Annotated in this window: 52 protein-coding genes and 7 pseudogenes (1 of these 59 only partly in view); 32 read left to right on the top strand and 27 right to left on the bottom strand. The window is 68.4% G+C overall.

The genetic code is table 11. The features are described from left to right. Window positions 1–761: 761 nt before the first annotated feature. The gene (locus QF035_RS53575; protein ID WP_307530349.1) at window positions 762–1,823 is read right to left on the bottom strand and encodes a helicase-associated domain-containing protein; all 1,062 of its coding nucleotides are present in this window, start codon (window positions 1,821–1,823) and stop codon (window positions 762–764) included. Between the two features lie 284 nt (window positions 1,824–2,107). On the opposite strand from QF035_RS53575, the gene QF035_RS53570 reads away from it, so the two are divergent. The 3 genes from QF035_RS53570 (at window position 2,108) to QF035_RS53560 (ending at window position 4,330) form a co-directional block, all read left to right on the top strand. After that, window positions 2,108–2,872, top strand: a complete 765-nt coding sequence (locus QF035_RS53570; RefSeq protein ID WP_307530347.1) for a hypothetical protein — start codon at window positions 2,108–2,110, stop codon at window positions 2,870–2,872. A 322-nt stretch (window positions 2,873–3,194) separates the two neighbouring features. After that, the gene (locus QF035_RS53565; RefSeq protein ID WP_307530345.1) at window positions 3,195–3,572 is read left to right on the top strand and encodes a hypothetical protein; all 378 of its coding nucleotides are present in this window, start codon (window positions 3,195–3,197) and stop codon (window positions 3,570–3,572) included. A 281-nt stretch (window positions 3,573–3,853) separates the two neighbouring features. Then, window positions 3,854–4,330, top strand: coding sequence for a hypothetical protein (locus tag QF035_RS53560; protein WP_307530343.1), 477 nt, complete (start codon window positions 3,854–3,856; stop codon window positions 4,328–4,330). 375 nt (window positions 4,331–4,705) lie between these two features. Here QF035_RS53560 and QF035_RS53555 read toward each other — a convergent pair whose 3' ends face one another. Continuing rightward, window positions 4,706–5,371, bottom strand: a complete 666-nt coding sequence (locus tag QF035_RS53555) for a hypothetical protein (RefSeq protein ID WP_307530342.1) — start codon at window positions 5,369–5,371, stop codon at window positions 4,706–4,708. 119 nt (window positions 5,372–5,490) lie between these two features. Here QF035_RS53555 and QF035_RS53550 point away from each other — a divergent pair, with 119 nt between their 5' ends. The 12 genes and pseudogenes from QF035_RS53550 to QF035_RS53495 all read left to right on the top strand — a co-directional run bounded on the left by QF035_RS53550 (window position 5,491) and on the right by QF035_RS53495 (window position 14,848). Continuing rightward, on the top strand, window positions 5,491–5,769 hold the full coding sequence (locus QF035_RS53550; protein WP_307530340.1) for a DUF805 domain-containing protein: 279 nt from the start codon (window positions 5,491–5,493) through the stop codon (window positions 5,767–5,769). Window positions 5,770–5,965: 196 nt separating this feature from the next. Then, a complete protein-coding gene (locus tag QF035_RS53545; RefSeq protein ID WP_307517680.1) occupies window positions 5,966–6,490 on the top strand; it encodes a hypothetical protein in 525 nt (174 codons plus the stop codon). Between the two features lie 74 nt (window positions 6,491–6,564). Then, complete coding sequence (locus QF035_RS53540) at window positions 6,565–8,103, top strand: ISKra4 family transposase (RefSeq protein WP_307517679.1); 1,539 nt, start codon at window positions 6,565–6,567, stop codon at window positions 8,101–8,103. Then, on the top strand, window positions 8,100–9,911 hold the full coding sequence (locus QF035_RS53535) for a tyrosine-type recombinase/integrase (protein ID WP_307530338.1): 1,812 nt from the start codon (window positions 8,100–8,102) through the stop codon (window positions 9,909–9,911). The genes QF035_RS53540 and QF035_RS53535 overlap by 4 nt, the downstream gene beginning before the upstream one ends. 140 nt (window positions 9,912–10,051) lie before the next feature. Then, window positions 10,052–10,402, top strand: coding sequence for a hypothetical protein (locus QF035_RS53530; RefSeq protein ID WP_307530335.1), 351 nt, complete (start codon window positions 10,052–10,054; stop codon window positions 10,400–10,402). 234 nt (window positions 10,403–10,636) lie between these two features. Further along, a complete protein-coding gene (locus QF035_RS53525) occupies window positions 10,637–10,945 on the top strand; it encodes a transposase (protein ID WP_307529597.1) in 309 nt (102 codons plus the stop codon). Then, window positions 10,942–11,859: an IS3 family transposase gene (locus tag QF035_RS53520; protein ID WP_307530333.1), complete on the top strand. Its 918-nt coding sequence runs from the start codon at window positions 10,942–10,944 to the stop codon at window positions 11,857–11,859. The genes QF035_RS53525 and QF035_RS53520 overlap by 4 nt, the downstream gene beginning before the upstream one ends. A gap of 413 nt (window positions 11,860–12,272) precedes the next feature. Then, window positions 12,273–12,560: a transposase gene (locus QF035_RS53515; RefSeq protein ID WP_123471932.1), complete on the top strand. Its 288-nt coding sequence runs from the start codon at window positions 12,273–12,275 to the stop codon at window positions 12,558–12,560. A gap of 14 nt (window positions 12,561–12,574) precedes the next feature. Beyond that, window positions 12,575–13,474, top strand: a pseudogene (locus QF035_RS53510) (IS3 family transposase); the annotation flags it as partial. Between the two features lie 46 nt (window positions 13,475–13,520). Next, window positions 13,521–13,919, top strand: a complete 399-nt coding sequence (locus QF035_RS53505; protein ID WP_307530331.1) for an IS3 family transposase — start codon at window positions 13,521–13,523, stop codon at window positions 13,917–13,919. A gap of 314 nt (window positions 13,920–14,233) precedes the next feature. After that, a complete protein-coding gene (locus QF035_RS53500) occupies window positions 14,234–14,566 on the top strand; it encodes a DUF6233 domain-containing protein (RefSeq protein WP_307530330.1) in 333 nt (110 codons plus the stop codon). A gap of 69 nt (window positions 14,567–14,635) precedes the next feature. Then, on the top strand, window positions 14,636–14,848 hold the full coding sequence (locus QF035_RS53495) for a hypothetical protein (protein WP_307530328.1): 213 nt from the start codon (window positions 14,636–14,638) through the stop codon (window positions 14,846–14,848). A gap of 27 nt (window positions 14,849–14,875) precedes the next feature. On the opposite strand, the gene QF035_RS53490 is transcribed toward QF035_RS53495, so the two are convergent. From QF035_RS53490 to QF035_RS53480, 3 genes are all read right to left on the bottom strand, one after another. Next, the gene (locus QF035_RS53490) at window positions 14,876–15,310 is read right to left on the bottom strand and encodes a hypothetical protein (protein ID WP_307530326.1); all 435 of its coding nucleotides are present in this window, start codon (window positions 15,308–15,310) and stop codon (window positions 14,876–14,878) included. A gap of 716 nt (window positions 15,311–16,026) precedes the next feature. After that, entirely contained in the window at window positions 16,027–16,650 is a 624-nt protein-coding gene (locus QF035_RS53485; RefSeq protein WP_307530324.1) for an NADPH-dependent F420 reductase, read from the bottom strand. Between the two features lie 33 nt (window positions 16,651–16,683). Continuing rightward, entirely contained in the window at window positions 16,684–17,418 is a 735-nt protein-coding gene (locus QF035_RS53480) for an SDR family NAD(P)-dependent oxidoreductase (RefSeq protein ID WP_307530322.1), read from the bottom strand. 144 nt (window positions 17,419–17,562) lie between these two features. Here QF035_RS53480 and QF035_RS53475 point away from each other — a divergent pair, with 144 nt between their 5' ends. Continuing rightward, window positions 17,563–18,150 carry a TetR/AcrR family transcriptional regulator gene (locus QF035_RS53475; RefSeq protein ID WP_307530321.1) on the top strand — a complete coding sequence of 196 codons (588 nt, stop codon included), beginning with the start codon at window positions 17,563–17,565 and terminating at the stop codon, window positions 18,148–18,150. 38 nt (window positions 18,151–18,188) lie between these two features. Beyond that, the gene (locus tag QF035_RS53470) at window positions 18,189–18,764 is read left to right on the top strand and encodes a transposase (protein ID WP_307530319.1); all 576 of its coding nucleotides are present in this window, start codon (window positions 18,189–18,191) and stop codon (window positions 18,762–18,764) included. Window positions 18,765–18,766: 2 nt separating this feature from the next. Here QF035_RS53470 and QF035_RS53465 read toward each other — a convergent pair whose 3' ends face one another. After that, window positions 18,767–19,918 (bottom strand): IS30 family transposase, encoded by a 1,152-nt coding sequence (locus QF035_RS53465; protein ID WP_307530317.1) that lies wholly within the window; start codon window positions 19,916–19,918, stop codon window positions 18,767–18,769. 41 nt (window positions 19,919–19,959) lie between these two features. Between QF035_RS53465 and QF035_RS53460 the strand changes: the two are divergent. Further along, window positions 19,960–20,715, top strand: a pseudogene (locus QF035_RS53460) (IS256 family transposase); the annotation flags it as partial. 53 nt (window positions 20,716–20,768) lie between these two features. On the opposite strand, the pseudogene QF035_RS53455 reads toward QF035_RS53460, so the two are convergent. Further along, window positions 20,769–21,524, bottom strand: a pseudogene (locus tag QF035_RS53455) (IS256 family transposase); the annotation flags it as partial. Between the two features lie 124 nt (window positions 21,525–21,648). Between QF035_RS53455 and istA the strand changes: the two are divergent. Continuing rightward, window positions 21,649–23,070: an IS21 family transposase gene (gene istA, locus QF035_RS53450; RefSeq protein ID WP_307530315.1), complete on the top strand. Its 1,422-nt coding sequence runs from the start codon at window positions 21,649–21,651 to the stop codon at window positions 23,068–23,070. Further along, the gene (gene istB / locus QF035_RS53445; RefSeq protein WP_307530313.1) at window positions 23,067–23,837 is read left to right on the top strand and encodes an IS21-like element helper ATPase IstB; all 771 of its coding nucleotides are present in this window, start codon (window positions 23,067–23,069) and stop codon (window positions 23,835–23,837) included. The genes istA and istB (QF035_RS53445) overlap by 4 nt, the downstream gene beginning before the upstream one ends. Before the next feature lie 32 nt (window positions 23,838–23,869). Here the strand turns inward: istB (QF035_RS53445) and QF035_RS53440 are convergent. From QF035_RS53440 to QF035_RS53430, 3 genes and pseudogenes are all read right to left on the bottom strand, one after another. Further along, a pseudogene (locus tag QF035_RS53440) lies at window positions 23,870–24,409 on the bottom strand (transposase); the annotation flags it as partial. A gap of 254 nt (window positions 24,410–24,663) precedes the next feature. Continuing rightward, window positions 24,664–25,362, bottom strand: coding sequence for a response regulator (locus QF035_RS53435; protein WP_307530311.1), 699 nt, complete (start codon window positions 25,360–25,362; stop codon window positions 24,664–24,666). Next, on the bottom strand, window positions 25,359–26,723 hold the full coding sequence (locus QF035_RS53430) for a sensor histidine kinase (RefSeq protein ID WP_307530310.1): 1,365 nt from the start codon (window positions 26,721–26,723) through the stop codon (window positions 25,359–25,361). The genes QF035_RS53435 and QF035_RS53430 overlap by 4 nt, the downstream gene beginning before the upstream one ends. A 160-nt stretch (window positions 26,724–26,883) precedes the next feature. On the opposite strand from QF035_RS53430, the gene QF035_RS53425 reads away from it, so the two are divergent. The 3 genes from QF035_RS53425 to QF035_RS53415 all read left to right on the top strand — a co-directional run bounded on the left by QF035_RS53425 (window position 26,884) and on the right by QF035_RS53415 (window position 30,563). Then, complete coding sequence (locus QF035_RS53425) at window positions 26,884–27,591, top strand: ABC transporter ATP-binding protein (RefSeq protein WP_307530308.1); 708 nt, start codon at window positions 26,884–26,886, stop codon at window positions 27,589–27,591. After that, complete coding sequence (locus QF035_RS53420; RefSeq protein ID WP_307530306.1) at window positions 27,588–29,939, top strand: ABC transporter permease; 2,352 nt, start codon at window positions 27,588–27,590, stop codon at window positions 29,937–29,939. Before QF035_RS53425 ends, QF035_RS53420 begins: the two co-directional genes overlap by 4 nt. A gap of 246 nt (window positions 29,940–30,185) precedes the next feature. Further along, window positions 30,186–30,563 (top strand): hypothetical protein, encoded by a 378-nt coding sequence (locus QF035_RS53415; RefSeq protein ID WP_307530305.1) that lies wholly within the window; start codon window positions 30,186–30,188, stop codon window positions 30,561–30,563. A gap of 69 nt (window positions 30,564–30,632) precedes the next feature. Here QF035_RS53415 and QF035_RS53410 read toward each other — a convergent pair whose 3' ends face one another. Beyond that, window positions 30,633–31,745 (bottom strand): pentapeptide repeat-containing protein, encoded by a 1,113-nt coding sequence (locus QF035_RS53410; RefSeq protein ID WP_307530303.1) that lies wholly within the window; start codon window positions 31,743–31,745, stop codon window positions 30,633–30,635. A gap of 171 nt (window positions 31,746–31,916) precedes the next feature. Further along, window positions 31,917–32,192, bottom strand: a complete 276-nt coding sequence (locus tag QF035_RS53405; protein WP_307530301.1) for a hypothetical protein — start codon at window positions 32,190–32,192, stop codon at window positions 31,917–31,919. Between the two features lie 189 nt (window positions 32,193–32,381). Here QF035_RS53405 and QF035_RS53400 point away from each other — a divergent pair. From QF035_RS53400 to QF035_RS53390, 3 genes and pseudogenes are all read left to right on the top strand, one after another. Further along, window positions 32,382–33,349 (top strand): annotated as a pseudogene (locus QF035_RS53400) (IS5 family transposase). A gap of 483 nt (window positions 33,350–33,832) precedes the next feature. Beyond that, window positions 33,833–34,387, top strand: coding sequence for a hypothetical protein (locus QF035_RS53395; RefSeq protein WP_307530300.1), 555 nt, complete (start codon window positions 33,833–33,835; stop codon window positions 34,385–34,387). 44 nt (window positions 34,388–34,431) lie between these two features. Continuing rightward, window positions 34,432–35,979 (top strand): ISKra4 family transposase, encoded by a 1,548-nt coding sequence (locus QF035_RS53390; protein ID WP_307530298.1) that lies wholly within the window; start codon window positions 34,432–34,434, stop codon window positions 35,977–35,979. Window positions 35,980–36,487: 508 nt separating this feature from the next. On the opposite strand, the gene QF035_RS53385 is transcribed toward QF035_RS53390, so the two are convergent. Beyond that, window positions 36,488–37,354, bottom strand: a complete 867-nt coding sequence (locus QF035_RS53385; RefSeq protein ID WP_307530296.1) for a hypothetical protein — start codon at window positions 37,352–37,354, stop codon at window positions 36,488–36,490. Between the two features lie 302 nt (window positions 37,355–37,656). Continuing rightward, window positions 37,657–37,890, bottom strand: a pseudogene (locus QF035_RS56345) (cytochrome ubiquinol oxidase subunit I); the annotation flags it as partial. 540 nt (window positions 37,891–38,430) lie between these two features. Between QF035_RS56345 and QF035_RS53370 the strand changes: the two are divergent. Beyond that, window positions 38,431–39,354: an IS5 family transposase gene (locus QF035_RS53370; RefSeq protein ID WP_307517465.1), complete on the top strand. Its 924-nt coding sequence runs from the start codon at window positions 38,431–38,433 to the stop codon at window positions 39,352–39,354. 19 nt (window positions 39,355–39,373) lie between these two features. Here the strand turns inward: QF035_RS53370 and QF035_RS53365 are convergent. Then, a pseudogene (locus tag QF035_RS53365) lies at window positions 39,374–40,154 on the bottom strand (RNA-guided endonuclease InsQ/TnpB family protein); the annotation flags it as partial. 553 nt (window positions 40,155–40,707) lie between these two features. Between QF035_RS53365 and QF035_RS53360 the strand changes: the two are divergent. Continuing rightward, window positions 40,708–40,920 carry a hypothetical protein gene (locus tag QF035_RS53360; RefSeq protein WP_307530292.1) on the top strand — a complete coding sequence of 71 codons (213 nt, stop codon included), beginning with the start codon at window positions 40,708–40,710 and terminating at the stop codon, window positions 40,918–40,920. Window positions 40,921–41,189: 269 nt separating this feature from the next. Continuing rightward, window positions 41,190–41,609 (top strand): hypothetical protein, encoded by a 420-nt coding sequence (locus tag QF035_RS53355; protein WP_307530290.1) that lies wholly within the window; start codon window positions 41,190–41,192, stop codon window positions 41,607–41,609. 109 nt (window positions 41,610–41,718) lie between these two features. Here QF035_RS53355 and QF035_RS53350 read toward each other — a convergent pair whose 3' ends face one another. Both QF035_RS53350 and QF035_RS53345 read right to left on the bottom strand, forming a co-directional pair. Further along, complete coding sequence (locus QF035_RS53350; protein ID WP_307530288.1) at window positions 41,719–41,988, bottom strand: hypothetical protein; 270 nt, start codon at window positions 41,986–41,988, stop codon at window positions 41,719–41,721. Between the two features lie 55 nt (window positions 41,989–42,043). After that, complete coding sequence (locus QF035_RS53345) at window positions 42,044–42,616, bottom strand: YceI family protein (protein WP_307530287.1); 573 nt, start codon at window positions 42,614–42,616, stop codon at window positions 42,044–42,046. 287 nt (window positions 42,617–42,903) lie between these two features. Between QF035_RS53345 and QF035_RS53340 the strand changes: the two genes are divergently transcribed. Continuing rightward, entirely contained in the window at window positions 42,904–43,161 is a 258-nt protein-coding gene (locus QF035_RS53340) for a hypothetical protein (RefSeq protein ID WP_307530285.1), read from the top strand. A 202-nt stretch (window positions 43,162–43,363) separates the two neighbouring features. Here QF035_RS53340 and QF035_RS53335 read toward each other — a convergent pair whose 3' ends face one another. The 9 genes from QF035_RS53335 to QF035_RS53295 all read right to left on the bottom strand — a co-directional run bounded on the left by QF035_RS53335 (window position 43,364) and on the right by QF035_RS53295 (window position 50,620). Next, window positions 43,364–43,561: a hypothetical protein gene (locus tag QF035_RS53335; protein WP_307530283.1), complete on the bottom strand. Its 198-nt coding sequence runs from the start codon at window positions 43,559–43,561 to the stop codon at window positions 43,364–43,366. 97 nt (window positions 43,562–43,658) lie between these two features. Further along, window positions 43,659–44,432, bottom strand: a complete 774-nt coding sequence (gene istB / locus QF035_RS53330) for an IS21-like element helper ATPase IstB (protein WP_093774766.1) — start codon at window positions 44,430–44,432, stop codon at window positions 43,659–43,661. Between the two features lie 60 nt (window positions 44,433–44,492). Continuing rightward, on the bottom strand, window positions 44,493–45,383 hold the full coding sequence (locus QF035_RS53325; protein WP_307530281.1) for a Mu transposase domain-containing protein: 891 nt from the start codon (window positions 45,381–45,383) through the stop codon (window positions 44,493–44,495). 176 nt (window positions 45,384–45,559) lie between these two features. Further along, a complete protein-coding gene (locus tag QF035_RS53320) occupies window positions 45,560–46,468 on the bottom strand; it encodes an NADP-dependent oxidoreductase (protein ID WP_307530280.1) in 909 nt (302 codons plus the stop codon). 249 nt (window positions 46,469–46,717) lie between these two features. Then, window positions 46,718–47,086, bottom strand: a complete 369-nt coding sequence (locus tag QF035_RS53315; protein ID WP_307530278.1) for a MarR family winged helix-turn-helix transcriptional regulator — start codon at window positions 47,084–47,086, stop codon at window positions 46,718–46,720. 106 nt (window positions 47,087–47,192) lie between these two features. Further along, complete coding sequence (locus QF035_RS53310; RefSeq protein ID WP_307530276.1) at window positions 47,193–48,257, bottom strand: alkene reductase; 1,065 nt, start codon at window positions 48,255–48,257, stop codon at window positions 47,193–47,195. 539 nt (window positions 48,258–48,796) lie between these two features. After that, on the bottom strand, window positions 48,797–48,973 hold the full coding sequence (locus QF035_RS53305; protein WP_307530274.1) for a hypothetical protein: 177 nt from the start codon (window positions 48,971–48,973) through the stop codon (window positions 48,797–48,799). Window positions 48,974–49,039: 66 nt separating this feature from the next. Continuing rightward, on the bottom strand, window positions 49,040–49,882 hold the full coding sequence (locus QF035_RS53300; protein ID WP_307530272.1) for an alpha/beta fold hydrolase: 843 nt from the start codon (window positions 49,880–49,882) through the stop codon (window positions 49,040–49,042). 162 nt (window positions 49,883–50,044) lie between these two features. Continuing rightward, window positions 50,045–50,620: a Dps family protein gene (locus tag QF035_RS53295; protein WP_307530270.1), complete on the bottom strand. Its 576-nt coding sequence runs from the start codon at window positions 50,618–50,620 to the stop codon at window positions 50,045–50,047. A 459-nt stretch (window positions 50,621–51,079) separates the two neighbouring features. Here QF035_RS53295 and QF035_RS53290 point away from each other — a divergent pair, with 459 nt between their 5' ends. Further along, window positions 51,080–53,953: a helix-turn-helix transcriptional regulator gene (locus QF035_RS53290; RefSeq protein ID WP_307530268.1), complete on the top strand. Its 2,874-nt coding sequence runs from the start codon at window positions 51,080–51,082 to the stop codon at window positions 53,951–53,953. Between the two features lie 99 nt (window positions 53,954–54,052). On the opposite strand, the gene QF035_RS53285 is transcribed toward QF035_RS53290, so the two are convergent. After that, window positions 54,053–55,339 carry an MFS transporter gene (locus tag QF035_RS53285; protein ID WP_307530266.1) on the bottom strand — a complete coding sequence of 429 codons (1,287 nt, stop codon included), beginning with the start codon at window positions 55,337–55,339 and terminating at the stop codon, window positions 54,053–54,055. Between the two features lie 672 nt (window positions 55,340–56,011). Between QF035_RS53285 and QF035_RS53280 the strand changes: the two genes are divergently transcribed. Then, a protein-coding gene (locus QF035_RS53280) for a helix-turn-helix domain-containing protein (RefSeq protein WP_307530264.1) crosses the window boundary here: on the top strand, window positions 56,012–56,425 show its 5' end (the start). 600 nt of this gene lie beyond the right edge of the window; only the first 414 of its 1,014 coding nucleotides appear in the window; its start codon is at window positions 56,012–56,014; its stop codon lies beyond the right edge, outside the window.

The following is a 56,425-nucleotide window of genomic DNA, read 5'->3' as shown; positions in this document are numbered from 1 at the left end:
GACCGGTCGTGGCCGCAACACGAAGACGGCACCGCCAGTCACCGTGTCGAGTTGTTCTGCGAGGGCCTCGTCTCCGGGCCAGCCCCGTTCACGCAGGACGGACACGCACGCGGTCGCTTTCTCCTAGGCACCGGACACGCACCCCTGCGCTGGCTGCTGGAGTCGGTAGGCGACGGGGTGACACTGACTCAGGCTGGCTACCTGCCACGCGCCTTGGTCGTCGAGGCCGCCGAGCGCTATGACTGGCATCTGCCCGGCATGGTGCCGCGCACCGAGTACGACGTCGACCTCCCCCACCGCCGAACTGCACGAACTGGCCCGCGCGACGCGGCTGCTCGCCAAGCGGCACCGCAAGCTCGCCCTGACCGCCCGTGGTCGGCAGCACCTCGCCGACCCGGCTCTGCTGCAGGCCACCGCGGCCCGCGCGTGGTTCGGCGACGGTGTCCGAGCCGAGCTCGCCGAAGCCGCCACAGCGGCCCTGCTGGGCGGGGAGCTCACGCTCGACGACCTCACCGATGGCGTGCACACCCTGGCCGCCGCGACGTTCACCCTCGCCGACGGCAGCACCCCCACGGCCCGAGGACACCCGCCACTTCCTGTGGCAGTGGCTGCGTCCCGGCGAGGCGATCGGTTTCCTGGCATAACGCGATCGCCGTCGCTCCGCCGTCTCCCTCACCCCTACGGGCCGAGCCGCCGCCCTCACCGCACTTCGAGCACGTGCCCATGCCCCACGGACCGCGCCCTGGGCGTGATCCTCCCGCTCAGGTCCGGGCGGGCAGTACGCAACCGAGTTTCAGCAGCGCGGTGCGGAAGGCCGACAGGTCTCCGGGGGCCACCATGAGGTGTTTCTGACCGATCCGGGAGCACAGTGCACCCGCCCCGCGGTCCTTCGCGATCATCACGGCCTGTGCCTCGTCCACGCACTCCAGCAGGTGGCACGTACCCAGATCCCGTACCTTCTCGGTGCGGGAGGCGGCGTCGGCCAGCAAAGCCGTGACGGTCTGCGGCAGTTCCTCTCTTGTGACGCTCTCGGCGAGGAAGCGGCGCAGCTCGTCCAGGCCGCGGCCTGCGTGGAGGGCCTTCAGCACGGAGGCAGTGGACAGCGTCCAGACACGGTCGGCGGACCGGGTGGCGAACGCGTCGAGCAGCAGCGCCTCGGCGGGGGCCAGGCCGTCGAGTGCCACAACGTCGAAGTTCGGCAGAACCCTGACCGGGCTCCACGCCCCGACGGCGGGTACCGGGCCCGGCCGGTAGTCGTCGGTGCGCCCCGTCGCGTACGCCCCGAGCGGGTTCAACCGGATGGCGAGCAGCCCGTCGTACCGGCTGAGCCGCTCCACCCAGTCGGCGCCCCGCATGTGGCGGAAGTCGTCCCTGACGCTGTCCGGGTCGATGTACTGGACGTCGACGAGACCGAGGGTGGCCGCGTACTCGAACAGCACGCACAGGGTGTAACGGCCCTGCAGCACAGGCCAGTCGTGGTGTCCGTCGTAGCCAAGGCTGCCGTACTGCGCGTCCTCCAGGTACAGCTTCCACAGCGCCCGCTCGGAGCGGACCAGGTATGGGTCATGGCCTGCGGTACGCATCGCCTTGAACAGCTCGTCCACCGTCACCCATTCCCCGGGCGGACAGCACTCGGCGAGCGCCGCGCCCACCGCCCTGCGGCGCGGACCGGTCGCGCTGAGGACGCTCGCCGCACGCTGCCCCTTGACCGCCTCGATGCGGCTGAACTCGTCCAGCACCCCGTGGCTCAGCCAGCGCCGCCACAGGTGCCGGATCGTCTCGTGGGCGGGCCCGGCCAGCGCCTTGCGGCCCCGCGCGGTCAACTCCAGTCGGCCGCTGGGCAGTTCCGAGAGACCGCCGGCTTGAAGCAGCAGCGGCCAGGCGAAGGCCCTGACCGCCTCGCCCGCTCCCCATCCGAGCCCACCCGCAGCGGCGATAGGATTCGCCGTGTGAGCGAGTACCAGTACTACGGTTCCAGGCCCTCGACCGGCCGCTCAGCCGCGAAGAACGGGACCAGCTACGGGCCATCTCCACCCGGGCACGGATCACCGCGACCACCTTCACCAACACCTACAACTGGGGTGACCTGAGCGGCAATCCGCGCCGCATGGTCGAGCGGTACTTCGACGCCCACCTGTACGTCACCAACTGGGGCACCCACCGGCTCATGCTCCGCCTGCCCAAACAGGCTCTGGCACCGCGCACAGCGCAGCCGTACTGCCTCGACCACCACGTCGACGCCTGGACGACCCGCACCCACCTCCTTCTCGACCTGACCAGCGAGCACGAGGGCGGGGACTGGATCGAGGGCGCCGACGACTCACTGGCCGCCCTCATCGGCGTACGCGACGAACTCGCCACCGGCGACCTGCGCCCCCTCTACCTCGCCTGGCTCTCCGCCCTCACCGCCTGGGAACTCGAGGACGACGAAGAGGAGTACCAGACCACCCCGGAACCGCCCGTCCCGGCCGGCCTCGGCGAGCTCACCGCCCCACAGCGCGCGCTCGCGGACTTCCTACGCGTCGATGCCGACCTGCTCAGGGTCGCGGCCCAGGCCAGCCCCGCCACGGCCAAGGAACCGGCTCGGCCCACGAAGAAGGAACTCGCCCCACTGGTCGCCGCCCTGCCGGACGGGACCTCGCGGGAACCCACCGGTTGGGATACGGGCTGCGACGCGGACACCAAGGTCGGCGACCGCTTCACGGTGCACCAGGACCCGGAAGGCCTGGTGGCGCCACAACACTCCCTCCTGGTCACCGCCCCGCAGTACGCGTGCTTCGTCGCCGCGGGCGTGGCGACGCTCGTCACGCTGGGCGCCCTGACTGGAGTCCACGCGGCCCGCCACCGGCGCGGATATGACTCCCAAGGTTGATGGCCAGCGATGTAAAGAGTGCGGCGGTCCCATCGATCGTTACGGCGCACCTCCGAAGTGGGCTGACCCCGAACTCTGTCGCATGTGCGCGTACGACAAGGACGACGAGAGGACGCGGAGGGAGACCGGCGCCGACGAAGGCTCATCGCCGTCGAGCCGTCACCCAAGCGCCTCGATGGCCTTGACGATCAGGGTGCGCGCCAAGACGCCGACACGGTGCCGTACGGCGAGCGGGACCATGTAGTGGCGCTGGGCAACCTGGGCCGGGCCTGGCCTGTCGGAGTACGGGTTCAGCAGCGATCCGGAGGCGTTGCGCCGGTCCGTGACGGCGCTGGGAAGCGCCGTCCGGGCGAGTGCTCTCGACACGTCGGGGCGCGGCGAGGCCCAGATCAACTACGGCGGCGCCCTGTACGTCCAGTACGAGCTCTGCCTGGACCCCGGGGTCCTCGCCTCGGCAGGGCACGCCTTCCGTGAGGCGGAGGAGATCGAGACACTGCAGCCGATGGCTCGGATCAAGGCCGCACGCGCATGGGCAGACACCAAGGCTCAGGCGGGGCAGTGGCGCCGGACCCGGGACGCCTACGCGTTCGCGGTCGGCCTGCTGCCGCTCGTGGTGCCGCGGCGTTTTGCCCGCGACCAGCAGCGGGCGCTGACGGAGCTCAACGGTCTCGCCGCCAACGCGGCCGCTGACGCGTTGTGAGCGGATGCCCCGGAGACGGCGGTGCAGCTGCTCGAACTCGGCCGTGGCGTGCTCGGCGGACGGCCGTTCACGCCCAGGCGATACGCGAGGCGGTCAGGTGGCGGGAGCAGCTCCAGGACCTCCTGCGGGCGAAGGACCGGGCCGAGGCCCGCCTCTCCAGGTCGCTTGAACGCGCCCGGCGCCGTGGGACCGTCCGGCCCAACCCCCGGAGGTATCGGCGGTTCCAGCGGAGGATGGCCGCGGCCTAGCGGGCATATCAGCAAGCCGTCGGCGACCTGCCCGTGCGGGTGCAGCCGGAGATCGCCAAGGCGCCGAGGGCGAAGCACCACCGGCAGATCACGATCCGGAACGAGTTCAATCGGCGCGACCGGCAACGGCAGCAGGCGATCAACGCGGTCGACCGAGCCAGGGTCTGGCGGATCCTCGTGCGGGACACAACCGCCTACCTGAAGCGCAGCGACGTCGAGCCCACGACGACGCTGCCAGGCCACGGCGAGGCATGGAGTGAGACGCTCGACATCGGCGACCTGGCGCGCTGGCTCGCACCGCTGCTCTACAAGCGGTTGATGGTGCCACCGAAGGTCTGGCACATGGTGTGGGACGATGCCGCCGCCGAGGCGACCCGAGGCGAGCTCGCGCCCCTGCACATTGATCTGACCGAGTGGTGGTTCGGGCACTACGGTCCGGCCGCCGACACGGTCACTGAATCGGAGATGCGCCACCGTCGTGGCGGTTACAGCTCCGGCAGTTTCGTCTGAGGATCGCCGTTGGCACCCCCGAACCGCGGACCGGGTCTCGACCATCGGTACGGCCATTATCGCTAACGACCAAGGGGGAAATTGAGATCTGGGCGTGCTGGCCTGGCGGTTCGGCTGGTGGGTGATCAGCAGGCGGTGTCGCGGATGAGGACGAGTTCGCCGCCCGCCTGTACGCACTCGGCCTGCCCCTGGCCATCCGGCACCAGAACGACGCACCCGCCCCCTACCGTCCCCTCCCAGGAGCGGTGAGAAGTCCGGCTAGGGTGTCACTCACGTCGGGTCCCGGTGCCGCCCTCCCCCGCGGGCCAGCGCCGGGACCGTGCTGTTCACGGGGTGGTGACGGCGCGGGACGTCCCCCCGGCGTCCCCCCCAACGTCAAAGCGCCTCTTCGATCTTCTCGGCCTGACGGTCCGCCCACATCCGAATGGGGTCTGCGTCCTTCCCTCCAGCGCCCTCGTCACCGCTGTACCCGTAGCCATTATTCGACAGGACCTGGGCGACCACCGACCCGCACCGCAGCACCACGACGCTGCCTTTCGCACTCTCCAGCCTGAAGGACCGGCTCTCGTCCCCCACGTCCGGCTCCTTCTGCTCCTCGGCGTGCAGGTCGTCGCGGGATTCGTTCACCATCCGCCTGAAGGCCGTCCCGGCCGCGGCGTCGTCCTTGTAGGCGAGGACGAAGGAACCCAGGCGCGAGTTCACGTCGGACGTGTTCACGAACCCCGTCATCCCCATCCCCCGCAGACCCCGGCACGCCCAACCGTCCTTCTCCTTCCGGTAGGTCCGGCACTGAGCATCCAGCTGGCTCCCGGTCAGCAGGGCCTTCCCCTTCTCGTTCCGGTAGCCGCCGGGTGGGCTCAGAACGCCCACGACTCCCCCGATGGACGCGTAGCCGTCCAAGTCCTTGTCGGTCGGAAGAGCCCCGTCGACCTCCTCGGAGCCGTCGAGCGTGGGACCAGCCCGGAAGGCGTACGCGAGGGCGCCTGCCAGCAGCACCAGCACCCCGCCCACCAGCAGGCGCCGCCGTGTCATCCGCATCACGTCCGCTTCCCCCTCATCCTCAACGTCCTCGGCGTCACCTTGCTATCAGCGTGCCGTCGGGAGGGGTCCCGGCGAAGCGTCCTACGTTGCCCGCACGGATCGGGTGAGGGAGGTGGGAGATGAGGTTCAAGCAGGCGGTCGTACACGGTCTGACGAAGGCCGTCGACTGGAAGGGCCGGGCCTCGCGGTCGGAGTACTGGTGGTTCCTTCTCTTCTGCGTGCTCTGCTACATCCCGAGCATCGACCTCACCGTCCAACTGGATTCCCCGGTCGTCGCGTTCGTCTGGCTGGCACTCATCGTGCCGACGCTGGGCGTCTTCGTACGCAGATTGCACGACAGGAACCGGAGCGGCTGGTGGTGGTTCCTGGGGTTCGTCCCGTTCGGGCCATTGTGCTGATCGTGTTCCTCTGCCAGCGCGGCGACCCCGATTTCAACGAGTACGGCCATCCGCCGGGCAAGGCGTGGGACGAGATGGCATGGAACAAGTCAGACGGGTGCGGATCCTTTCGAGGGGCAGCTGAGCTGGGAAGACGCTGATTGACGTGTGAGCGGTGCCGTCGTACTCCTACCGTGGCGGGGTGGAGGTGGGCGCGATGGTGTCGTTGCCGGAAGAGCTCCAGGCGCGGGAGGCCGCGGCTCGACAGCGGGTGGAAGAACTCCAGGCCGAGGCTGCGGAGTTGGCCGTCCGGCTGGAGAAGGCCCGGGCGGATCTGTCGCGGTTGGAGATCACGCGGGAGACCGTCGCGCAAGTGCTCGCGGAGTTGTCGGCCGCCCAGGCAGCGCCGGAAGCGGAGGCGCGCGATGCGCCGGACCCCAAGGCGCCGGCGCCTCACGGCATCGGAGTGATGGCCGTGCCGCCGTGGCGGGAGGGCCTGGTCGTTCAAGTGCTGCCGGACGTGTACCGGGACATCGTGGAGATCGTCGCTGATGCTCCAGGTCCGTTGCAGGCCAAGCAGATCGTGCCGCGGATCGGGTTGGAGGCCACCACGGCGAAGATCGAGGGGACACGGGGAAAGCTGAAGCGTCTGGTGGAGCGGGGCTGGCTGGACGAGGACGCACCGGGACGGTTCACCCTCGCTCGCCACGACGGGGACACCGGCCGGGTCAACTCCCGGTGACCAAGGGGCTCTTCTCCGTAGATTCGAAGGTGCCAACCAAACGAACCGCAAGAAGAGCCGAAGAAGAGCCCCAGATGGAACCCTATGACGCCTTGTCCGGGCCTGATGAGTATGCCGCCTCCCGTGGTGCCTTCGAACGCCTTGTCTCGACGCTGGCCGACGACCCGGCGCAAAGCATGGCCCACGACGAGCTGGAGGAACTGCTCGAACAGCAAGGGCGCGAGTTGCTGCGGCAGTTGATGCAGGATCACCTCGATGCGCGGGCGAGGACGGAAGAAGCGGACGCCCGTATCAACGCAGGGCAACCGGCGGTGCGCGGGCCGGAAGGACAGACGCGGACCTGGCGGGAGAGCAACCACCCCCGCTGGCTGACCTGCGTGTTCGGGCCGGTCCGGGTGAACAGGATCGCCTATCGCGGCCGGGGCGTGTCCAACGTGCACCCGGCGGATGCCCACTTGTCGCTCCCCGCCGGCCGGCACTCCCGCGGGCTTGCCCGCCTCGCGGTTCTGGAGGCGGTTCGCGGCTCGTTCGACCAGGCCCAGGCCGCGATCGAGCGACGCTGCGGGAAGGTGCTGGGCAAGCGCCGTCTCAAAGAGCTGGTGGTCGCTGCCGCCGTCGACATCGCCGCCTACTACACGGTGAAGATCCCCACGCCGTGCACCCGCGGGATGCCGCTGGTCATCCAGGTCGACGGCAAGGGGGTGGTGATGCGGCCCGAAGCCCTGCGCGAGGCCACCCGCCGGGCCGCGGCCAAGAGCGCGGCGGCCGGACGGCGCGGACGCCTGGCTCCGGGGGAGAAGCCCAATCGCAAGCGCATGGCGACCGTGGCCTGCATCTTCGACATCGTGCCCGCCCCGCGCCGGCCGCACGACATCGTGCACCCGCCCGGCGGTCGCAGCCAGGCCCGGCCGCCGAGGCCGGGCCCGAAAGCGGAACAGAAATGGTGCACCGCCTCGGTGATCCGTCCTCCGGAACAGGTCGTCGCCGACGCCTTCGGACAGGCCGAGGCCCGCGACCCGCAGCAGCTGCGGGACTGGATCGTGCTCGTCGACGGCGCCCGCCACCAACTCGACCTGATCCAAGCCGAAGCCGCCCGCCGCGGCATCCACCTCAACGTCCTGCTCGACTTCGTCCATGTCGCCGAGTACTGCTGGACAGCAGCGCATGCTTTCCATCCGCCCGGCAGCCGTGCGGCTGAGACCTGGGCCACGGACAAACTCACCGCGATCCTCGCCGGACATGCCGAGCGCGCCGCCACCGAGATGACCGCCCAGGCCGCAGCCGAACGGCTTCCCGCCGCCCGCCGCGAGGCAGTCACCACCTGCCACCGCTACCTCACCGGCCACCTCGATCAGCTTCACTACGACACCGCCCTCGCGGCCGGCTGGCCGATCGCCACCGGCGCCGTCGAAGGCGCCTGCCGCCACCTGATCGCCGACCGCCTCGACATCACCGGCGCCCGCTGGGGACTCGACGGCGCCGAAGCCGTCCTCCAACTCCGCACACTGATCACGAACGGCGACTTCGACAACTACTGGGTCTTCCACGCGGCCCGCGAACATCAACGCCTTTACCCCGGCCCCGACCAGCAGAAGTACAGCCTCACAGCTTGATCCCGACCGTCACTTCAGAGGATCCGCACCCAAAGGAGATCGGGCGCGTCCGTGCCGTGCTGACTGGCTGGGGCTACCAGTATGGCCAGGAACACGACAAGGGCGTGCCCTCGGTGATGAGCCAACTCTTCCTGATCAACCGTAGCCCTCACAACAGTGACCTCACTACGCCGTTCTTTGATCGTGTCCGGCGAGAGGACCTCCTGACTGAGGGAGGTATGCGGACCCTCTTCGCGGTGCAACGGGGCGGGGCCGCACTCGGCTTCTGCGATCCGCCGGCCCTGCGCTCCACGTCTGAGGTAGTCAGCCACGCCGGGGCCCCACCGGTATGGGCCGAGTGGGTGGAACGGTGGACAGCCACGACCACCATGACGCACCGTTCCCGCCTCCACAGCCGGGCGGCGCTACTGAAGACCGGCCGGTGGATTGCCGCGGAGCAGCCGGAAGCCGCTGATCCCGCTGTGTGGACGCGGCAGACGTGCGCGGCCTGGATCACGGCCGTCGACCGTATGAAGATCGGCGACTACGTCGTGCGCACCAGCAGTTTCCAAGAGCGCCTCGGTCAGCCGCTCCAAGCCGAAACGAAGGCCGGCCTCATCCGCGCTGTGAGGGTCTTCTTCCGCGACATTCACGACTGGGAGTGGCTGCCCCGCAGGTTCGACCCCATCCGGGCATTCACCCTGCCACGCAGCATCAATGCCATGATCGGCCCCCGGCCGCGCGTAATCGCCGACGGGATCTGGGCCAAGCTGCTGTGGGCCGGCCTCAACCTTGAGACCGCCGACATGCCGCACGGCAGAGCCGGCTTGGTCTACCCCGTTGAGCTGGTTCGGGCCATCACTCTGACCTGGTTGTTCTCCGGTCAGCGCAGCAATGAGATCGCGCGCCTGCGTCTGGGATGCGTCCGGTGGCAGCACGACGGCGCTCCCGTCGTCGGCAACGCGGCGCAGATTCTCGCCAGGGATGCTGTCTGTCTGCTGGACGTACCCGCTCACAAGACCGGCACAGCGTTCACCAAGCCGGTCGATCCACTACTCGGACAGGCGATCAACGCCTGGGAATCGCTCCGGCCGGACCAGCCGAAACGGACCGACAGACGAACCGGAGAACAGGTCGACTTCCTGTTCTCCATCCGGGCCCGCGCCATCTCAAGCGGCTACATCAACAGCACCATCATCCCCATGCTCTGCCGCAAAGCCGGCGTCCCAGCAGCCGACGTCCGCGGCAGCATCACCAGCCACCGGGCCCGCTCCACCATCGCCAGCCAGCTGTACAACGCCAAAGAACCCATGACCCTGTTCGAACTGCAGGCCTGGCTCGGCCACCGATCACCGGAATCCACCCAGCACTACGCGAAGATCAGCCCCAACACGCTGACCAAGGCCTACAAAGACGCCGGATACTTCGCCCGGAACGTACGCACCATCGAAGTCCTCGTCGACCGCGAAGCAGTCGAATCAGGCGCCGCAGCAGCCGGCGAACCGTGGCAGCACTACGACCTGGGACACGGCTACTGCACCTACTCGTTCTTCGAGCAGTGCCCGCACCGCATGGCCTGCGCCCGCTGCGACTTCTACGCACCCAAGGACTCCAGCAAAGGCCAGCTCCTGGAAGCGAAAGAGAACCTCCAACGCATGCTCTCCACCATCCCGCTTACAGACGAAGAGCAGGCCGCGGTCGACGACGGCCAGGCCTCGCTGGACCGGCTGTTGGAGCGTCTAGCGGACGTCCCCACTCCGTCCGGCCCCACCCCACGTCAACTGCTGCCGATCATCGAAGTCCGATGCGGCGATACGCCTCAATCCTGACTCTGAGAAAGTCATGGGGATTTACCGCACTTTGCCTGAACTGACAGAATGCGGTGGGTACTTAATGTAGGAACAGCCACGCAGCACCGGTGCGCTGGACTGGGCCTGATCCCTCCGCGGAACCCGAGAGGAAGGGCCACGTGTCGAATCCCTGGAAGGTCACCATCATCATCGTGGCCGCAGTCGCGATCCTCTCAACCCCGGCCGTCTGGCTGCTGAGCAGTCCGGATGCCGGCCAGTTGGCTGGGGCCACCATCCAGGCCGCCGTCGGCATCGTGGCCCTGATCTGGGCCTTGTTTCAACGCCCGGACAACCATGCGGACAACGTGGTCGTCGGGACCGGGCAGGCAGAAGCAAGTGGCGGAGGCACGGCTGTGACGGGCATAAGGCATCGGCGGGAAAGCAGCGGGTCCGCGAAGGCGGAACAGACTGGGAACGCCACCGCCAGCGGCGATGGCAGCAGCGCTGTCAGCGGCATCGACTACAGCTGAGTATCCGGCGCAGGCGAAGAGGGGGCCGTCGCGTGAGCAGAGGAGACAAGCACGCAAAGGATCCTCGGGACATCACCGACGCACAAGTGGCGGTGACCGAGACCGGAAACGCGGACGGCGCAACTGGGGCAACAGCAGTGACTGGTTTCCGTGGCCCCGCCGTCCTGAGGTTCCCCCGGGATGCGGAGGAAGTTGACAGCAGGTCAGATGGGACTCATGAGAGGACCTGTGACCATGGCTGCACCCCGGAAATACTCGCTCGAGTTGCGTGAGCGTGCGGTACGTATGTATCGCACCGCTGAGCCGAAGCCCCAGATCAAGAAGCTGGCCGTCGACCTCGGCGTGCACCCGGAGGCCCTGCGTGGCTGGATCCGCCAGGCCGAGGCGGACGCCGGCGAGCGCGACGACCGTCTCACCAGCGACGAACGCGCCGAACTCACGGCCCTGCGCAAGGAGAACACCCAGCTCAAGCGAGCCAACGACGTCCTGCGGACGGCCTCGGCGTTTTTCGCGGCGCAACTCGACCCGACCCGGCCCAGGTGACGGCGCTCGTCGACGAGCATCCCCGCCTGGGAGTCGAGTGCGTACTTCGGGAACTCCACATCCCCTCCTCCACCTACTACCGCTGGCGCCGCGCAGAGAAGGAGCCCTGCGAACGGCGGCGTCGCGACGTCGAGCTGACCGAGCGGATCAAGGAGATCCACGCCGACTCCACCGGCGTCTACGGCTCTCCGCGCGTGCACGCCGTGCTGAAACGCGAGGGCACCCCGGTGGGCCGCAAACGGGTCGAGCGCCTGATGCGTGAGGCCGACCTCGCGGGTGTGAGCCCGCGACGGAAGGGCTTCACGCGCCGGGACCCGAAGGCCACCCTGGCCCCGGACCTGGTCAACAGAGACTTCACCGCACCGGCGCCGAACCGGTTGTGGGTCACCGACCTCACGATGATCTCCACCGGCGAGGGGCCGTTGTGGCTGTCCGCGATCCGCGACGCGTTCTCCCGCCGGGTCGTCGCGTGGGAGACCTCCGCCCGCGCGGACGCCGACCTGGTCCTGACCACGCTGGAGTACGCGCTCGCGTCCCGCGAGGTCGAGCCGGGCAAGCTCATTCACCACGCCGACCACGGCTGTCAATATACGTCCATCAAGCTCACAACCCGGCTCATGCGGGCGGGAGTTGAGGCGTCCATGGGTTCGGTCGGGGACTCGTACGACAACGCGCTCGCGGAGAACCTCTGGATGCTCATCAAAACCGAGGGCCTCCGCGGCCGCACCTTCACCACGAGGGCCGAGGTGAATCTCGCGCTCTTCGAGTACGTCGACGGCTTCTATAACTCCCGCCGCATCCAGGAACGGCTCGGCTTCCTCAGCCCGATCGAGTTCGAGGAGAAGTACTACGCCGAGCAGGCGACGGCCGAACCAGCGAATCTGAACACCCGTCACCCCCTGCTGACGAGCTGATCAGCGGCTCCCGCATGACGGGGGAACCTCATCCCTGCCGCCCCGGTACAGGTGTCTGAAACCGGAGACGCAACCGCCTCGACGGGCGGACTCGCTGTCACGGGCTACGTCCACCTAGTGAGCGCGGAGCAGCTGACCATCGTGCAGCAGCGCGCCCCTCGCCAGCCCGCCGGGATGCCGCACCAAGTCGGTGTCATCCCACCCAGGGCCCAGTCCTTCCAACACCGTGCCGAGGTGGACCAACTGCGAGCCGTGGTCGAAGACGGCGGCACTACTGTGCTGCACCAAGTCCCAACCGGCCGGGTGCTGGCCGGTATGGGCGGGGTGAGGTTCCCCCTGCCGGTCGGACAGCTTGATACTGGGACGGATGGTCCCGGAGGAAGCAGTCACAGGTAGTGAGCCAGAAGAGCAACATGAGTAAGCGGTACACGGCCGAGTTCAAGCGGGACGCGGTCGCCTTGGCGTTGTCCTCGGAGAAGACGGTCACCGAGGTGGCGAGGGATCTGGGCGTGAGTCCGGAAGGGCTGCGCGGGTGGGTGAAGCAGGCGAAGATCGACCGCGGTGAGGGGCCCGCCGGGGCTTTGACCACTGCGGAGCGTGAGGAGCTGGTCCGGCTGCGGCGGAAGGTCCGCGAGCAGGAGGCCACGATCGAGGTTCTGGGAAAAGCGACCGCCTTCTTCGCTCAGGACAAGATGAGGTAGGCACCGCGGCACGGTGTCACCTCATCGATGCGGAGAAGGCATCGGAGGGGAATCTCGCAGGTCACAGCGTTGCGTTTCTGTGCCGTGTGCTGGGGGTGTCCCGTTCCACCTACTACGCGCACAGGGCGGCAGGGCCGGCCCGGGCGGTGCGGGAGCGGGCCGAGGAGGTGCTGGTGGGCGAGATCCGGGTGCTGCATGCCGGATCTCGCGGTGCCTACGGGGCCCCGCGTGTCCACGCCGCCCTGCGGCGGGCCGGGCGGGCGGTGAACTCCAAGAAGGTCGAGCGGCTGATGCGCAAACACCGGATCGCCGGGATCACCCGCCGCCGGCGTCGGGGCCTGACCCGGCAGGCGAAGCGGGCGGTGTTCGCGCTCGACCTGATCGGCCGGGACTTCACCGCACCCCGGCCCGGGATGCGCTTGGTCGGAGACATGACCGAACTTGTCACGCTGGAAGGCAAGTTGTATCTGGCGACCTGCATCGATCTCGCGACGCGGGAGGTGGTCGGCTGGGCGATGGCCGACCACCACCGCGCCGAGCTGCCGGTCGCTGCCCTGCGGATGGCGGCCGGGCGTGGCGGCCTGGAGTACCGCTGCATCATGCACACGGATCGCGGCAGTGAATACACGAGTGACGAATTCCGCACCGAAATAGGCAAGTTGCGCATGAGGCAGTCGATGGGACGCGTCGGCTCTTGTTACGATAACGCCGCCGCGGAAAGCTGGTTCGCCATCCTGAAAGCGGAGATCGGGACGACCGTGTGGGAGACCCGCGAGGCGGCCCGGGCCGACGTTTTCCGCTACATCGAGGTCGAGTACAACCGCAGCCGACTCCGTCGGCACCCCGACTACGGGTACGTCACCCCGCTCGAAACGAGATCCCTGCTCAGGCAGAACCTCGCCCCGGCAGCGTAAACACCCGCTGTCCAGTTCGCGGGGGGAACTTCAGGTCGGCTGGGCGATGGCCGACCACCACCGCGCCGAGCTGCCGGTCGCTGCCCTGCGGATGGCGGCCGGGCGTGGCGGCCTGGAGTACCGCTGCATCATGCACACGGATCGCGGCAGTGAATACACGAGTGACGAATTCCGCACCGAAATAGGCAAGTTGCGCATGAGGCAGTCGATGGGACGCGTCGGCTCTTGTTACGATAACGCCGCCGCGGAAAGCTGGTTCGCCATCCTGAAAGCGGAGATCGGGACGACCGTGTGGGAGACCCGCGAGGCGGCCCGGGCCGACGTTTTCCGCTACATCGAGGTCGAGTACAACCGCAGCCGACTCCGTCGGCACCCCGACTACGGGTACGTCACCCCGCTCGAAACGAGATCCCTGCTCAGGCAGAACCTCGCCCCGGCAGCGTAAACACCCGCTGTCCAGTTCGCGGGGGGAACTTCAGTCGACGCGATCTCTCCCACTGGCGTGGCATGGCGGGGGATCCCGTCGCAGCTGCCAGCGAACTGAAACAACTCGTCGCTGACATGCTCCGCTTCCTCGGTCCTGACCACCCCGACACCCTCCAAGCTCAACAGGACCTCGTCCGCTGGCAGGAAGAGACGGAGGGGACGGCTCGGCCGCCAGACACCGACCGTTTGTGAAACACGAAGATCAAAACGCTGATCCCGCAAGGCTCCGCTGGGCAGCTTGCTGGCCTCGCTTGACAAAGCTGATTCCACAGAATGAGGGTCTGGCACGCCATGTGGCTGCAGCGCATCGACGACAAGATCGCCGCCCTTCAGAAGCGGGAAGCCGAGCAGCAGCACGGGCGGCAGGCCCGGCCCGCGGAGCCGGAGTGGATCGTCGAACTCGGCATCGGCGACGGACGGCCGCCCATCGAGGTCCACATGGGCGGCTGCTACGCCGTCGGCAAACGACGGCGCCCGGTGGGCCGTGACGAAGCCCGCCGGCTCCTCGCCTCAGGAGTGCGGGCCTGCAGCCATTGCCAGCCCGACACCGCCCTGGACATCCTCGACTTACCCACCCGCCCGGCCGTCTCCGCTACGGCGCGCTGACCGGCCCGGCCCCCTCCGGTCACGTTCACTGCACTGCACCCGTCCCTCCCCCAGAACAGGCTGTCCCTGATGACCAGTACTTTCCCGCCGCCGATCAGTGAGCCGGACCCGTCCACCTTCACCTGCTCCAGCAGCCTGGTCGGCCCCTGCTCCGGCTGCCAGCGCAACACCCACAGATACGGCAGCGGAGGCCTGCCCCTGTGCCACTGGTGCATGACCACCGCCCGTGAGAACTGGGACACCGGCGTCCGCTTCAACAACACCCGCACACCAGCGGGCTGACCGGCAAGGCCTGCGTGCCCGACCTCCTCACTTGAGCAGTACGAGGTGTCCCGGCTCCACTCCATCGATCGTCTCGATGGCCGTTCCCGAGCTGACCCAGACACTGGTCGGTTTGTCACCGGCCGGGATTTGGAACACACCGTGCACCGGTCCCTGGCTGCCTGGGTTGAGGCCGAACGTGGGCGCTACCTCGCCTCTGTCGTTCCAGTACTGCGCATAGTCCGAGGAGTAGCTGGCGTCCTTCTGCGATTGCGTGTACCGGATGTCCCCCACGTTCAGGCTCACGGTGTTGTCGGCGTCCCAGACCGCCATGCTCTTTCCGACGTTGACGGCCTGCATGGACAGGACGCAGAACTGCCTGCCGGTCTCCGGGGCCGGGGTGGCAGTGGGAGCTCCGACCGATTGCGCGGCGTGGGCCATCACCGCCGGGTCCAACGGCTTGCCGCACACCACGCGGTCCACGGTGAACCTTTACCGTTCTGGATCGTCGGCGGTATTCGAGGCCAGGACTGTCACCTCGAAGGGCTCGCCCTGCTGCACCGTACCGAGCACCTGTGCACCCGGGGGCGCACCTGCGCTCGCGCTCAAGGACGGCGGCGCAGTGGTGCCGTCACCCGTTGCGCTGCTCGATGACGCCTCGCCCGACCTGCCGCCCGATTCCGTCCCGCTATCGGCCGAGCACGCAGCCGGAGCCACAAACAGGCAGGTCACCGCAACCGTGGCCCATGAACGCCGATGCCAGAACATGCATCCATGCTGGCCCGGCCTCTCCCCCGGCGCGCGGCGAACCCCGAAGGGGTCGGCGGCGGGTGTGCCAGCGCGGGACTCCGCTCGTAGGCTGAATGCCTCGGGGCCGTTCACGGAGGTTCGTCGTGCCCCGAACTGTATGGTCAGGCGCTATTTCGTTCGGTCTGGTGACTTCTCTGAACTAGCGCGTCTTCGAGCTCCGTTGGCTCTGCCGACCGGCCTGCGGCAAGAGCCGAGGTCGGCGAGGACGCTCGACGGACACATGAGATTGAGCGGTGCGACTCTCTCTCGGCAACCGGCTCCAGATTGGCGCTTAGCGCCCCAAGCATGCCAGTCAGTGGCTCAGGGCGCGTAGCCGCGCAGGAGGACTGCGATCGTCTTCCGAGCCCTCCTTCATCTTGTCGGCGGGGAGTGTGCCGCTCAGAGCTAGCTCAGATGGGAAGTTCGGTGATGCTGAGGGCGAAGTCCAAGTTCCCCACCCCGTGGTTGGCGAGGCCCACCGTGACCACGCCCGCTCCTTCCAGCCAGTGCGCCATTTTCAGGCCGCCGACGTCCAGCGGGCGCAGCCCGAGGCTCTCGATGAACGCCTCCACACTTGCCTTGGCCTGCGCATTATCGCCAGCGATGAAGACGTCGGGCCGACCCTTCTCCAGGACATGACGGAAGACGGTGTTGAACGCCTTCACCACGCTGGCGCCGACCGGGGCGACCTTGGCGACTTCCTGCGCGATCGAGGTCTCCTCGCGGTGAGCTAGCCCGTCGAACGTGGAATTGAAGGGATTGCTGATGTCGACGATGACCTTGCCTGCGAGAGCGTCTCCGTACTCGGCGACGACCGGCACGACACCGTCGTACAGCAGGGCCACGATGACGATGCCCCCGGCCGGAACGGTGCCCCATTCTCCCGTCGTGGTGCCGTCGCCGAGAGCCTTGGCCAGGTCAGCGGCCTTGGACTGATCGCGGCCCATGACCTCGACGGTGTTGCCGCCCGCCACCGCCCGCGCGCCGATGGTGCGGGCCATGTTCCCGGTGCCGATGATGCTGATGTTGCTCATGAGATGTCCTGCCCTGGTTGTGTGTTGTTCGGTTTAGATGGCGGTGGTGCCGCCGTCGGCGACGAGTTCCATGCCGTTGACGTAGCTGGAGTCGTCGGAGGCGAGGAAGAGGGCGGCGGTGGCGATTTCGTCGGGGCGGCCCATCTGGCCGCGGGGGATGAGGGACTCGAACTGGCGCTTGGTGGCCTCGTCGAAGAGTTCTTTCTGCTTGGCGGTGGCGACCTGGCCGGGGGTCAGGACGTTGACGCGGATGCGGCGGTCCTTGAGTTCGTTGAGCCAGATTCGGGCCCAGGCCTGCTGGACGGCCTTGCTGCCGGCGTAGACGCTCCAGCCGGGAAAGGCACCGAGGGAGGCGTTGGAGCCGGTCATGAGGATGGAGCCGCCGTCGTTGAAGAGCGGGAGGGCCTTCTGGACGGTGAACAGGGTGCCGCGGGCGTTGAGCCCGAACCAGGTGTCGAACTGGGCCTCGGTGATCTCGCCGAGCGGGGCGGGCTCGCCGCCGCCGGCGCTGGCCCACAGTACGTCGAGGCTTCCCTTCTCCCGCTTGACGGTGTCGTACAGGCGGTCCAGGTCGTCCAGGTCGGCGGCGTCGCCCTGGACGCCGGTGACGTTGCGGCCGATCTGCTTCACGGCCTCGTCCAGGGCCTCCTGGCGGCGGCCGGTGATGAAGACGTGCGCTCCCTCGTCGACGAACAGCTTCGCGCCGGCCAGCGCCATACCGGTGGTGCCGCCGGTGATGACCGCGACCTTGCCGTCAAGCTTTCCCATGATCGTTCCCTTGAGTCAGTGGTGACGTGTGTACCTGTGGCGATGTCGTTATGTACACCGCTCTGTTTGTTTAAGGTACGGGGCGAGTGACTGGGACGCAAACTATGTACACCGGGCGTTACCTAGCCGCGGTAGGATGGAGCCATGACGGAGTTGGAGAAGGGCCCCACGGGCCGCCGCCGCGGCCGGGGCGCCCGCGAACGCATCATCAGCGCGTCCCAGCAGCTGTTCCGCGAGCAGGGCATCAACCGCACCGGCATGAACGAGCTCTGCGCGGCGGCCCAGGTGTCCAAGCGCACGGCCTACCAGCACTTCACCGGCAAGGACGAACTCGTCGCCGAGTACCTGCGCCGGTTCGACCCCTCCGTTCTGTCCGGCGTGTTCGACCGCACCGACCTCACGCCCCGCGAACGGCTCCTCGCCGCCTTCGACATCCCCCCCACCACCCCCCTGTGCCCCTACATCGCCGCCGCCGTCGAACTCCACGACCCCCAGCACCCCGCATCCCAGTACGCACGCGACTACAAGAAAGCCGTCGCCGCGCGGCTCGCCGACACCGCCCGCGAAGCCGGCGCCGCCGACCCTGAACAACTCGGCGAGCAGCTCGCGCTGCTCATCGACGGCGCCGCGGCCCGCACCCGGGTCCTCAACGCCGACGCCTTCCCCGCCGCCGCCGCCGTCGCCGCCGTCCTCATCGACAACGCCATCCCCGCCACAGCCGGGGGACTGTAAGACGTTCGGTGTAACTCCCGATCATGGAAGATGCATCGATGACCAGCGAGAACGTGACCGATCCCAAGTCTGTCGAGTCGGCAGGGGCGGTGTCGGCGAAGGCCGTGGACGACCAGTTGATCGACGAGCTGGTGCACCGGGCCCAGGCCGAGGGTCTGCAGCTGACCGGCGAGGGCGGGCTACTCCAGCAGCTGACCAAGCGGCTGCTGGAGTCCGCCCTGGAGGGCGAGATCACCGACCACCTCGGCTATGACAAGCATGATGTGGCCGGCAAGAACGGCGGCAACTCCCGCAACGGCAAACGCTCCAAGACCGTGCTGACCGACGTGGGCCCGGTGGAGATAACCGTGCCCCGCGACCGCGAGGGCTCCTTCGAACCCAAGATCGTCAAGAAGCGGCAGAAGCGCCTGACCGGCGTCGACGAGATGGTCATCTCGCTGGCCGCGAAGGGCCTGACCACCGGCGAGGTCCAGGCCCACCTCGCGGAGGTCTATGGCGCCGAGGTCTCCCGCCAGACCATCTCCACCATCACCGACAAGGTCCTCGAGGGCATGGCCGAATGGCAGAGCCGCCCCCTCGACCCGGGGCGGTTTCGCGTGATGGTTGCGAATTGACCTTATTGCAATGCTATGCCCCAGTCTTGCATGGTCTCTTTCGGGGTGCGGTCGCCGAGGGCCATTCGGGGCCTGTCGTTGAGTTGACGGGTGACGTCCCTCAGGTTGCGGATGTCGTGGACGGCGAGGTCGGAACCTTTGGGAAAGTACTGCCGCAGCAGGCCGTTGGTGTTTTCGTTGGTCCCGCGCTGCCATGGCGAATGCGGGTCGCAGAAGTAGATCTGGAACCCCGTCAGCTGCTCTATCTCTTCGTGCAGTACGAGCTCGCGGCCCTGGTCCCAGGTGAGGGTCCTGCGCACCGTCGCCGGGAGATCTGCGGTCTGTGTGGTGAGGGCGTCACGCATTGAGCCGGCCTTCCACCCGTCAGGGAGATGGATCAGACGGACGAAGCGGGTGGCCCGGTCGACCATCGTCCCGATCGCTGAGCGCTGACCACGTCCGATGATGAGGTCGCCCTCCCAATCTCCTGGCCTGGAGCGCTCGTTGACTATGGCGGGGCGGTCGCAGATCAAGGTCATGTTCTTGATCTTGTTGGGTGACGGAACGCCCCGGCGCTGCTTCTTGCGTCGCGTTCGCCCGGTCCGCAGCCGGCCCTGACGCCGGCCCAGGAGTCCGGCGAAGAGTCCGCGATAGATCGTCTCGGCGCAAGCGTGCATCTGCGGCTCGTCGGGGTACTGCCGCCGGAGGTAGCGTGAGATCTGCTGCGGCGACCACTTCTCGTCGATTTTCTCGCGGACCACGCTGCGCAACGGAGCATGGTCGCGGATCTTCTCGGTCTTCGGACGCTGCCTGCGCAGCAGTGCTTGATTCTGCGCCCACCAGGGGTCGTAGCTTCCGTCGTCCTTCTTTCCCCGGGCGATCTCCCGGTAGACGGTGGACGTGCTCTTCCCGATCGCGGCGGCGATCGCGGTGGGCGGCTTCCCGGCGCGCAAGCCGTCGGCGATGGCGATGCGGTCGTCCTGGGTGAGGAAGCGTGGCGAGATGGAGACATCGGGGATGATCATGCTTCCAGCTTCGATGAACCACTTGGATCCGCAGCTGGTGGATACGCCCACTTGGCGGGCTGCCGCGGCTCCCTTCAACCCCTGACGCACCAGCTCGAAGTACTGCCGCCCGGCGGCAGTGGGCTTGCGGTTGGCTCCTCCACGAGGCATGCGAACGATCTCCTTCCGGGGCGTTCGCAACCATCGATGGAATTCAAGCGGTCTATCCGGTCGTCTTCATCGACGCCATCCACGTCAAGATCCGCGACGGCGCGGTCGCCAACCGGCCCATCTATGTCGCCCTGGCCGTCACCGCTGAGGGCCGACGGGAGATCCTGGGGCTGTGGGCCGGCGACGGCGGCGAGGGCGCCAAGCACTGGCTACACATCCTCACCGAGATCAAGACCCGAGGCGTCAGCGACGTCCTCATGCTGGTCTGCGACGGGCTCAAGGGCCTGCCCGAAGCGGTGGAGACCGTCTGGCCGCGGACGATCGTGCAGACCTGCGTAGTGCACCTGCTGCGGAACTCCTTCCGCTATGCCGCCCGCCAGGACTGGGACAAAATCGCCAAGCTCCTCAAGCCCGTCTACACCGCTCCCACCGAAGAGGCCGCCCTGGAGCGGTTCGCCGAGTTCGCCGACGCCTGGGGCCGGAAGTATCCGGCGATCGTGAAACTGTGGGAGAACGCCTGGGAAGAGTTCACCCCGTTCCTGCGGTTCGACACCGAGATCCGCCGCATCGTCTGCACGACGAACGCGATCGAGTCCGTCAACGCCCGCATCCGCCGGGCGGTCAAGGCCCGCGGACACTTCCCCAACGAGCAGGCCGCCCTGAAGTGTGTCTATATGGCGATCATGTCCCTCGATCCCACAGGCAAGGGGCAGGCCCGCTGGACCATGCGCTGGAAGACCGCCCTGAACGCTTTCGATATCACCTTCGACGGCCGCCTGTCGACGGCCCGTCAGTAACCTCAACTACAGCCGGGTCTGTAAAGCGAGCGGTGTAACTGGGTTTGGTGTGGCTAGAGTTGGCCTGCGGTGAGGCGGCCGTCGAAGGCCAGGTCGAAGGCGTTCATGGCACCCTTCCAGCGCATGGTCCAGCGTTTGCGGCCGGCGCCGGTCGGGTCGAGACTCATGACGGCCATGTAGACGCACTTGAGGGCGGCCTGTTCCGTGGGGAAGTGGCCGCGGGAGCGGACGGCCTTGCGGATACGGGCGTTGACGCTCTCGATGCTGTTCGTTGTGCATACGATGCGACGTATTTCTGCATCAAACTGCAGGAAAGGCGTGAACTCGGGCCAGCTGGACTCCCAGAGGCGGACGATCGCCGGGTACTTCTTGCCCCAGGTCTCGGCGAATTCCAGGAACCGTGTCGTGGCCGCGTCCTCGGTCGGCGCGGTGCAGACGGGCTTGAGCGCCTTGGCGATCTTGTCCCAGTCCTGCCGGGCCGCGTAGCGGAATGACGCCCGCAGCAGGTGAACCACGCACGTTTGCACCACAGTTCGCGGCCAGACCTCGCCGACCGCGTCGGGCAGCCCCTTCAACCCGTCACAGACCAGCATGAGGACGTCTTCGACGCCCCTGTTCTTCAGTTCGGAGAGTACTCGAAGCCAGTGTTTCGCGCCTTCGCCTCCGTCGCCGGCCCACAAGCCGAGGATGTCGCGGTGTCCCTCGGCGGTGACCGCCAGGGCCACATAGATCGGCCTGTTCGCTACCTGGCCATCGCGAATCTTGACGTTGACAGCGTCAATGAAGACGACCGGGTAGACGCGGTCGAGCGCCTGTCGGCGTACACGTGAACGTGCATAGCCACGTACGGATGAACGTGCATAGTTCCTGATGTGTTGAGGGCCGGTGCCCTGCACTCTGCTGCCTGTTGTTCAAGGTTGCAGAGAGGGGCCGATGGTGGTCTTGGACCCGCAGCGCTGGCTGGAACTCCGGCGTTTTCGTGGCCTTGTCGAGTCCGGGGCCATGAGCCTGTCGGAGGTCGCCAAGGAAACCGGGCTGAACTGGCGGACGGTCAGCAAGTACTTGTCTGCCGACGGGTCGGCGTCGCCGCCGCGTCGGACGACGAGCGGGCAGCCACGCAGGCGGGTGGTCGATGAGGTCGCCCCGCTGATCGACGCGATGCTTCGGGCCGAGGTCCTGATGAAGGCCGCGGTGATCCACGAGCGGCTGGCCAAGGAGTACGGGTTCACCGGCAACTACCAGCGGGTCAAGCTCTACGTTCAGGAAGCACGCCCGAGGATCGCCGAGGAACTGGGCATCACGCCGAGGGAACTGGCGGGGATGCACCGCCGGTTCGAGGTGATCCCGGGCGCCCAGGCGCAGGTGGACTGGGGTGATGAGGGCAAGACCCTCGCTCACCTGGGCATTCCCAAGGTCTACTCCTTCCACATGGTGCTGTCGTACTCGCGCGACCCGTTCTGCTGCTTCACCACCAGCCTGGATCTGCAGACGTTCTTCGACTGCCACCGGCGGGCGTTCGCGCACTTCGGCGGGGTGCCGATGACGATCGTCTACGACCGCACCAAGACCGTCGTCCGCCGCCACGTCGCTCCCGGTGAGGCGGTCCCGCTGCACCCGGAAGCGGTCGGCTTCGCCGGCCACTACGACTTCGACATCGACGTCCTGGCCGCATACCGGCCGCAGGGCAAGGGCCGGGTCGAGCGGCAGGTCCTGATCGTGCGTGACCACGTCCTGTCCGGGCGGGCCTTCTCGTCCGTCGAGGAGATGGACGCGGCGTTCGCCGCGTGGGTGCCGCAGCGGCGGGCCCAGATCCACAAGACGCACCGGGAGGTCATCGGCGAGCGGGCGGCCCGGGACCATGCGGCCCTCAAGCCGCTGCCTCCGACTCCGTATCTGGTGGCCGAGCGGCATCTGCGGCCGGTCGGCAAGGACTGTCTGGTCGCCTTCGGCGGGAACCTCTACTCGGTGCCCGCCCGCAAGGTCCGCCCGCGCCAGCTGGTGGAGATCAGGGCCACGAAGTCCCAGGTCATGCTGCACTCGACCGCCCCTGATGCCAGCGGGGAAACGCTGTTGGCCATGCATCCGCGGGCAGTGGGCCGCGGGGTGCGCGTCGTGGAGGAGAAGCATTGGGACGGCCTGCCCACCGGCCAGGGACGCCGGACCACCAGCGGCGACGTCCCGCCCCAACCTCGTCACGAGCGTGCCCCCGGCGAGGAAGCCGGCCCGCTGCAGGCCCTGCTGCACCGGGCCGCGGCCACCCGGATCGAGGTCGGCCGCCGACCGCTGTCGGTCTATGACGAGCTGACCGGCACCCGTCCCTTCACCACCCACCCGAGCACGAGGGAAACGTCTTGAGCGAGCTGGTCTCCACCCGCATCCGCAGCACGGCCGCCAAGCTCGGCCTGCCCCACCTGGCCGAAGCCATCAACGAGTACACCCGGCGGGCCGACGAAGCGAAGATGGGCTACCTCGACTTCCTCGACCTGGTCCTGTCCGAGGAACTCGCCGTCCGCGACGACCGGCGCTTCCGCCAGGGACTGCGGCTGTCGAGGCTTCCACACCACAAGACGCTGGACGAGTACGACTTTTCGTTCCAGCCCGACCTCGACCCGCGCAAGATCAAGGACCTCGCCACCCTCTCCTTCGTGGAAGCCAAGGCGAACGCGGCCCTGCTCGGGCCGCCCGGAGTCGGCAAGACCCACATCGCCATCGCCCTGGCCGTCGCGGCCTGCCGGGCCGGCTACTCGATCTACTTCACCAGCCTCGACGACATGGTCCGCAACCTCAAAACCGCCGAAGCCGCTGGTCGGCTGACCAACAAACTCGGCACCTACCTGCGGCCGAGTGTCCTCGTGGTCGACGAAGTCGGCTACCAGCCCCTCGAACGCGCGGAAGCAAACCTGGTCTTCCAGGTGATCTCCAAGCGCTACGAGAAGGGCTCGATCATCCTGACCTCGAACAAGACTTTCAGCGAGTGGGGCCAGGTCTTCGGCGACGAGGTCCTCGCCACCGCGATCCTCGACCGGCTCCTCCACCACTGCGAAGTTGTCCCCATCAACGGCCCCAGCTACCGACTCAAGAACCGCCTCAAGGCCATCGAGCGGGATACCGAAGTGGCCTGACACCTCTGCACGTTCAAACGTACGCAGCTATGCACTTCAGCTCGTACGCCGACACGAGGCCGGTTCTGCCATTCCGCCATGCCGTCCATCACCTTGTCGGTGATGGTGCTGATGGTCGTCTTGGACACGTCCGCGCCGTAGACCTCGGCCAGGTGCGCGGAAATTTCCCCGTGCGTGAGGCCCTTCGCGGACAGCGAGAGCACCATCTCGTCCACGCCGGTCAGCCGGCGCTGCCGCTTCTTGACGATGGCCGGCTCGAAGGAGCCTTCCCGGTCGCGAGGCACGTCGATCTCGACCGGCCCAATGTCCGTCAGCACCGTCTTGGAGCGGGTGCCGTTACGGGAGTTGCCGCCGTCCTTGCCCGCCGGGTCGTGCTCGTCATAGCCGAGATGGTCGGTGATCTCGCCCTCCAGGGCGGACTCCAGAACCGTCTTGGTCAGCTGCTGCAGCAGCCCGCCCTCGCCGGTCAGCTGCAGCCCCTTGCTACGGGCCTGCCCGACGAGCTGGTCGATCAGTTTCTGCTCGACCGTCGCAGTCTCCGGCGACGGATCCGCCTGATCGTCTGGGGCCACGAACTCGGTCACGGTGTCAGCCACTTGATGTCTCTTCCATGATCATCAATTACACCGGTGAGCGTACAGACCCTCCCAACTCGACATCGCGCTGCCGACTGTGCCCGACCCCCGCACCGCGGCGAACGCGGATATCGGGCGAGCGTTGTATGACAGTTCGGAGGCGTGAACTACCGGGACAGGCGCAGGTTCCGACTGCTGATCCTTGGTCCGTCGCACGACAGCGCGGAGGTTGGCCAAGCCTAGGCTTTGGTCTACGTCTGCTCGGTGGACTGCTGGGCAGCCTCGCGTTCGCCAGCACTGACCAGCCCTGTCTCGTAGGCGACAATGACGGCTTGGACACGGTCACGGAGTCCGAGCTTGGCGAGGATGCGGGCGACATGCGTCTTGACGGTCGCCTCGGCCAGGTGGAGGCGGCTGGCGAGTTCGGCGTTGCTCAGTCCTCGGGCCAGCAGGCCGAGGACCTCCAGTTCGCGCGGGGTGAGCGAGGCGAGGTCGCGGTGGAGGGCGGCGGTGTCGCTGCCGTGCTGGGCGAACCGCTGCACGAGGCGGCGGGTGATGGCGGGCGCGAGGAGAGCGTCGCCGGTGCGGACCGTGCGGACGGCCGCGGTCAGCTGCTCTGGGGTGACGTCCTTGAGGAGGAAGCCGCTGGCCCCGGCGGACAGTGCCGCGTAGACGTATCGGTCGAGGTCGAAGGTGGTCAGGATGATGACGCGGGGGGTGTCGGGGGCGCCGGTGAGGATGCGGCGGGTGGCCTCCAGGCCGTCCATCTCGGGCATCCGGACGTCCATCAGGACCACGTCGGGCCGGGTGCGGCGAACCGCGTCCACTGCTTCGGTTCCGTTGGTCGCCTCGGCCACGACGTCGATGCCGTCGGCGCGGAGGATCAACCGGAATCCGGTGCGGACCAGGGTCTGGTCGTCGGCGACGAGCACACGCAGCGGCTCGGTCACGGTGTCTCCAAGGGGATCAGGGCCTCCACACGGTAGCCGCCGGTCAGGCGCCGGCCGGTGTTCAGGGTTCCGTCGTGGACGGCGAGGCGCTCGCGCAGGCCGATCAGGCCCCGGCCGCTTCCGGTGGCCGCGCCCGGGTGTCCACCGGTGTCGGTGACTTCCACCCGGAGCCGCTGCGGGCCGTATTCGACGGTCACGGCGGCGGTGGCGCCGGACGCGTGCTTCACGGTGTTGGTCAGGGCTTCCTGGACCACGCGGTACGCGGCGAGCTCGAGGCCGGGCGGGAGGGGACGGGGCGGTCCTGTCACGGTCAGGTCGACGGGCAGTCCGGTGTCCCGGACCCGTCCGACCAGCGATTTCAGCTGGTCCAGCCCGGGTTGCGGAGCCAGCTCCGCCACCGTATCGGCCAGGTCCGCACCTCCGTCCGTCCCCTCGCTCTCGCCCTCGTCGGTCATGGTGAGCAGTCCCATGACGTGGCGCAGCTCGGTCATGGCCGCCCGCCCGCCTGCCTCGACGGCGAGCAACGCCTCGCCGGCTTCCTCGGGGGAGGTCTTCATGATTTTGCGGGCCGCGCCCGCCTGGATGATCATCACGCTGACGTTGTGCGTGACGACGTCGTGCAGTTCGCGGGCGATCCTGGCCCGCTCATGCTCGACGGCCCGGCGCAGCGCCTCGGCCTGTTCGCGTTCCAGGGCGGAGAGCCGCGTGCGGCCCTCGCCGGTTCGGAGTTTCCACGTACGCAGGCCGACAGCGGCCACGGCCATAGGGACCAGGATCAGCAGGGCGATGTATTCGTTGGGGACGATCGGTGTCACCGAGCTCCCCGAGGTGCCGACCAGGACAACCGACACCGGCAGCGCCGCCAGGGTCGCCACCCGGTACGGGCTGTACACGGCGGCGCTGTAGACGGCGATGACGAACGCATAGAAGGTCAGCCGCATGACGCTCTGCGGTGTCACCAGTGTCGCGGCCGTCACGATGCACAGCACAGCGAGCGGGTAGCGGCGGCGTAGCACCAGGCCACTCGAGGCAATGGCCGCGAGGGCCACCATGAAGGCCAGGCCGCCGGGTCCGGACGGGCGCCGAATGACGTACTCCACGCCGGGCGCGATCTCACGCACCACGACGTTATTGGCGTTGTCGATGCCGTAGTAGACGGTGGCGATTCCGATTACCAGTGCCACCAGCGCGTCGAACTGCCAGGCGCGCCGGGTGGGCCGCAGCGGTGGACCGCTCGGCAGCCTGGCGTCGCGGACCGTCCGGCGGGCGGCTTCCCGCAGCCGCTCCAGCGTCGTACGTACGTCCGTCACCGGATCATTCTCGCCGCCCCGCGGACCCGTGGCGTCCGTCCCGGTGGTCATTCTCATCGCACCGGATACATCACCCGCCTACATCGCAGGGATGACGTTTCCGGGGCTCAGCCCAGCGCGGTACCGCAATGGGGCCGGGCGGGCGACGCGTGCGGGCCGGGCCCACTCCTAGCGTTCACGCAGCCAACTGCCCATACCCGAGGAGCCTTTCATGACCATGCCGGTGATCGAACTGCGCGAGGTGAGCCGCCGATATGACGACGGCCCGCCCGCTCTGCACGAGGTATCGCTGACCGTGCGGCCCGGCGAGGCCGTCGCGATCCTCGGCCCTTCCGGCAGTGGCAAGTCAACACTGCTCAACCTGATCGCGGGCCTGGACCGGCCCGACACGGGGACCGTCACCGTGGACGGGCTACGGGTGGATCAGATGGGCGAAGCCGGATCGGCGCTCTACCGGCGGTCGAGGATCGGCATGGTCTTCCAGTTCTTCAACCTGCTCGATGATCTGACTGTCACCGACAATGTCGTCCTGCCCGCGCGCCTCGCGGGTATGGCACGTGGCGAGGCGGACCGCCGGACGGCGGAACTCCTGGAACTGCTGGGCATCGACCGGCACGCCCGCGCCTACCCGGGGCGGCTGTCCGGCGGCGAGCGGCAGCGCGTCGCGGTGGCCCGGGCGTTGATGAACCGGCCGGCGCTGCTCCTGGCCGACGAGCCGACCGGGGCCCTGGACACCGCCGCCGGACAGGACGTCAGCCAGCTGCTCACTGAGCTCAATGCCGAGGGCCAGACCATCGTCGTGGTCACCCACGACCTGACTTTGGCCCAGTCCTGCACAAACCGTACGGTCAGGATCGCCGACGGCCGGATCACCGAAGACGTCCGGTCGCAGGCCGTCGCCCCGGAGGCCGTCCGATGAGCGCGCTCGGCAGGGTGGTGCGCTCGGGGGTGGGCCGACGCCGGGTGCAGACGCTGGTGATCGGGCTCGCCACGATGATGGCGGTGGCCGCCTCCGTCCTCGGCGGAACGCTGCTCGTGGTTTCCGGCGGGCCCTTCGACGACGCCTTCGCCAGGCAGCACGGCGCGCATCTGACCGTGCAGTTCGACGCGGGCAAGGTGAGTGCCGGGCAGCTGTCGAAGTCCAAGGACGCCGAAGGCGTGAGCGCCGCGGCTGGGCCGTTCCGTACGGCGACGGTCACCCCGCGGTCGGACGGCTGGGACAACCCCGGGTGGCCGATGACTGTGGTCGGCCGGGGCGATCCCGGCCGGGACGTGGACGAGGCGGCGCTGCTCGATGGACGGTGGCCCACGCACTCCGGCGAGATCGTGCTGTCCGCCAACTCCGCGCTCATCCCGACCATGGGCATGAAGATCACCTTCCCCGATCTGTACGGCGATCCGACACTGACGGTGGTCGGTGTGGCCCGCTCGGTCACGCAGACCGCTGACGCCTGGGTGGTTCCGTCCCAGATGGCGGCGCTCAGCGTGCCCGGCAGCGGCGGCTACCAGATGCTCTACCGCTTCACCGACGCGGGCACCGCCGCGCAGATCACCGCGGGCGGCAAGCTCGTGACGCAATCCCTGCCGCCAAAGGCGGTCGTCGGCGAACAGTCATGGCTCACCGTCAAGAAGACCGCCGAGCAGGACACCGCCCTCTACGTCCCGTTCCTCATCGCGTTCGGCGCCCTGGGCCTGGTCATGTCGGTGCTCATCGTCGGCAACGTCGTCGCGTCGGCCGTCGGCACGGGAACGCGCCGCATCGGCATCCTCAAGGCTGTCGGCTTCACCCCGGCCCAGGTCGTGCGGGCCTACGTGGGCCAGGCGCTGATCCCGGCCGCCGCCGGCACGGCCCTCGGTGTCCTCTCCGGCCACTTGCTCGCCGTCCCCGTACTGGCCGAGACCGAGGAGGTCTACGGCACCTCGTCCCTGACCATCGCCCCCTGGGTCGACCTGGCGGTGATCGCCGGGGTGCTCGGCCTGGTGGTGGCGACCGCGTGGGCCAGTGCCTGGCGGGCAGGTCGGCTGCGTACGGTCGACGCGCTCGCCGTCGGGCGTACCGCTTCGGCGGGGCGCGGCCGGTGGGCGGCCCGCCTGGCCGGACGGCTGCCGTTGCCGCAGCCGGTCGCCCTGGGCCTGGCCCGGCCCTTCGCGCGGCCCGCCCGCGCGCTGGTCATGGGCACGGCGATCCTGTTCGGCACCATCGCCGTCACGTTCACCGTGGGGATGGGAGCCTCGCTCGGCCAGGTGATGAAGGCCAGGGCCCACGACGCCGCCGATGTCGTCGTGCCCGCGCCCTTGACGGACTTCGGCCCCCAAGGTCCTGCCCCTGAGAAGCAGCCCGAGGTCGATCCCGCCGCAGTCGCCGCGGCAATCGAGGCCACCGCCGGAACCGGGAAGTACTACAGCGCCTCGACGATACGGGCGACCGTGTCCGGCCTGACCGGCACCGTCAACGTGAACGCCTTCACCGGCGACGCCTCCTGGGGCGGCTACACGATGGTCTCGGGCCGCTGGATCGACAAACCCGGCGGGGCCGTGGTCCCGACCCCCTTCCTGGCCGCCACCGGCACCCGCATCGGCGACACCGTCACTCTGAACGGCCTGGCCGAGCCGGTCACAGTCCGGATCGTCGGCGAGGTCCTCGACCCCCGCAACGACGGCATGCAGGTCTTCACCGACGCCTCGACCCTCACGGCCGCCCATCCCGACCTGGCGGAGACGAGCCATCACATCGCGGTCACCTCAGGCACCGACGTCTCCGACTACATCGACGCGCTGAACGAGGACCTGGCACCGCTGGGGGTCACCGCTCGGGCCGGTGGGCTCGACGCCGGCAGCGACATGGTCGTCACGCTCAACGCGCTGTCCGCGATCCTCACGCTGATGCTCGTCGCCGTGGCCGCGCTCGGCGTGCTCAACGGCGTGCTGCTCGACACCCGCGAGCGCGTCCGGGAGATCGGTGTCCACAAGGCGCTCGGCATGACCCCCCGGCAGACCGTCGCGATGGTCCTCACCTCGGTCGCCGTGACCGGAGTGGTCGCGGGCACTTTGGGCGTGCCGCTCGGCGTGGCCCTGCACGGCTGGGTCATCCCCGCGATGGGCGACAGCGTGGGGCTCCGCTTCCCCGGTTCCGTCATCGCCGTCTACCACGGGGCCGAACTGCTCCCGCTCGCACTCGGCGGCCTGCTCATCGCCACCCTGGGCGCGCTCCTGCCCGCCAGCTGGGCCGTCAGGATCCGAACCGCCACGGCCCTGCGCACCGAATAGGAGGTCAGGTTCAGAGCTCGTACCTCCGGCCCTCACCTCAGGGAGCGGTGGGGGCCGGTTGGTTGGTTTACTCCAACTGGCGCGGGCCAACGGGAGCTCCTGGCAGCATGCACACACCGTTCCGGAACAAAGATCAACCGTCCACCGAACGCAGTCCAAACAGAGGCCGAGTCTTAACCGCCACCAGGTACCGGTGACTCACCGAAGACCGCACGTTTTCAATACTGACTCTTCGCCAGTGGGTGCTTGGAGACGACCGAGGCCATCGTCGGCGCGGTCACCGGCCCACCGACGGCTGCGCGCACGCTGCTGCTCGGCAGATACGACACCACCAGCCTCTTCCAGTACACCGGCCGCACCACTGTTCTCCCTCAGGCAGCCGGGCGTACGGTCGCCGGTCTGCTCACTCCGGCAGGGGCTGGTCACCCGTGGACGGGCTGGTCGTTCTCTGCCGGGTGGGGCAGCCGGCAGACGCTGGACGTCGCCCCGGTCCGGCCCGAGCTGGTGGTGGAAGTCGGCGTCGCCCGCGACGGCGCCGGCCGCTGGCGCCACCCCGCCCGCTGGCACCGCCCACGCCCCGACCTCTCTCCCGCCGACGTCACACTCTTCGACAGCCCTGGATAATGGCCGCTACCCCGCCCTGTTCGGGACGTTCTCGCAGGCACACGCGCACAATTCCCCACACACCGCGTGTCACGACGTCTCAGGTGCTCCGACCGAGACGTAGAACCTGGCAGGCATCTTGGTGGTGTCGTCTGCCTCTGCTGGAGTCACTTGCCCTGGCATCAAGCCACGGGCACTCGATAGATCAGCCCCGGACAGGTAGGCATCCGTGAACGTCACCGCGGACAGGTAGGCATCCGTGAACGTCACCGCGGACAGGTCGGCCTCCGTGAACATCGCCCCGGACAGGTCGGCCCTCGTGAACATCGCCCCGGACAGGTTGGCCCTCGTGAACATCGCCCCGGACAGGTTGGCCCTTATGAACATCGCCTCGGACAGGTAGGCATCCGTGAGCATCGCCCCGGACAGGCGGGCATCCGTGAGCGTCGCCCCAGACAGGTAGGCCTCCGTGAGGTCGGCTTGGGTGAGTTGGGCACCGGCGAGGTGGAGGCCGTGGAGGTCGAGTCGTTCGCGGGGGTCGACGTGGGTGCGTGATTCGGTGCGGGTGAGGGCGGTGAGAGCGGCCTGTACATCGGCGGCCGGCTCGCTGGGCAGCGGGTCGGCGTGCGGGCCGCGGTGGGGGTCGTCGTGGTCAGGCGGGGGCGCGGTTCTGGGGGCGTGATGGCGGATGAAGTGTCCAAGGACCTGGGCGGCGTCGGTGGCCGCTTGTTCGGGGGCGTCCTGCACGATCTGTTCGAGGGCTAGGATGCCGCCGATGCGTACGTAGATCTCGCCGGAGCCGAGTCGTTCGAGGGCTTTGGTGAAGCGGTCGGTGATCTGGCCGCGTCGGGTCAGGCGGTAGGTGCGGGCGGTGTAGAGCAGGGCGATACCGGCACCGAGCGCGGCCGTGAACGCGACTACGGCGGTGCGCAGTCCGGTCACGAGAGCCGCCGACCCCTTCTTCGCCTCGGTCTCATCGATGCGGTCGGCGTCAATGACGTAGGGACCCCACCAGATCAGCCACGGCAGCACCACAAATAGCACGACTGCACCGGCCACGATCAGAGCAGTCATGGCCCGTCGCCGGGTGCGTTCCTTCCGTCGGGCGCGCGCCCGACGCCGCTCCAACTCGTTCACGTGCTGCCGCGTGGCCTGACGCAGCTTGCGTTGGAGGTACGCCAGACGCCGATCCAGCTCGGTCATGTCCTCTCCTCCAACGCATCCTGACGCAGTGTGCGTCGCGCTCGCTGCTCTCGAAGGACGCGCAGGGGGTGCAGTGTTCTCATGCCCCGTACATGCCGGTCTGGCCGCATCCGGTTGCAGCCAAGTCCCGTGGTCGGGGCGTGGTCTGTGCGCAAGGAGCTTCGGGAGTGGTTATGGGCTGTCGCCGGACCAGTCGAAGCGGCTCAGGTCGCCCGGGCGCGGGTCGTACAAGGCGCGGCCGCCGGCGCCGAACCGGCCGAGCTCGGTGGACAGGGCGGCGCCGGTCGCGATCTGGTCCGGCGTCCAGTCGGTGACGTCCAGGAGCAGCCCGTCCAAGGGTCCGCCGACCAGTGCAACGTAGGAGCGGCCCGGGCGTGGGCCCGGGTCAGGGTCGTCGTGGTCGTGGCCGTATATCCGGCCGCGCAGCAGCTGCTCGTCGCCATTCACAGCGTTCAGCCTTCCAGCCGCCACTGACAACAAGCCCTGAAGGCATCGTCCACACGGCGACGGCTGCGCACGACCGGCTTTCCGGACCGTACGCACTGGTCAGGGTTGCGCGGCTAGGGCCTGTGCGGAGTTGTGATCTCGTGGGCCCCCGACCTGGGAAAGTCGGGGGCCTTGGAGTAAAACGGTGGGGTGTCTCGACCTCAACTTTCGGATGCCGATTGGGAGTTCATCTCCCCGTTTCTGCCGGTCGGTGAGTACGGGCCGTACCCGGAGAACCTGCGGGCGCACTTCGAGGGCGTCGTGTGGCGGTTCAGGAACGGTGCGAAATGGCGGGAGTTGCCCGAACGGTTCGGGCACTGGTCCACCGTTTACGGCCGGTTTCGGCAGTGGCGGGATGCCGGGGTGTTCGCCGCGGTGTTCCAGGGTGCCATCGCCGAGGCGGCGAAGCGGGGCCTGGTGGACTTGTCGCTGGTCAGCGTGGACTCGACCACGGTCCGGGCCCATCATGATGCTGCCGGGATGATCGTGGAGCCCGGGATCCTGGACGCGTTGGAGAAGGCCGCCGCGGAAAAAGGGGCGCCGGCCAAGACGGGCAACCGGACCCGGAGCGTGAAGAACGACGGCGCGTGAGGCGTCGCCGCAGGGCCCGGCTCGCCGTCGCCGACCTGGGACGTTCCCGCGGCGGACTGACCACCAAAGCGCATCTGTCCTGTGTGCCGCAGTGTCTGCCCCTCTCGCTCAAGATCACTGCGGGGCAAGCCGGAGACAGTCCGCAGTTCATCCCCGTCCTGAACAGGATCCGCGTCCCCGGCCCGGTCGGCCGGCCCCGCACCCGGCCCGACGCAGTCGCGGGCGATAAGGCGTACTCGTCCCGCCAGAACCGTTCTCACCTGCGCAAACGCGGGATCAAAGCGGTCATCCCCGAGAAGAAGGATCAGGCCGCCCACCGCAAGAACCGTGGCTCACGCGGCGGACGGCCCGTCACCTGGGACAAGCAGCTGTACAAGCTCCGCAACAGCGTCGAACGCACCATCAACAAGATCAAGGACTGGCGCGGTCTCGCTGTCCGCTACGACAAAAAGCCTGAAAGCTACCAGGCCGGACTCGAATTATGCGCCGGCCTCCTCTGGATCCGACACCTCGGATCACAGCCTTGATCACAACTCCGCACAGGCCCTAGGACGCCAGGGGTGTATGGGGCCGCGCCCTGACCTGAGGGCGCCCGCAGGCACTCGACACGACAGACACACGGGGCAGCGCACTCAAGGACTGTCCGGTGCAGAAAGTCCCAGGTCACAGGCCTGCAATGGGCCCGGTCCGGATGGCACCGTTCTCTTCGGCGTTCCCTTCGGCAGACGGGCTTGCGCCGCTAACCCCGCGCCCCGCCACAGTGCCCACCAAAGAACTTCCCACCCTGCTGCTGTCCTGCGCTGCCCGCGCCGCGCCTCGCTTCTGGAGCTCCGACCATGACCGCACCCCGCCTCACCGACGCCCTCAGCAGCCTCACCGCCGGAGGCCTGACCGCGATCGGCGATGGGTGTGGCTCTCCTGTAGGGAAGCCCTGAGCTGGGAGAACACTGGTTGACGGTGTGGGCGGGGTAGGCGTCCTTCTACTGTGGCGGGTGAAGTAGGGGGCGTCGATGGTGTCGTTGATCGAGGAGTTGGAGGCGCGGGAGGCTGCGGCTCGTGCCCGGGTGGAGGAACTCGAGGCGGAGATCGCCGAGTTGACCTCGCGGTTGGTGGGCGAGCGGGAGGCGTGGTCGCGGCTGCGGGTGACGCGCGAGACGGTGACCCAGGTGCTCGCCGAGCTGTCCGGGCAGGACGTGACCGAGACTGCGCCGTTGCGGGAACCGGTGGCGGCGGAGGCGCAGGTGGAGCCCGAAGTGCGGGTGGTGGGGTCGATCATGGTGCCGCACTGGCGGGAAGGTCTCACGACGGACGTGCTGCCGGATGTGTACCGGGACATCGTCGAGGTGATCGCGGACGCGTCGTCTCCGATGCAGGCCAAGCAGATCGTGCCCCGGATCGGACTGCCCGCGGTGACCGCGAAGATCGAGGGGACGCGGGGGAAACTCAAACGGCTGGTGGAACGGGGCTGGCTGATCGAGGACCAGCCCGGCCGGTTCGCGCCGGCTCACCCGGCACCGGGCGGGGAATCGGCGAACTCGCGGAACGATAAAGGCTCTTCTCTCTAGATTCGAAGGTGCGAACCGATCCGAACCGGAGAAAGAAGAGCCGGGTGAAACCGTACGACACCTTCGATGCCATCGACTCGTTCGCCGCCTCGGCAAGCGCCTTCGAATGCCTGACAGGCACGCTGGCAGGGCCGCAGGCGGCCGCTTTGACCCACCATGAGTTGGAAGAACTCGTGGAAGTCAGGGGCCGGGAGCTCTTGCGGCGGCTGCTGCAAGACCACTTCGATCTCCGCGCCTTACGAGAGCGGGAACAGATCCAGGAACGATTGCTCGCGGGGAACACGGAAGTGGTCCGTGGTGCGGACGGGCGCATCCGTCCGCACCACGAGGCGGGGCACTCCCGCAAGCTGGCCTGCCTGTTCGGCACGGTCACGGTGACGCGGACCGCCTGGCGGCAGAAGGGACTGATCAACGTCCACCCCGCCGACATCTCACTCTCGCTGCCCGCCGGCCGGCACTCGTTCGGCCTGCGTCGTCTGGCCGTGATCGAGGCCGTCCGCGGCTCATACGACCAGGCGAGAGCCGCGATTGAGGACCGTTGCGGGAAGGTGCTGGGCAAACGGCAGGCCGAAGGGCTGGTCGTCGCCGCGGCGGTGGACATCGACGACTTCTACCGGTGCATGATCCCTCTCCCGTCGACCGCGACCACCGTGCTCGTGATGCAGGTCGACGGCAAGGGCGTCGTGATGAGGCCCGAGGCACTGCGGCCCGCAACGCTCAAAGCACACCTGAACAGCCAGCATGCCCTGCGGACCCGACTCGCCCCGGGCGAGAAGCCGCACCGGAAACGAATGGCCACCCTGGCCTGCGTCTTCGACGCCGATCCCGCCCCGCGCCGACCGCACGATGTGATCGCCCCGCCCGAGGGCCGCAGCACCCTTGCCCGCACCCCCCGCTCCGGGCCGAGAGCACACCGCAAGTGGCTCACCGCTTCCCTGGTCCATCCACCCGAGCAGGTCATCGCCGCCGCGTTCGATCAGGCCGCCGCCCGCGACCGGGACCATCTGCGGGACTGGGTCGTCCTGGTCGACGGAGCCCGCCACCAACTCGGCCTGATCCAGGCCGAAGCCGGCAGACGAGGCATCAAGGTGCACATCCTGCTCGACTTCGTGCACGTCAGTGAGTACATCTGGGACGCGGCTCACTGCTTCCACAAGCCCGGCACAGCGGCGGCCGAAGCCTGGGTTGCCGGCCACCTCACCACCATCCTTCACGGCCAGGCCGCCCGCGCCGCCACCGAGATCACCACTCAGGCCGACCGGACCGGGCTGCACGGCACCCGGCGCGAGGGCGTCGACACCTGCGTCCGCTACCTCACCGGGCACCTCGGTCAGCTCCGCTACGACACCGCCCTGGCGGCGGGCTGGCCGATCGCCACCGGCGCGATCGAAGGCGCCTGCCGCCACATCGTGGGCGACCGACTCGACATCACCGGCAGTCGCTGGGGCCTCCAGGGCGCCGAGGCCATCCTCAAACTCCGGGCCCTGAAAGACAACGGCGACTTCAACACCTACTGGGCGTTCCACCTCACCCGCGAGCACAAACGCCTCTACCCCACCCCCGACCAGCACAACTACAACCTCACGGCCTGATCAGGAACGTCCCTACAGGAGAGCCACACCCATCGGCGATATCCCGTGGTGGATCGCGGTCCTCATCCTGCTCCCCGCCCTGCTGGAGCAACCCGGACCGTCACCGCGGTACTCGCCAGCATCTCCAGCTTCCGCAAGGAATCCCTGTGGACGAACCACGAGAAGGGGTTCCTCGAGGGCGTCGACACGACCACCGGCCTGCTCCACATCGAACAAGTCCGACGGAGCGCCGCACTCGCACCCACCCAGTTGACGACCGACCCGGCCCCGACCAGCCAGGCGGACAACACCCCTCCACCCGGACCGCCACCATGACGCCACAGGTCGCACCAGCAGATCGTGCTCTCCACAGCGCCACCCCGCCCGCCGGCACCGCCCACGCCTTGGCCTCTCCCCCACCGATCTGCCCCGCATGACCTCACCGAGCTGACCTGCTACAGCCGACCCACAGTCGTGGTCCGAGCGGCTGCGGTTGGGGAGCAGCAGCGCTCTGAGCGGTGTGGGGCCGCTACACGTTGAGGGCGAATAGGTGCAGCCACCAGATGCCCGGTTCCGTGAGACCGACGGCGGTGATGACGCCGGCCAGACCGATTGCCACCCCGGAAGCGGTGAGTATTCGGTCTCCCATCCCGTCCAACCGATCGCTCCTTGAGAAGCAGAAGACTGCGATGTAGACGAGGACGCCCCATCCGACAAAGCCAGCCAGGGCGAAGGGCACGAAGGATAGGGCTATAGCCCAGCCTGGAGGCCCGTTGTCGAGGCGGCATAGAGCGACGTATCCGGCTGTCATCAGGTAGTTGAAGACGGGAGCGGCCAGCAGGGCAAGAACGCCGATTGCTTCGGACACAGTCCGGGGTGCAACGAACCATTGGCGCTTGTAGGGGCTGGGCAGCGGGGGTGCAGGGGCTGCCCTCCGCGCCTCGTTGGGACCAAAGCTCGTATCGCGCGGGCGAGATGGTGAGCGTGGCGAGACTGCGTCATCGCTGGCCTCCTGTTCGGCATGCATCTCGGCCATGGCCTGATCGGCGATCTTCGGGTCCAAGCCCGACTCGAAGGTGCCCTCCGGCTCGGACAACGGGTCCTCGAACGCCATGTCGGAGTCCAGTAGCGATACGGGAGAGTCGTCCAAGTCCTCTGACCTGGGCTCGGTGGCTGATTCAGGGCTCTCGGAAATCAGCGCGGGTTCTGCGGACCGTTCGTCCACCTCAATGTTGGTGAGAGCCTCACTCAGGACGTCCTGGGCTTCGGCTTCCACCGCCTGTTCCAGCTTCGCCTGTACGAGCTCGCCGTCCGCGCGCAGCAAGCGCTGCTGAGCGCGCTGCAACTCGGCTTGGGCCTGGTGCAGTTCGCTTTCCAGGTGGGTGAGCCTGTTCATAGCCTCTGTGTGGTGGCTCTCAGCCTCACTCAGTGCGCGCTGTGCGGCGGCCGCTTCCTGCCGCGCGACGGTGGCGTCGGCCTGGTCTGCTCCTACGCAATGCGTGCCGAGCGGCGTTCGTCCTCCAGCTCTCGGCGGGCGCCTTCAGTGTCGTGGACGGCTTGGGCGAGTGCTTCCTCTGTCCGTGCCAGGCGTTTCAGCAGCAGCGCCTGGTGTTCCTGCCACTGCGCACGGTCCGAGACAGCGTCCTGCGATAAGGCTTCGGCCTGTTCGCACATCTGCTCATACTCATCCTTGAGCAGCTGGTTGTACTGTTCGGCGCTGACGACTTGCATGCCGGGCCGGGCCAGCTCCGCTCGCATGACCATGGCCATCACCCCGCCCAGCAGGAAGAACCCGAACGCGGTGACCATGTAGAGATTGCCGATGACCTTGTGGTCCGTGGTCGTCAGCCAGCCCATGAGCCTGACGCCGGCGCTGATGCGCCTGTTGGTCACCGGCTCGGCCGACGCGGCTTCCTGCTGGTTCAGCGCCATCGGTGCTCCGTCTCGTCTCTGGTGACTCGATAGTGGAGCCTTCCACCACGGACGGGCGTACGACTGGCCGTAGGACTGGCAATGGCGCCCCGAATTTCACCAGTTCACCGGCGCACCGAACGGCATCCGAGTGTCCCACCGCCCGCTTGCTGCGACGCCCCGCTTCCTGGGACTTCGGACGACGAACGGCCCGGCTCGCTGAAGTCGACAGGCGCTGGCACTCATGGGGAGCGGCGCAGTCAACTTCCCCTGCAGTGACTCCTCCCCTTGTGAACGAGGGGGCTTCTCGCTATGCCGGGTTGGCGTCGCGACGGACCAGCCCGGCCCGTAGAACGTTCAGTGCGCCCACCGTGTCAGCGTGCGCGCTGTGCCCGCACGAGACGCAGTGGAACTTCTCCTGGGTGGGCCGGTTCTCCGCTGAGAGCCCGTGAACAAACTGATCGTTGCGGGTGGGTGGGAATCGGTGAAGTGACGTGAACGGCCAGGACCTCTTGGTAGCAACTGCGGTGTCGAAGCCCAGTCGCGCCAAGAGGTCCTGTCATGCCGTTGTACGCCCCTGCCATCACCGCCGTCACCCCGGATGCTCAAGCTGACTGCTCCTGCCTGGCCTGCCGGTTCGGTCACGGCCGCCGTCATCCGGCCCGGTCCCGCCGCTACACCTCGGACACCACGGATGCGGAGTGGCAGGTCATCGCGGCGGTGCTGCCGTGGCCGGCCTGGCTGGACGGCAAGGGCGGGCGGCCGGAGGAGTACTGCCGCCGTCTGATCGTGGACGCGATCTTCTACGTCGCGGACAACGGCAACAAGTGGCGCAACCTGCCGGGCGACTTCCCGCACTGGCGCACGGTGCACACCATCTTCACCCGGTGGTGGCAGGACGGAAGCGTCGACGCCATCCACAACGACCTGCGTGACGAGGTCCGCCGGTCCGAGGGCCGGGACACCGACCCGACCGCCGCGGTCATCGACTCGCAGTCGGTACGCGCTGCGGAGACGGTCGGCTCCGACAGCCGCGGGTACGACGCGGGCAAGAAGGTGGCAGGCCGCAAGCGCCACGTGATCGTGGACACGATCGGCCTGCTCCTGGTCGTCATGGTCACCAGCGCGAGCGTGCAGGACCGCGACGGCGCCCGCCCTGCGCTGACGCACCTGCGTGACCTCTTCGAATCGGTCAGCCTGGTCTGGGCCGACGGCGGCTACGCCGGGAAACTCGTCACCTGGGCCAAGAAGAAGCTCCAGTTCACGATCGAGATCGTCAAGCGCAACGACGACGTCAAGGGCTTCGTGGTACTGCCACGCAGGTGGGTGGTGGAGCGCACGCTGTCGTGGATCTTCCAGCGCCGCCGCTGCGTACGCGACTACGAACGGTTACCCGAGCACCACGAAGCCATGGTCAAGTGGTCCATGATCATGCTGATGTCACGGCGCCTGGCGGGCACGAAGGACGCCAAACACCGGAAATGATCAGTTTGTTCACGGGGTCTGAGACATGCCCGCATTCGGGGCAGGTTCGGGAGGTGTTACGGGGGTCCACGACGACCACTCCCCGTCCGGCGCTTTCAGCCTTGGCGTTCAGGATCGTCAGAAACACCCCCATCCGGCATCCGAGATCGAGTGGTTCAGCCCGGCCTTCGCGGCGGCTCCGTTCGGCAGGAAGCAGCCCGACCGGTCGGGGTCAGGCTTCGACGCGGGGGCCTTGACCATGTTGCGGATCTTGAGGTCTTCGTGCGCGATAAAGTCCTGTGCGCGGACCTGCCCGAGCGCGGTCTTGTGGGCGTGGTCGAGCCGCTGGCGGCGGACTTTGCGGTGCAGCCTGGCGACATTGTCCACGGCCCGCTGGTGGTTGGCGGTACGCTTGTCGCGGCGCACCCGCGGGAAACGGGACAGGGCCTGCTGCCCTGCTTCGAGCTTCGCGGCGGCCCTGCGGCCGTGGCGGGGGTTGGCGACATGCTCACCGCTGGAGGTAGTGAGGAATGAGGCTACGCCTTGATCCGGCGGAAGAACGCCTGGAACGCCTTGTCCAGCCGACGCAGGGTGGCCTGCTGCGAGCTGAACGACCAGCGGCCCTGACGCTCCGGGTCCACCGCCTTGAGCTGCGCCGACTGCTGCCCGTACCTGATGCTCGCCCTCGAGACATGGCGATAGGCGTCCCGGCGTTCCTGCAATGCCCCGTTGTAGAGCGAGCAGTGATCGGCCAGCATCGCGGCAAGCGCAGCGGCCTGGCCCACAGTGGGCCGCATGAGGAACTTGTATGCACGGATCAACCGGCCCACCCCCTTCGGCCATAGTGTGATCAACCTAGCCGAGGCCACTGACAACGCAGCGAACCCGGGCGCTTCGTGCCTCCGAGCCGAGGATGCGTTCCCCTCCCCGGCCGAAGCCGGGATACCCACGCAAGATCAGGGATGGGGATTGCTCCTTGCTCCGGTTCATGCCGCTTTCCCCGGTCTGCCTTCCGGCAGTTCCTGCCCGCAGTGGGGAGCCGGAGCGGCGCCTCCAGCCGAACACCGTTCGCGACCGGACGGCGGTCCGGCGTCGCTACCACGAGCCGCAAGGAGGCCCAGCTATGCCCCGTCGGGCGCCGTCGCGACTCATCCAGGCGTGGCCGTGATCACTCAGCGGTTCTGCCTGAAATATTCTCGGATATATGCGTTCGCTTCCCGCCCCGGCAGGGCTGAGTCGTCCACTCGCCCAGGTAGCCTCCCAGCACCTTGCGACGCTCGCTACCGATGACGGATTCTGGACGTAGTCGTCCACAGGCATGGGCGGAGTACACAGCCCCCTACCTTGCTGCTCTTGCGGTCCGCGGGGTGCGAAATGAAAGTCGAACTGATCCAACGGGCAGCCAACGTGCTGTTCGGCGTCCCGGACGATGTGCATGAGGAGATCATCAGGCTCATCACTGCAGTGTCCCGGGCCCCGAAGCCACAGGCCCCGGAGCTGGCCGCAGCGTTCGGTGAATGGTGCTGGCTTGTCTACACCAGTCATGGTGACGTGATCGAAGTGCTGGACGTCGGCTGCGCCCGGTGACGTCAGCGGCACGTGGGGCGGCTCTTGCACTGTGGTCTGGTGTGTTGCGCCTGTACCTGGTCTTCCTCGGGGCCATGTTCAGCGGCATCTGGCGCGCATTCATCGGCCGATTCGCCTTCCGCTACCGTTGCTCGGCCTTCCCCGTCACCGACGTAATACCGTGGGGCGCCGACCGCATTTGGGGTGGCTCCCATCCGTTGCCGACAGGACGTCCCGGCTTTATGGCCCCCGCGGTGAAGCCGGAGCGAGCTTGGAGGGAAGGAATAACGATGGCGCGGATCCTCGTCAAGGGCGACGACCTCGTCGTACGTCTGTCGTGGTGGGAGAAGGCGGCCGCAGGCCGAGGCAATGTGCGCGTGCTACTGGTGGCGGTGTGCCGGGTGACGGTGGAACCCGACTGGTGGCGCGCCCTGCGCGGAGTCGCTCAGCGCGGTGTCTGGATTCCGGGTGCGATGTGCATCGGCACGCGGGGCCACCACGGTGGAAAGGATTTCGTGGCGGTGCGGCCCGGCAGGCCCGTGGTGTGCATCGAGCTGTGGCCCAGGGCTCCTTTCAGCCTGCTCGCGGTCTCCGTACGGGACGACGCCGAGGCCACGGCACGATGGCTCTGCCGTCTGGCACCGAAGATCGACTCGTCCACCGGTTGGCGGCAGGCTATTCCCGTCCCTGAGGAGACAGACGATTCCTGAAGAGATCCGTCGTGGATAATTGGCCGCTGAGTGGGCGGCGCGGAGGAGCGGTCATCAGGGTCGTGACTCCTTCGCCCCCGGAGGCTGCTCATCCGCCTCGGGAGGCCGGTCAGTTTTCCATCACAGCATCGCAGTCGGGGCAGACCGCGGATGCGTGCTCCTTGGGATACCACGGCGTCTCAGGGTGCTCGGGGGGCTTCCAGCCGGTCGTCTCCATGGCGACGGTGTCTTTGCCACAGAGGGTTCGCGGTCCAGTCGCGGCGGGCGTCCCCGGGGCAGCGGGCGCCGCGTGCACACGGCGGACGGGCCGGTCCTCACCACGCGGTACGCGCGTGGCCACCGTCTTGTCGAGCTCGTATACGACGACGATCTCGCCCATGACTCCACGATAGGCGGCCGTACGCCCGTTCCGACCGCGGCAGCCGGCCGGGCGGCTACCCGGGCCCGTCTGCCGGTTCGAGCCGGGCCACCTCGAATTCCATTCGGACCTCGTCGGCCAGCCGCAGCGCCCCCAAGAACGCGGCGTACGGCTTGATTCCCCAGGTGGACTGTGTGACGGTCGCCCAGCCGCGCAACAGCCCGTCCCCGCTCCCCTTCCCATGCACCGTCACCGGGTGGCTCCGGCCCTTGATGGTGAGGTCCCCGGTGATCTCGAAGGACTGCGGCGTTCCCGCGACGCGCGTGGAACGGAAGGTGATCGTGGGGTGTTCCGCGGTGTACAGCAGAGCCCTCTTCGCCAGCGTCCGTTCGATCTCGGCCCGGTCGGCATCGGTGAGCGCCTTCAGCCCACCCGTTCCCTCGCGGACCTTCAACGAGCCCGTCTCGACCGTCACACTCACCGACGAGCTGTCCGGGTCGCCGATGACCAACACCGCCTCCCCGGACCATCGGACGGCCTCGATCGTGAGGTCGTGCCCCGCTCTGCGCCCCAGCCCGGCACGGCCTGTCCTGATCAGGAGGCGGGCGGTCGAGGGCCCGAGCCGGTACGTTCCGTCTGTCAGTGCCACGGTGCCGAGGGTAGGGGACGAGTGCAGTCTGGCTGTCGAAGCAGCCTGGTCGGCGTGTCCCTATTCCCGCGCCACCTTGTCCCGTGCCATACCGATCACGCGGGCTGATGGCACCGGGGGCCCATGGGGCAGCCGGTGCCACGAGGTCGGCCGTGGGTGGCTACGGCTGGACGATAGTGAGTTCGCGGCCGCGGTAGAAGCCTTCCCGCTCCTCGACGACAAACGAGGCCATGTGCGCACGCCGCTGCGCCTCCGGCTCGGAGGCCCGCCAGGAGTCGCACGCTTCCTTGGAGTCCAGGCCAGTGGACCGGTCGGCGTCAGCACGGACGGCGTTCGCGGTCGCCGTCAGCGGGCCGCTCGCCAGCCCGCTGCTCGGCGGTCTCGGGCTGGGCGCGGCGGCTGGGGTGGGGGCAACGTTGGGCTGGCGGGTTCCGGTTGCCGTGCTGGGCTGGCTCGGACGCCCCCGGGTCGGGCGTATCGCCTGGCTGGCGGACCCGGGCCAGGCGCTGTTCGCCGTACTCAACCCAGACCCGAGCCAGGGCTGACGGCCCTCTGACACGCCGGCGAGGGCGGTCGGCGGCCGATGGGGCGCCGACTGGCCCCGGTCCGGTGTGTGCGCCATTGGTGAGTAAGTCGTGACGGCGGCGAGCACGCGTGTCCATGAGTGTGCTGGTCCCGCGACCATCCCGGTCCGCCCGGGGACACTCCCGCCGGGCGGCGCGCTGATGGAAGTGACTCCAGGCGGGGTCATGGCGCCCATCCTCCGACGGAAGGTATGCAGGCGCCGACGTGCGCCCTCGAACCGCGGTCCAGGAAGCTCTCGCGGTAGCCGCGCTGCACCAGCAGGCGCATGCGCCGCTCGCGCACCACGTAGATCGCCACGCGGTCACCGCCGAAGGCGGGCAGCAACTGGTCGGCGCCCACATCGCACACTTCACGTGTCAACGGTCATTGAGATGCCCAGGTAGGTGGCCGTTGGAGGCCCAGGCTGGTGGCCATCAGAAACCCAGGCGTGTGGCCGGTGGTGTTCCCGGGGTGGGGGTCAGTTCAAGGGGACCACTCCCTTCCCGGCGAGGGCCTCGGCGAGGCGATGCGAGTCACCGGTGGTGGTCACGAGGTGAGCGTGATGCATGAGGCGATCGGTGCTCGCGCCTGCGAGGGTCTTCGGCATGATCGTGTCGAAGCCCGAGGGGTGGATGTTGCTGGTGACCGCGATGGACCGGCGCTCGTAGGCGGCATCGATGATCCGGTAGAACGCCTCGGCGGCGTCCTCGCCGACGGGCAGCAGGCCGATGTCGTCGATGACGATGAGGTCCGCGCGGCAGATCCGGGCGACGGTCCGTGCGGTGGACCCGTCGACCTTCGACTTGCCGATCGCGGCGCTCAGCGTCTCCAGGGTGAACCAGGACACCCGCATGTCCTTCTCGATCGCGGCCTGGGCGAGTCCCTCGGTGAAATGACTTTTCCCTGTGCCGCTCGGGCCGGCGATCACCAGGTTCTCGGCGCGGCCGATCCATTCCAGGGTGGTCAGGGAGTTCTGGGTGGGCTCGGGGATGGTGGAGTCCTCGGCCCGCCAGGAGCCCAGAGTCTTGCCGGTGGGGAAGTTCGCCGAGTGGCGCCGCAGACGCCGGGTGGCCGCATCGCGGCCGGTGACCTCCTCGGCTATCAGCAGCCGCAGAACCTCGGCGGGGTCCCATCGCTGGGCTCGGGCGGTGGCCAGAACGTCGGGAGCCGCCTTGCGCATATAGGGCAGGCGCATGCGGCGCATGAGCTTGTCGAGTTCCTCGGGGATCGCGGGCGGGTTGGGGAAACTCATGGAGGTGCCGTTCTCTTTGGTGACGTTCAGTCAGGATCGTGTGGTGGGCGGCGTGTTGGGTCAGCGGCCCAGGGCTTGCCAGCCACTGGTTCCGTTCTGGACGGAGTGGGATTCGTCCGCGCGGACGACCTCGCCGGCGGGCTTGCTGTCGGCGATGTGTCCCAGGATCGAGAGCAGGTCGCCGTCGGCGAAGCGCCCGGCCGTGGCCGCAAGTCCGAGGGCCTGGTCGACCCGGTCGTTGCCCAGGACGGTGGCCAGCTCGACCGCGCGGGCCATCTTGGCGCGGATGCGGGTGGCGCCGGCGGGTCCGGCCTCCTTGAGCCAGCGCCCGGCTCCGGGGCCGATGCCCACGAACGCGATCTCCGCTTCCGAGCGGGGCCGCAGCCTCGGCTGGTGGATGCTGCGGCCGTCCGGGTGGTCGGGGTAGTGCTCGTCGATGATCTGCGGAACACCCGGGGTGGACAGCTCGTGGCGCCAAATCTCCGACAGATCACCGGAGTTGGTGCGGGCGGTGATGGACAGTTCCTCGCCGACCACCCGGCACCACACCCTCGAGCCGGTATAGCCCGGCGGGGTCGAGTAGCGCACCGCGTTGAAGCTGATCGTGCGGTCCGAGCCGACCAGCCTCTCCTCGCCCAGCGCGAGCGCGAGCGGCTCGATGGGCAGGACATGCAGGGTGGTGCGTTCGATGTCCAGACGGTCCGCGGGTATCTGCCCGGTCGCCCGGTGACGGCGCGAGTTCACCGCATCGCACCAGGTCAGGCAGGCATCGGCGAGCTCGGCGAAGGTGTCGTAGGCGGCCAGCAGGTTCGCATCTGTGGGCACCAGGTCGGCCTTCGCGATACGGACCGTGGCCTCCGCACCGCCCTTCGATTCGGGGTCGTAGGGCACGCAACTGACCACCTGGCAGCCGTAATGCCGGCCCGCGGCGACCATCTGCGGATGCCGCACCGGGATCCCGGCGGAGGAGCGACAGCCGGGCCGCCCGCATGCGCGGAGGGCTCACGCGGCGGACGACCGGTCGGCCGGGAGGGCGCAGCCGCGGGTTGCACGAGCGCCCGTCCCGGGCGACCGGGACGGGCGCGGGCGCCGAGAGAGCCTTTCCTGAGAAGGCGCTCCCCTCGCTGTCAGCCGACGGTCACGACGAGCTTCCCCCGGGCGTGCCCGCTGTCACTGTCCCGCTGAGCCTGGGGTGCCGAGGCCAACGGGTACACCCGGCCGACGGTGGTCGTGAGAGTGCCCTCGGCGGCGTGCCTGGCTGCTTCGGCCAGTCGCTCGGCAGAGCGTTCCTCCGGCGGGGCGGCGAACACCACGCCGAACTGCTGCGCGCGGAAGTCAGCGGTGGTGACGATGCGGTCGGCACTCCCGCGCAGTTCGACGGAATCGGGGAGAGCGCCTTGGCCAGCGAGGTCGAGGACCGCGTCGACGCCGTCCGGGGCTAGAGCGCGCACCCGGTCCACAAGGCCCTCGCCGTAGACCGTCGGGGTCGCCCCCAGCGAAGTCAGGTATGCCTGGTTGTCCGCACCAGCGGTGCCGATGACGCGGGCTCCGCGGCTGACAGTGAACTGGACGGCGATGGTGCCCACTGCGCCGGCCGCGCCGTGGACCAGAAGGGTCTCGTCCTTCTTCACGTCGAGCAGACGCAGGACGCGCTCCGCGGCCTCGACGGCGACGGGAAGCGCGGCCGCCTGTTCGAAGGACAGACCTGAAGGCTTGACCGCAAACTGGCTGGAGAGGGCGAATTCGGCGTAAGAGCCGGTGTCGGCCCAGCCGAGCACCTCGTCCCCCACGGCGACAGTGGTGACACCCTCTCCCAACGCGTCGACGGTACCGGACAGTTCGCGGCCGGGCACGGCGGGAAGCGCGGTGGGGAACACCTGCTCCAGCACGCCGGAACGGATCTTGCCGTCGAGCGCGTTCACACCCGCTGCCGCGACACGGACGCGTACCTGGCCGGGCCCGGGGACGGGGAGGTCGACCGAAGTCTCGTGAAGGACTTCCGGGCCGCCGAACTGATTGAAGACAATGGCACGCATGATGCGTATTCCTCTCGGATGGAGACAGGGCCGGGCACCGCCTGAGGCTGCCGGCGTTCTTTCGGGTGTTTCGCACAGGTGAGGACGGTGATCGTCCCAGTCGCCTCTCTGCGGCTGCTGCTTGTCCGGGTGTCTGAGGTGGGGTCCTCATGCCGACCGAAGCTGCCCGCGGGGGCGTTTCCGAGGCCATCGCTCGACACGTGTGCCCTACCGGGCTCCGCGCATCCTGTCGGACGGTGGTTTCCCCGGTCATCCGTACCGGCGGCCGCGGCCAGTGACGGCCCGCTCGATAGCCAAGGCCGTGGAGGTGAAGGACGTGACCGCGTCCTCGTCCAGCTCACGGACGGACAGCTGTTCCAGGTGGGCCCACATGGCCTGCAGAGGCCGTCTCAGAGCACGTCCGTCGGCAGTGAGACGGACCTTCTGCACCCGTCTGTCATGAGCGGCCTGCGCCCGGACTAGCAGACCCGCCGCCTGCATCCGGCGCAGGGACCTGGAGACGGTGGAGTGGTCCAGGCCCACGGCCTCCTGGAGTTCGGACTGACTCTGGTCGTCGCGGTCGAGGAGCCGCATGATCAGCAGCTCCTGCCCGGGGCGCAGACCGAGGTCTCGCAGCATGCCTGCCGCGACGGTCCGGTGCGCACGGGCCAGGAGGAAGACAGCGTGGCTCAGACGGCCCGTGTACGCGGCGGACGGAGGGTGTACGGAGGGGGCTCTGCCGTTCTCAGGCGCCCGTGAGCGTCGGGTAGTCGGTGTATCCACGCTCGTCGCCTCCGTAAAAGGTGGCGGGGTCGGGCTCGTTGAGGGCGGCGCCGGTGCGCAGGCGCTGGACGAGGTCAGGGTTGGCGAGCACCATCGAACCGACGGTGATGACATCGGCAATGCCGTCCTCGATGTCCTTGATGCGTGCTTCGATGTCGGCGCCGGCACGGTTGACGATCAGGCTGGTGGGCCACTGGCCTCCGATGGTGCGCAGCAGTGCCTCGTCGCCGATGTGCGTGACGTGCAGATACGCCAGGTTCAGCGGGGCCAGGGCTGCGACGAGCGCTCCGTACAGGCCGGGGGTGTCCTCCTCCACGATGTCGTTGAAGGGGTTGGCGGGGGAGATGCGGAAGCCGGTGCGGTCCGAGCCGATCTCGTCCGCGACGGCGGCGGCCACCTCGACCGCGAAGCGGATGCGGTTGTCGATGCTCCCGCCGTAGGAGTCGGTGCGCTGGTTGGCGTTGCTGGAGAGGAACTGGTGAACCAGGTAGCCGTTGGCACCGTGGATCTCGACCCCGTCGGCGCCGGCGGCGACGGCCGCGGCCGCTGCCTGACGGAATTCCTGCACCACGCCCTCGACCTCTTCGGTCGACAGGGCCCGGGGGGCGGGCATTTCCTGGGGGCCGGTCATGGTGAACATGACTCCGGCCGGCTGGACCGCGGAGGGGGCCACGGGCTGGCGTCCGTGGGGGGTGTTGGAGGGGTGCGAGATGCGTCCGACGTGCATGAGCTGGATGACGACGCGTCCGCCCGCGCCGTGCACGGCGTCGGTCACCTTGCGCCAGCCGGCCACGTGCTCGTCGGTGTGGATGCCGGGGGTGAGTATGTAGCCCTGTCCGTCGGCCGAGGGCTGGGTGCCCTCGGTGATGACGAAGGCAGTGGACGCGCGCTGGGCGTAGTACTCGGCGTTCAGCTCCGTCGGCACGCCCTCGGGGGTGGAGCGGTCCCGAGTCATGGGGGCCATGGCGAGGCGGTGGGGGAGGTCGAGGGCGCCGACGGTGGTCGGAGTCCACAGCGGGTTGGTCATGGCAGGTCTCCAAGCATTTATGTGGCTAGCCACGTTTGCGGCGTGTCTCGATTATGTGGTCAGCCACCTACATTGTCAAATGCCTCCCCCGAGTCGCCCGAACGGGGCGCGGGAGCGGGCGGGAGCGGACACTCTCACCCTGGGGACCGTCCGGAAAACCTCAACCCGGTGCGCAGCACCCGCGGGAGGGGGGTGGTTGCGGAATCCGGCCTCGGCAGCGGCACCTGTGACGATCGACGGGGCAACGCGACCACCACGACCGCTGCCGCGCTCAGGTCGCCAGCAGGCCGCCGTCCATGTACAGGTCGTGGGCATTGATGCCGGTGTTGGGGAGCAGGAAGTCGGTGGCGTCGGCGATCTCCGCCATCGTGACCAGTCGACCGATCGGCGTCTGGGCCGAGTGCGGCGGGTTAGGAACGTCCCGCCCCACACTCGGTTTCGAGAAGCCCTCTGAGCCCAGCACGGACCGGGGCCGCCTGCTTGACAGACATCCTCGTCGGCCTCCACGTGCCCGGGTATCCGGGCCACCCACGGGCCAATCACCCCACCGGCGGAGAGATCGCGGAGGCGATCCAGGACCTGCCGGCCCGCTGAGCCTCCTGTTCCCGGCTCGCCGACTGGGCCACGGTCGGCCGGCGAGCCCTGGGCGTGGTCGGCACCGTCGCCGTACGCCGCGGCTCCGCCGGCCTGCGCAGCGTCGGCGCGTGCGTGCTCATCCCGTGCGGCCCCGGCGGAATCTCGAATCCGCCGGGGCGTCCACCACCGGGGAGATCAGCGCCTGCTCACCGGGCAGCGCGGAGGATGAGGTCGGTTACCGCCGCCGGGTGCGAGACCGTGACTGCGTGCGAGGCGCTGTCGATGGTGACGGTGTGGGCGTGGGCTCGCTCGGCCATCCACTGCTCGGCCTTGGGCGGGATGTTGTAGTCCTCGCCGGCGATCAGGGCGTAGGAGGGGATGTCCTGCCAAGCCGCCTCTGAGGCCTTCTCCTCCAGGGCGAGAGTGGAGACAGGCCGCTGGGTGGCCGCCATGATCGCGGCGGTGGTGACGGGTACGTCGGCGGCGAACTGCTGGTGGAACCTGTCCTGACGGATGGTCAGCTCGGTGCCGGTGCCGCCGCCGGGAAGCGGGTAGGAGGCAGCGTTGACGGCCTCGCCCAGGGTGCTGCCGGGGAACTTGGTGGCCAGCTCGCCGGCGCTTTCGCCGACGTTCGGGATGAATGCGGCGATGTAGACCAGTGCCTTGACGTCAGGGTCCCCGGCGGCGGCCTCGGTGATCACCGAGCCGCCGTAGGAGTGGCCGACCAGGACCACCGGCCCCTCCACGGTGTCCAGGACACTGCGCAGGTAGGCGGCGTCGCTGCTCAGACCACGCAGCGGGTTGGCCGTGGCGACGACCGGGTAACTGTCGCGCTGCAGGCGCTGGATGACGCCGGACCAACTGGAGGCGTCGGCAAAAGCGCCATGGACGAGCACGATGGTCGGCTTGGCCTTGCCCGCCCCGGCCTTGTGTGAGGCGGCGCTGCTGCTCACTGTGCCGGCGGCAAGAAGGGAGCCGGTCACCATAGAAGCGATGGTCACGGTGGCGACGTTGTGGACGGTTGAGCGGATGCGAGAGAAACGGAACATGACGTCCTCCTAGGAGGTGGTTGCAGCGAAACGGGTCTTGCGGGAAGGTCGCGCGGCGTGGAGAGTCGGCCAGCCGCGGATTTCGACGCTTTCAGGAAGCGGCAGCGGCCCTCTTCCGCGTCTGCGGAGCGGCCGTTCTTGGCATCGGTGGTCCTGATGCGCTCAGACGCGGACGAGGGGTGTGTCGACCAGGAGTTCGGCAAGGAACCAGGCCTGCAACTCACCGGTGCGGATCACTTGCGAGACCAGAACGTCATTGGTGCCGTCATCGCCCAGCTCGGCCCTGCGGGCGGCCACGTCATGGGCCTTGACCAGGATCGTCTCATGCGCCTCCAGCAACCGCGCGAGCATCCCCGGGACTTCCTCCACCCCATCAGGCGGACGTGGAATCGACGTGATCTCGGCGACGTGCCGGGGATCCCCCACCGCGACGCCGCCCAGGGTCTGAACCCGCTCGGCGATCGTGTCGACGAGTTCCAGTTGCTCTCCCGCATGCTTGTCCAGCAGCACGTGCAACTGGTAAAAGGTCGCGCCCCGCATGTTCCAATGGTGCTTCTTGTAGAGGCTGTAGAGGATCTGCGTGTCCGCCAGGACCTTGTTCAGGCGTCGGCAGGAGTACATGCGTGTGTCGTAGGACAAGCCGAGAGGCAACTGCTTGACCGTCGCGAACTCCTGGATCACCTTGCCCTTTTGATGCAGCCACGGCTGGCTGCTCACGGGGTTGGGGCTGGTGGTCATGAAGCGCCTCCTGGGTGCCGTGCTTGCGATACGTGAGGGACGCTAGGCGCTGACATCGGCAACGCGTTGACGAAGAGCGCATGCGATGATGCCAATGAGCGCACCGCCGCGTGCGGCGCCGGCGCCAGGCACCCCTTGCCGGCGGACGACCGTGCACTCAGCAGGACGGGTCCGACACCTTCGACGCCGGGTCGTGAACCCGCCCACCGGGATACGGCTCGGGTGCGCCATCGCCGGGCGAACGCCATGACAACATCACGCATTCAAGATCATCAATCAGGTTTCCGGCTCCCCGACCGCAATCCAGAATTTACCGTCACGGAGCGACTGCGGCAGTACGCTTTCCGTTGAAACCGTGTCGGAGATGGTCGAAGCGGGAGACAGTGGTCAATGACGACGGGCGCAGGAGATACCACTCGTAGACCCCGAATATCCCCTGTGCGGCGCGGGGACCCCACAATGTCGTTGGGCCTCCCGACTCGTCTTGTCGGACGCGAGGCCGAGCTGGCGGTGCTGCAGGACGCCATCGCACAGTTGCGAACGGGTACCGGCGGCGTGGTCCTGATCGAGGGCGAGCCCGGTATCGGCAAGTCGACACTGGCCGCCGCAGCGGGCGCGGCCGGCCAGGAGTCCGGCTGCACGGTGCTGCGCGGCACCGCGGAGCAGGCCGCGCACCCGTTGCCGCTGCGATTGCTGGGCGACTGCCTGGAGGTCACGCAGCGTGCGACCGATGCTCGCCGCGCCGAGATCCTGCGGTTCGTGTGCGCTGAGCGGCCCGACCTCCTGCTGAGCAACACCGTGCACACCGCGGTGATCGAGATGCTCCTCACCCTGATCGAGGAGGACTGCGCGACCGCGCCGACCGTGATGGTGCTCGACGACTTGCAGTGGGCCGACGACGCGTCGCTGGACGTGTGCCGGCACCTGGCATCGATCGCCGCGCACCTGCCGTTGTTGTTGGTCCTGTCCTTCCGGCCGGTGCCCCGCGGATCCGGGATGCGGCAGCTTCGCGCCGCGCTGCGCGGCTACGCCACGACAACGATCTCGTTGGGGCCCCTCGGCCCGGACGCGATCCATGATCTGCTGTCCGATGTCGCCGGTGCGCCGCCGGGGCCCGCGCTGGTCGAGCTTGCCGCCCAGGCCAGCGGCAATCCCCTGTACGTGCGGGAGCTGGTCGAGTCCCTGGTGCGTGAAGGCGGTGTAACGGTCGGCGAGCACGCCGACCTGCGGGACACCTCGCTGAGCACCTTCCGGAGGTCGTTGGCTGCGGCGCTGGACAGCCGGCTGAGCTTCGTGCGGGCCGACGCGCTCGACATGCTGCGGGTTGCCTCGCTGCTCGGCCGGGAGTTCGCGGTCGGGGAAGTTGCAGCGCTCCTGGGCCGGTCCACCATCGACCTCTCCGCTGATCTCCAGGAGGCGGTCGCAGCCGGGATCCTCGTTGATGCCGGTCAGCGGATGACGTTCCGGCATCCGCTGATCCGCCAGGCGCTGTACGACGGCATGCCGACGGCGCTGCGCGTTGCGCTGCACCAGGACGCGGCCCGGGCGCTGGACGGTATCGGCGGTGTCGAGCCCCAACGGGTGGCGCTGCAACTGCTGGAGTCGGGCCGCGTCGGCGACCGCTGGACCCGGCGCTGGCTCGCCGACACCGCGTCGGCGCTGGCGGTCAGGGCCCCGCGTATCGCGGCCGAGTTGCTGGACCGGGAACTGGAGCACGGGGTCGCGGACGAGCGTGACCGTGCCGCGTTGAGCGCGGCTCTTGCCCAGATCTTGGTCGGCGCGGGCGAGCACGAGAAGGCCGCGGTCCGCGCCCGGCAGGCCCTGACCGTGTCGAGAGAGCCGGCCGACCGGGGGCGGATGTACTGGGTCCTGGCCCGCGCGCTGTTCAGCAGCGGTGACAACGACGCGGCGGTCGCAGCGCTGGATCAGGCATTGGAGCAAGACCTGCCCGACGCCTGGCGCGCCCGGTTGCTCGCCTCGTTGGCGATGTTCCAGCGGGCGGGATCGGGTGCGCTGGAAGCCGCGGACGCCACCGCGCGCCGCGCATTGGAGATCGGCGAGACGACCGGAGACACGTTCGCCATCGCTTATGCGCTCACCGATCTGTGGCTCAACCACTCCGTACAGCGGCGCTACCTGTCCGCGCTGGACTGCGTGGATCGCGCGCTGGAGACGCTGAACGCCACCGACGACCACGCGGACCTGCGGTCCTATGCACTGCATGCCCGGATCTTCACCCTGCAGAACCTGAGCCGGTGGTCGGACGCCGAGGCGGCCCTGCGGGAGTCGCGGCAGTTCCTGCTCGCCGCCGACCGGACCGATGACGCCAGGTTCAGCGTCACCGCCGCAGTCCTCACTTACTGGCTGGGCCGGTGGGACGACACACTGGCGGAGCTCAACTCGGTCGACCAGAGCGCCTCCGCGATGACCTACCGGGGACTGCGCGAGCGCGGCCCCATGTGGCTGTGCCACGGCGTGGCCGCCCTCATCGCCGTCCGCCGGGACGATCGCGCCACGGCCGACGCGCACCTGCGGGCCGGACTGCGTCAGCCACCGGTCACGATCGCCGATCGCGAGAACACCGACTTCCTGCTGTTCGCGCAAGCGCTCGCCGCCGAGCAGAACGGGGACGAGCACCTGGCCCTCTCACACCTCGGCGTTTTCCTCACCCGGGAGCCAGGCGAGATGACGCTGACCCACCAGTGGCTGCCGACGGTTCTCCGCCTGGCACTCGCCGTGGACGACGACTCCGCCGCCGCGGCCGCGCTGGAAGCCTGCCGTGCCGAGGCGGCCGCCGAGCAGGTCCCGGCCCGCGCCATGGCCGCCGCCGACTGGTGCACAGGACTCCACGAGCGTGATCCGGCACCGTTGCGGTCGGCGGTGGACCACTACCGGGCCGTCGGCGTGCCGGTGGAGCTGGCGGGAGCGCTGGAGGACCTGGCCGTCGTCCTTGCCGCACACGGGGACACGACCGAGTCCAAGCACCTGATCGGCGAAGCACTCGACCTCTACGGCGGATTCGGCGCGGTCTGGGACATCCGCCGTGCCGAGGGGCGGCTGCGCCGGTACGGGATCCGCCGCGGCGTGCGCGGCGCCCGGATCAAGCGGCCCGCGCACGGCTGGGACGCCCTGACCCCGACCGAACACAAGATCGCCCTTCTCGTCGCGGCCGGCTGCTCCACACCCGACATCGCACAGAGCATGTTCCTCACCCGGCGCACTACACAGACGCACATCTCCCACATACTCGCCAAGCTCGGGATGCGCAGCCGCGTAGAGATCGCCCGGGAGGCCTTCAACCGCAACCCCGCAGCCATTCCCACCGATCTCTGATGCCGACCGCTGTCAGGACGTAGCGACCAGGCGTCGGCGCCGGTGAGCACCTTACGTTTGTGGTGGTCCGGGCGGCGTGGGGTGAACCGTGGACGCGGATCAGCTCACCTTCCTGATGGGGATGACGGCCAGGGCGCCGACGGCACAGACCGCGGCGGCGACGCCGAGCAGCAGGTGGTATTCGTGGCCGCCCGCGGTGTTGACCAGCAGTGCGCCGACGGCGGGGGCGATGGACTGCGGTGCGGCATTGGCGATGTTGAACATGCCCAGATCCTTGGCTGAGTCCTCCGGATCGGGCAGGACGTCGAGGACGAGGGCGAGGTCCACGCCCGCGTAGACGCCGAAGCCGAGGCCGAGGACTGCTTCTGCGGCGTAGAAGTCGGCGACGGAGTGAGTCGTGATCAACATGGCGGTGCCGATGCCGAAGACGAGCGCCGAGAACCCGACGAAGACCTTGCGGCGCCGCAAGCGGTCGGACAGCCATCCGGCCAGCTGGCCCGCAGCCATCAGAACCACGGTGTAGACCAGCACGCCGGTGGCCATGACGGACACCGCCCGGTCGTCCGACAGGCCCAACTGGTCCTGAAGGAACAGCAGTCGGAAGGTGGTGAACATGAACATCGCCAGGATCACCATGAAGCGGGAGACGAAGGCCCAAGCGAAGTCCGGGTGCCTGCGAGGGTTCACCCAGAACGTCCTGAGCAGCGTACGAAGGCCGCCGTCGGACGGCGGACGCTGCGGCAGCGGCTTGTCGGGCAGGGCGATCACGTACAGCACGACCAGGGCGAGCCCGACCGCTGCCGGAACCATGAACAGCAGGAGCACGTCCGTGCCGAGGACCCTCGCCGCATAGGCGGCGCCGAGGATGGCCAGGTTCTGCATGACGCCGATCAGTCCGGCGACCTTGCCCCGCTGGAAGACCGGTACCTGGTCGGCAACCGACGCGGTGAACGCGGCCAGGGCGGCGTTGGCGAACATCTGGCTCAGGAACCAGGCGACGGCGACGACCGCCAGACTCTGCGCTGTTGCGATGACGGCGAGGCCGACGGTCAGTCCCAGGGCGCCGATCACCAGCCATGGCCGTCGCCGGCCGAACCGGCCTGTCGTCCGGTCACTGATCCGGCCGAAGACCGGGTTGGCGAGGAGTGCGGCCAGTGCGCCGAGGCTGCTGACCATGCCGAGCGCGGAGACCTCGTCGTCGCTGGGGACGAGGTCCTGCACCTTGATGGCCAGGCTGGAGAAGACCGGGGTGAGCAAGGCCAGGAAGAGTCCCAGCTGCGCCAGGGCCATCGTGGTGACGACCCAGGAGCGGGCACTGCGCTCGGGCGAGGGGCGTTGCTCTATGTACGGGAGAGCGGGATCGGGGCGGGGAGGGGTGGTGGTCATGCGACCGCCTTCGTCCTGGGAGACGCGAACCGGGATGCGGCGAGAGACGTCTCAAAAAGTCGCTGACCTAGCTACTCACACGTGGTAACGACACGTGTGAGTAGCGGCCAAGGTAAGCGCGGGCCGGTGCGTAGGCAAGGGACGGACGGGGCTTCTTGATGAGGAGCGGCACACGCGGCGGAGGGTGACGAGCACCAAAAACGCCCGTGCGGCCGGAGTCTCCCGCACCACCACTGAGCAGCCATTCGCGCCCACCTGTGACGCGGACCGCTGTCATTTGACAGATGTCTGGCGGCCTGGGGCACCGGAATACTCAGGGCGCCGACCACCCGATGTGCGGGCGCCGGTCGGTCGCACCGAGGTAACCGGAGCAAGCCATGCCCTACATCCGGACCAGCACGAACAACCGTGCCGATATCGCCTCATACGCCCACGGTCAAGGCCAGGGCCAACCGTGTCCTGCCCCTCCACGCGACCGTGTACGGGCTGCCCGTGCTGATCAAGGAAGCCCGCCTGATCAGGCTTTAGGCAGGCCACACAGCATCACCAGAAACACACCGAAGAGGTCAACGAGACGCTGCTCGCCCGCACCGGCACAGGTGGCAGCGACCGCAGACACCACAGCGTCCTGCGAGCTGGGCTTGCGCACACTGACAGAAAGACGGAGTCACCATGACCGTCATCGTTTCCACGGAACAGGTACCGTCACGCGACCGGCCCGCCTTCTTCGCCGACGCCGTGATGCAGACCCACTTCCGCCACAACATGAACTTTCTGGAAGGGCCGAGACCGTTTTCGGCGTCCATCACCACCGACCAGCTCGGTCCTCTGCGTATAAACAGGGTGCTGTCCGGTCCGGCTCATGTCAGCCGCACCCCCCGCCTGCTCTCGCATGATCCCGAAGCATACGTGACCGTCAGCCTGCAGCGCCGCGGAACACCGAAGATGTTGGCACAGGGCGGCAGGGAGACCAGCGTGGTGCGACCGGGCGACATCATCATGCTGACCTCGTACGGCCCCTATGCATCGATGTACACGGAGCCGGTCGAGATCGTATCGCTCGTTCTGCCGAGGCCCGCTCTGCTC

The organism is Streptomyces umbrinus, assembly GCF_030817415.1.
Taxonomy (GTDB): domain Bacteria; phylum Actinomycetota; class Actinomycetes; order Streptomycetales; family Streptomycetaceae; genus Streptomyces; species Streptomyces umbrinus_A.
Note: the sequence above shows the minus strand (reverse complement) of the source record. Positions and strands in the feature narration are given on the sequence as shown.

What these genes read in the sequence shown, in the direction of transcription:
- QF035_RS53315 (WP_307530278.1), bottom strand. Translation starts at nt 47,086, where the DNA reads ATGCTGCGAGACCTCGGTCTGCGCCCCGGGCAGGAGCTGCTGATCATG.
- QF035_RS53385 (WP_307530296.1), bottom strand. Translation starts at nt 37,354, where the DNA reads ATGAACAGGCTCACCCACCTGGAAAGCGAACTGCACCAGGCCCAAGCC.
- QF035_RS53550 (WP_307530340.1), top strand. Translation starts at nt 5,491, where the DNA reads ATGAGGTTCAAGCAGGCGGTCGTACACGGTCTGACGAAGGCCGTCGAC.
- QF035_RS53465 (WP_307530317.1), bottom strand. Translation starts at nt 19,918, where the DNA reads ATGCCTCGTGGAGGAGCCAACCGCAAGCCCACTGCCGCCGGGCGGCAG.
- QF035_RS53355 (WP_307530290.1), top strand. Translation starts at nt 41,190, where the DNA reads ATGGCGCGGATCCTCGTCAAGGGCGACGACCTCGTCGTACGTCTGTCG.
- QF035_RS53305 (WP_307530274.1), bottom strand. Translation starts at nt 48,973, where the DNA reads ATGAGCACGCACGCGCCGACGCTGCGCAGGCCGGCGGAGCCGCGGCGT.
- QF035_RS53300 (WP_307530272.1), bottom strand. Translation starts at nt 49,882, where the DNA reads ATGTTCCGTTTCTCTCGCATCCGCTCAACCGTCCACAACGTCGCCACC.
- QF035_RS53570 (WP_307530347.1), top strand. Translation starts at nt 2,108, where the DNA reads ATGGTCGAGCGGTACTTCGACGCCCACCTGTACGTCACCAACTGGGGC.
- QF035_RS53425 (WP_307530308.1), top strand. Translation starts at nt 26,884, where the DNA reads ATGACCATGCCGGTGATCGAACTGCGCGAGGTGAGCCGCCGATATGAC.
- QF035_RS53410 (WP_307530303.1), bottom strand. Translation starts at nt 31,745, where the DNA reads ATGACCGAGCTGGATCGGCGTCTGGCGTACCTCCAACGCAAGCTGCGT.
- QF035_RS53395 (WP_307530300.1), top strand. Translation starts at nt 33,833, where the DNA reads ATGGTGTCGTTGATCGAGGAGTTGGAGGCGCGGGAGGCTGCGGCTCGT.
- QF035_RS53430 (WP_307530310.1), bottom strand. Translation starts at nt 26,723, where the DNA reads ATGACCACCGGGACGGACGCCACGGGTCCGCGGGGCGGCGAGAATGAT.
- QF035_RS53310 (WP_307530276.1), bottom strand. Translation starts at nt 48,257, where the DNA reads ATGACCAACCCGCTGTGGACTCCGACCACCGTCGGCGCCCTCGACCTC.
- QF035_RS53505 (WP_307530331.1), top strand. Translation starts at nt 13,521, where the DNA reads ATGGCCGACCACCACCGCGCCGAGCTGCCGGTCGCTGCCCTGCGGATG.
- QF035_RS53285 (WP_307530266.1), bottom strand. Translation starts at nt 55,339, where the DNA reads ATGACCACCACCCCTCCCCGCCCCGATCCCGCTCTCCCGTACATAGAG.
- QF035_RS53420 (WP_307530306.1), top strand. Translation starts at nt 27,588, where the DNA reads ATGAGCGCGCTCGGCAGGGTGGTGCGCTCGGGGGTGGGCCGACGCCGG.
- istA (WP_307530315.1), top strand. Translation starts at nt 21,649, where the DNA reads ATGGTGGTCTTGGACCCGCAGCGCTGGCTGGAACTCCGGCGTTTTCGT.
- QF035_RS53475 (WP_307530321.1), top strand. Translation starts at nt 17,563, where the DNA reads ATGACGGAGTTGGAGAAGGGCCCCACGGGCCGCCGCCGCGGCCGGGGC.
- QF035_RS53470 (WP_307530319.1), top strand. Translation starts at nt 18,189, where the DNA reads ATGACCAGCGAGAACGTGACCGATCCCAAGTCTGTCGAGTCGGCAGGG.
- istB (WP_093774766.1), bottom strand. Translation starts at nt 44,432, where the DNA reads ATGAGTTTCCCCAACCCGCCCGCGATCCCCGAGGAACTCGACAAGCTC.
- QF035_RS53350 (WP_307530288.1), bottom strand. Translation starts at nt 41,988, where the DNA reads ATGGGCGAGATCGTCGTCGTATACGAGCTCGACAAGACGGTGGCCACG.
- QF035_RS53320 (WP_307530280.1), bottom strand. Translation starts at nt 46,468, where the DNA reads ATGCGTGCCATTGTCTTCAATCAGTTCGGCGGCCCGGAAGTCCTTCAC.
- QF035_RS53480 (WP_307530322.1), bottom strand. Translation starts at nt 17,418, where the DNA reads ATGGGAAAGCTTGACGGCAAGGTCGCGGTCATCACCGGCGGCACCACC.
- QF035_RS53370 (WP_307517465.1), top strand. Translation starts at nt 38,431, where the DNA reads ATGCCGTTGTACGCCCCTGCCATCACCGCCGTCACCCCGGATGCTCAA.
- QF035_RS53485 (WP_307530324.1), bottom strand. Translation starts at nt 16,650, where the DNA reads ATGAGCAACATCAGCATCATCGGCACCGGGAACATGGCCCGCACCATC.
- QF035_RS53545 (WP_307517680.1), top strand. Translation starts at nt 5,966, where the DNA reads ATGGTGTCGTTGCCGGAAGAGCTCCAGGCGCGGGAGGCCGCGGCTCGA.
- QF035_RS53360 (WP_307530292.1), top strand. Translation starts at nt 40,708, where the DNA reads ATGAAAGTCGAACTGATCCAACGGGCAGCCAACGTGCTGTTCGGCGTC.
- QF035_RS53515 (WP_123471932.1), top strand. Translation starts at nt 12,273, where the DNA reads ATGAGTAAGCGGTACACGGCCGAGTTCAAGCGGGACGCGGTCGCCTTG.
- QF035_RS53495 (WP_307530328.1), top strand. Translation starts at nt 14,636, where the DNA reads ATGACCAGTACTTTCCCGCCGCCGATCAGTGAGCCGGACCCGTCCACC.
- QF035_RS53295 (WP_307530270.1), bottom strand. Translation starts at nt 50,620, where the DNA reads ATGACCACCAGCCCCAACCCCGTGAGCAGCCAGCCGTGGCTGCATCAA.
- QF035_RS53540 (WP_307517679.1), top strand. Translation starts at nt 6,565, where the DNA reads ATGGAACCCTATGACGCCTTGTCCGGGCCTGATGAGTATGCCGCCTCC.
- QF035_RS53500 (WP_307530330.1), top strand. Translation starts at nt 14,234, where the DNA reads ATGAGGGTCTGGCACGCCATGTGGCTGCAGCGCATCGACGACAAGATC.
- QF035_RS53290 (WP_307530268.1), top strand. Translation starts at nt 51,080, where the DNA reads ATGTCGTTGGGCCTCCCGACTCGTCTTGTCGGACGCGAGGCCGAGCTG.
- QF035_RS53525 (WP_307529597.1), top strand. Translation starts at nt 10,637, where the DNA reads ATGGCTGCACCCCGGAAATACTCGCTCGAGTTGCGTGAGCGTGCGGTA.